48 protein-coding genes and 1 tRNA gene (2 of these 49 running past the window's edge) are annotated in these 57,671 nt (G+C 67.4%); 22 read left to right on the top strand and 27 right to left on the bottom strand.

The features are described from left to right. Positions 1-547, top strand: the end of a protein-coding gene (locus ACFSQR_RS01515; RefSeq protein ID WP_377727321.1) for a beta-ketoacyl-ACP synthase III. 575 nt of this gene lie to the left of the window's left edge; only the last 547 of its 1,122 coding nucleotides appear in the window; the start codon falls outside the window, past its left edge; its stop codon occupies positions 545-547. A gap of 42 nt (positions 548-589) precedes the next feature. On the opposite strand, the gene ACFSQR_RS01510 is transcribed toward ACFSQR_RS01515, so the two are convergent. The 6 genes from ACFSQR_RS01510 to ACFSQR_RS01485 all read right to left on the bottom strand — a co-directional run bounded on the left by ACFSQR_RS01510 (position 590) and on the right by ACFSQR_RS01485 (position 6,685). Further along, the gene (locus ACFSQR_RS01510) at positions 590-2,620 is read right to left on the bottom strand and encodes an FAD-dependent oxidoreductase (protein ID WP_377727318.1); all 2,031 of its coding nucleotides are present in this window, start codon (positions 2,618-2,620) and stop codon (positions 590-592) included. A 92-nt stretch (positions 2,621-2,712) separates the two neighbouring features. Next, a complete protein-coding gene (locus ACFSQR_RS01505; protein WP_377727316.1) occupies positions 2,713-3,165 on the bottom strand; it encodes a hypothetical protein in 453 nt (150 codons plus the stop codon). Positions 3,166-3,172: 7 nt separating this feature from the next. Further along, a complete protein-coding gene (locus ACFSQR_RS01500; RefSeq protein WP_377727312.1) occupies positions 3,173-3,628 on the bottom strand; it encodes a DUF2721 domain-containing protein in 456 nt (151 codons plus the stop codon). A 67-nt stretch (positions 3,629-3,695) separates the two neighbouring features. Next, positions 3,696-4,652, bottom strand: coding sequence for a prolyl aminopeptidase (gene pip, locus ACFSQR_RS01495; protein WP_377727310.1), 957 nt, complete (start codon positions 4,650-4,652; stop codon positions 3,696-3,698). 77 nt (positions 4,653-4,729) lie between these two features. After that, complete coding sequence (locus ACFSQR_RS01490; RefSeq protein ID WP_377727307.1) at positions 4,730-5,470, bottom strand: beta-ketoacyl-ACP reductase; 741 nt, start codon at positions 5,468-5,470, stop codon at positions 4,730-4,732. A gap of 36 nt (positions 5,471-5,506) precedes the next feature. After that, entirely contained in the window at positions 5,507-6,685 is a 1,179-nt protein-coding gene (locus ACFSQR_RS01485; protein WP_377727306.1) for an acetyl-CoA C-acetyltransferase, read from the bottom strand. 244 nt (positions 6,686-6,929) lie between these two features. Between ACFSQR_RS01485 and minC the strand changes: the two genes are divergently transcribed. The 3 genes from minC to minE are packed head-to-tail and all read left to right on the top strand — an operon-like array spanning position 6,930 to position 8,810. Then, positions 6,930-7,718 carry a septum site-determining protein MinC gene (minC, locus tag ACFSQR_RS01480; RefSeq protein ID WP_377727303.1) on the top strand — a complete coding sequence of 263 codons (789 nt, stop codon included), beginning with the start codon at positions 6,930-6,932 and terminating at the stop codon, positions 7,716-7,718. Between the two features lie 23 nt (positions 7,719-7,741). Continuing rightward, positions 7,742-8,557 (top strand): septum site-determining protein MinD, encoded by an 816-nt coding sequence (gene minD / locus ACFSQR_RS01475; RefSeq protein ID WP_377727301.1) that lies wholly within the window; start codon positions 7,742-7,744, stop codon positions 8,555-8,557. A gap of 1 nt (position 8,558) precedes the next feature. Continuing rightward, positions 8,559-8,810, top strand: coding sequence for a cell division topological specificity factor MinE (gene minE / locus ACFSQR_RS01470; RefSeq protein WP_377727299.1), 252 nt, complete (start codon positions 8,559-8,561; stop codon positions 8,808-8,810). A 46-nt stretch (positions 8,811-8,856) separates the two neighbouring features. Here the strand turns inward: minE and ACFSQR_RS01465 are convergent, their stop codons facing one another. Next, the gene (locus ACFSQR_RS01465) at positions 8,857-9,369 is read right to left on the bottom strand and encodes a hypothetical protein (protein WP_377727297.1); all 513 of its coding nucleotides are present in this window, start codon (positions 9,367-9,369) and stop codon (positions 8,857-8,859) included. Positions 9,370-9,624: 255 nt separating this feature from the next. Here ACFSQR_RS01465 and ACFSQR_RS01460 point away from each other — a divergent pair, with 255 nt between their 5' ends. From ACFSQR_RS01460 to ACFSQR_RS01425, 8 genes are all read left to right on the top strand, one after another. Continuing rightward, complete coding sequence (locus tag ACFSQR_RS01460) at positions 9,625-10,314, top strand: response regulator transcription factor (protein ID WP_377727295.1); 690 nt, start codon at positions 9,625-9,627, stop codon at positions 10,312-10,314. A 162-nt stretch (positions 10,315-10,476) separates the two neighbouring features. After that, complete coding sequence (gene hemA / locus ACFSQR_RS01455; protein ID WP_377727293.1) at positions 10,477-11,751, top strand: glutamyl-tRNA reductase; 1,275 nt, start codon at positions 10,477-10,479, stop codon at positions 11,749-11,751. Positions 11,752-11,826: 75 nt separating this feature from the next. Further along, entirely contained in the window at positions 11,827-12,903 is a 1,077-nt protein-coding gene (gene prfA / locus ACFSQR_RS01450; RefSeq protein WP_377727290.1) for a peptide chain release factor 1, read from the top strand. Positions 12,904-13,026: 123 nt separating this feature from the next. After that, positions 13,027-13,503: a disulfide bond formation protein B gene (locus ACFSQR_RS01445; protein ID WP_377727287.1), complete on the top strand. Its 477-nt coding sequence runs from the start codon at positions 13,027-13,029 to the stop codon at positions 13,501-13,503. Beyond that, complete coding sequence (prmC, locus tag ACFSQR_RS01440) at positions 13,500-14,318, top strand: peptide chain release factor N(5)-glutamine methyltransferase (protein ID WP_377727284.1); 819 nt, start codon at positions 13,500-13,502, stop codon at positions 14,316-14,318. The genes ACFSQR_RS01445 and prmC overlap by 4 nt, the downstream gene beginning before the upstream one ends. Before the next feature lie 146 nt (positions 14,319-14,464). Beyond that, positions 14,465-16,066: a glutamate--cysteine ligase gene (gene gshA / locus ACFSQR_RS01435; protein WP_377727281.1), complete on the top strand. Its 1,602-nt coding sequence runs from the start codon at positions 14,465-14,467 to the stop codon at positions 16,064-16,066. A 12-nt stretch (positions 16,067-16,078) separates the two neighbouring features. Then, on the top strand, positions 16,079-17,122 hold the full coding sequence (locus tag ACFSQR_RS01430) for a histone deacetylase family protein (protein WP_377727278.1): 1,044 nt from the start codon (positions 16,079-16,081) through the stop codon (positions 17,120-17,122). 13 nt (positions 17,123-17,135) lie between these two features. Next, positions 17,136-17,621, top strand: coding sequence for a GNAT family N-acetyltransferase (locus ACFSQR_RS01425; protein ID WP_377727275.1), 486 nt, complete (start codon positions 17,136-17,138; stop codon positions 17,619-17,621). 21 nt (positions 17,622-17,642) lie between these two features. Here ACFSQR_RS01425 and ACFSQR_RS01420 read toward each other — a convergent pair whose 3' ends face one another. Continuing rightward, positions 17,643-18,875, bottom strand: coding sequence for a sensor histidine kinase (locus ACFSQR_RS01420; protein ID WP_377727273.1), 1,233 nt, complete (start codon positions 18,873-18,875; stop codon positions 17,643-17,645). After that, on the bottom strand, positions 18,865-20,211 hold the full coding sequence (locus ACFSQR_RS01415; protein WP_377727271.1) for a sigma-54-dependent transcriptional regulator: 1,347 nt from the start codon (positions 20,209-20,211) through the stop codon (positions 18,865-18,867). Before ACFSQR_RS01415 ends, ACFSQR_RS01420 begins: the two co-directional genes overlap by 11 nt. Positions 20,212-20,451: 240 nt before the next feature. Here ACFSQR_RS01415 and ACFSQR_RS01410 point away from each other — a divergent pair, with 240 nt between their 5' ends. Genes ACFSQR_RS01410 through ACFSQR_RS01400 form a run of 3 tightly spaced genes read left to right on the top strand, consistent with a single transcriptional unit; the run spans position 20,452 to position 24,850 of the window. Beyond that, positions 20,452-21,732: an efflux RND transporter periplasmic adaptor subunit gene (locus ACFSQR_RS01410; RefSeq protein ID WP_377727269.1), complete on the top strand. Its 1,281-nt coding sequence runs from the start codon at positions 20,452-20,454 to the stop codon at positions 21,730-21,732. Between the two features lie 21 nt (positions 21,733-21,753). Next, positions 21,754-22,434 (top strand): ABC transporter ATP-binding protein, encoded by a 681-nt coding sequence (locus tag ACFSQR_RS01405; protein WP_377727267.1) that lies wholly within the window; start codon positions 21,754-21,756, stop codon positions 22,432-22,434. Between the two features lie 10 nt (positions 22,435-22,444). Beyond that, the gene (locus tag ACFSQR_RS01400; RefSeq protein ID WP_377727265.1) at positions 22,445-24,850 is read left to right on the top strand and encodes an ABC transporter permease; all 2,406 of its coding nucleotides are present in this window, start codon (positions 22,445-22,447) and stop codon (positions 24,848-24,850) included. Between the two features lie 284 nt (positions 24,851-25,134). On the opposite strand, the gene ACFSQR_RS01395 is transcribed toward ACFSQR_RS01400, so the two are convergent. Further along, complete coding sequence (locus tag ACFSQR_RS01395) at positions 25,135-25,596, bottom strand: FKBP-type peptidyl-prolyl cis-trans isomerase (RefSeq protein WP_377727262.1); 462 nt, start codon at positions 25,594-25,596, stop codon at positions 25,135-25,137. Between the two features lie 117 nt (positions 25,597-25,713). Further along, positions 25,714-27,591, bottom strand: a complete 1,878-nt coding sequence (locus ACFSQR_RS01390; protein WP_377727260.1) for a potassium transporter Kup — start codon at positions 27,589-27,591, stop codon at positions 25,714-25,716. A gap of 181 nt (positions 27,592-27,772) precedes the next feature. On the opposite strand from ACFSQR_RS01390, the gene rarD reads away from it, so the two are divergent. Both rarD and ettA read left to right on the top strand, forming a co-directional pair. After that, positions 27,773-28,639 (top strand): EamA family transporter RarD, encoded by an 867-nt coding sequence (gene rarD / locus ACFSQR_RS01385; RefSeq protein ID WP_377727257.1) that lies wholly within the window; start codon positions 27,773-27,775, stop codon positions 28,637-28,639. Between the two features lie 99 nt (positions 28,640-28,738). Then, on the top strand, positions 28,739-30,406 hold the full coding sequence (gene ettA / locus ACFSQR_RS01380; protein WP_377727255.1) for an energy-dependent translational throttle protein EttA: 1,668 nt from the start codon (positions 28,739-28,741) through the stop codon (positions 30,404-30,406). 177 nt (positions 30,407-30,583) lie between these two features. Here the strand turns inward: ettA and ACFSQR_RS01375 are convergent, their stop codons facing one another. The 8 genes from ACFSQR_RS01375 to ACFSQR_RS01340 form a co-directional block, all read right to left on the bottom strand. Beyond that, entirely contained in the window at positions 30,584-31,180 is a 597-nt protein-coding gene (locus ACFSQR_RS01375; protein WP_377727252.1) for an outer membrane beta-barrel protein, read from the bottom strand. Positions 31,181-31,350: 170 nt separating this feature from the next. After that, positions 31,351-31,926, bottom strand: a complete 576-nt coding sequence (locus ACFSQR_RS01370) for an alpha-ketoglutarate-dependent dioxygenase AlkB family protein (RefSeq protein ID WP_377727250.1) — start codon at positions 31,924-31,926, stop codon at positions 31,351-31,353. A gap of 12 nt (positions 31,927-31,938) precedes the next feature. Beyond that, a complete protein-coding gene (locus tag ACFSQR_RS01365) occupies positions 31,939-32,301 on the bottom strand; it encodes a hypothetical protein (protein ID WP_377727248.1) in 363 nt (120 codons plus the stop codon). A gap of 81 nt (positions 32,302-32,382) precedes the next feature. After that, positions 32,383-33,258: a Rossmann-like and DUF2520 domain-containing protein gene (locus ACFSQR_RS01360; protein ID WP_377727245.1), complete on the bottom strand. Its 876-nt coding sequence runs from the start codon at positions 33,256-33,258 to the stop codon at positions 32,383-32,385. Next, positions 33,258-33,836 carry a DUF924 family protein gene (locus ACFSQR_RS01355; RefSeq protein WP_377727243.1) on the bottom strand — a complete coding sequence of 193 codons (579 nt, stop codon included), beginning with the start codon at positions 33,834-33,836 and terminating at the stop codon, positions 33,258-33,260. Before ACFSQR_RS01355 ends, ACFSQR_RS01360 begins: the two co-directional genes overlap by 1 nt. A gap of 8 nt (positions 33,837-33,844) precedes the next feature. Then, the gene (locus ACFSQR_RS01350; protein ID WP_377727239.1) at positions 33,845-34,594 is read right to left on the bottom strand and encodes an MgtC/SapB family protein; all 750 of its coding nucleotides are present in this window, start codon (positions 34,592-34,594) and stop codon (positions 33,845-33,847) included. A 5-nt stretch (positions 34,595-34,599) separates the two neighbouring features. Then, positions 34,600-34,866 carry a hypothetical protein gene (locus ACFSQR_RS01345; protein WP_377727237.1) on the bottom strand — a complete coding sequence of 89 codons (267 nt, stop codon included), beginning with the start codon at positions 34,864-34,866 and terminating at the stop codon, positions 34,600-34,602. Then, positions 34,866-36,683 (bottom strand): aminopeptidase P family protein, encoded by a 1,818-nt coding sequence (locus tag ACFSQR_RS01340; RefSeq protein WP_377727235.1) that lies wholly within the window; start codon positions 36,681-36,683, stop codon positions 34,866-34,868. Before ACFSQR_RS01340 ends, ACFSQR_RS01345 begins: the two co-directional genes overlap by 1 nt. A gap of 162 nt (positions 36,684-36,845) precedes the next feature. On the opposite strand from ACFSQR_RS01340, the gene ACFSQR_RS01335 reads away from it, so the two are divergent. Continuing rightward, positions 36,846-37,439 carry a hypoxanthine-guanine phosphoribosyltransferase gene (locus ACFSQR_RS01335; protein ID WP_377727233.1) on the top strand — a complete coding sequence of 198 codons (594 nt, stop codon included), beginning with the start codon at positions 36,846-36,848 and terminating at the stop codon, positions 37,437-37,439. A 189-nt stretch (positions 37,440-37,628) separates the two neighbouring features. Next, on the top strand, positions 37,629-39,947 hold the full coding sequence (locus ACFSQR_RS01330; RefSeq protein ID WP_377727230.1) for a putative bifunctional diguanylate cyclase/phosphodiesterase: 2,319 nt from the start codon (positions 37,629-37,631) through the stop codon (positions 39,945-39,947). On the opposite strand, the gene ACFSQR_RS01325 is transcribed toward ACFSQR_RS01330, so the two are convergent. From ACFSQR_RS01325 to ACFSQR_RS01315, 3 genes are read right to left on the bottom strand one after another with little or no spacing between them, the layout of a single operon-like run. After that, positions 39,931-40,851 carry an MBL fold metallo-hydrolase gene (locus ACFSQR_RS01325; RefSeq protein ID WP_377727227.1) on the bottom strand — a complete coding sequence of 307 codons (921 nt, stop codon included), beginning with the start codon at positions 40,849-40,851 and terminating at the stop codon, positions 39,931-39,933. The two genes, ACFSQR_RS01330 and ACFSQR_RS01325, sit on opposite strands and share 17 nt — an antisense overlap. Next, positions 40,848-41,027 carry a DUF1289 domain-containing protein gene (locus ACFSQR_RS01320; protein WP_377727225.1) on the bottom strand — a complete coding sequence of 60 codons (180 nt, stop codon included), beginning with the start codon at positions 41,025-41,027 and terminating at the stop codon, positions 40,848-40,850. The genes ACFSQR_RS01325 and ACFSQR_RS01320 overlap by 4 nt, the downstream gene beginning before the upstream one ends. A gap of 11 nt (positions 41,028-41,038) precedes the next feature. Next, on the bottom strand, positions 41,039-41,464 hold the full coding sequence (locus ACFSQR_RS01315) for a thioesterase family protein (protein ID WP_377727222.1): 426 nt from the start codon (positions 41,462-41,464) through the stop codon (positions 41,039-41,041). A 67-nt stretch (positions 41,465-41,531) separates the two neighbouring features. On the opposite strand from ACFSQR_RS01315, the gene ACFSQR_RS01310 reads away from it, so the two are divergent. After that, positions 41,532-42,458: an alpha/beta hydrolase family esterase gene (locus ACFSQR_RS01310; RefSeq protein ID WP_377727219.1), complete on the top strand. Its 927-nt coding sequence runs from the start codon at positions 41,532-41,534 to the stop codon at positions 42,456-42,458. Here ACFSQR_RS01310 and ACFSQR_RS01305 read toward each other — a convergent pair. Next, on the bottom strand, positions 42,455-42,721 hold the full coding sequence (locus ACFSQR_RS01305; protein WP_377727216.1) for a SemiSWEET transporter: 267 nt from the start codon (positions 42,719-42,721) through the stop codon (positions 42,455-42,457). The genes ACFSQR_RS01310 and ACFSQR_RS01305 overlap by 4 nt on opposite strands. A 73-nt stretch (positions 42,722-42,794) precedes the next feature. Next, positions 42,795-43,022, bottom strand: coding sequence for a cysteine-rich CWC family protein (locus ACFSQR_RS01300; protein WP_377727214.1), 228 nt, complete (start codon positions 43,020-43,022; stop codon positions 42,795-42,797). Between the two features lie 113 nt (positions 43,023-43,135). Between ACFSQR_RS01300 and argB the strand changes: the two genes are divergently transcribed. Further along, complete coding sequence (gene argB, locus ACFSQR_RS01295; protein WP_377727211.1) at positions 43,136-44,059, top strand: acetylglutamate kinase; 924 nt, start codon at positions 43,136-43,138, stop codon at positions 44,057-44,059. A 34-nt stretch (positions 44,060-44,093) separates the two neighbouring features. Next, positions 44,094-44,168: transfer RNA gene (locus tag ACFSQR_RS01290), tRNA-Thr, on the top strand. Between the two features lie 19 nt (positions 44,169-44,187). Here the strand turns inward: ACFSQR_RS01290 and ACFSQR_RS01285 are convergent. From ACFSQR_RS01285 to ACFSQR_RS01275, 3 genes are all read right to left on the bottom strand, one after another. Next, positions 44,188-45,090 (bottom strand): TraB/GumN family protein, encoded by a 903-nt coding sequence (locus ACFSQR_RS01285; RefSeq protein WP_377727208.1) that lies wholly within the window; start codon positions 45,088-45,090, stop codon positions 44,188-44,190. Positions 45,091-45,154: 64 nt separating this feature from the next. Further along, positions 45,155-52,285, bottom strand: a complete 7,131-nt coding sequence (locus ACFSQR_RS01280) for an Ig-like domain-containing protein (protein WP_377727206.1) — start codon at positions 52,283-52,285, stop codon at positions 45,155-45,157. A gap of 33 nt (positions 52,286-52,318) precedes the next feature. After that, positions 52,319-57,671, bottom strand: partial view of an Ig-like domain-containing protein gene (locus ACFSQR_RS01275; protein ID WP_377727203.1) — the 3' portion only. It continues 89 nt past the right edge of the window; the window shows 5,353 of its 5,442 coding nt (coding positions 90-5,442); the start codon falls outside the window, past its right edge; the stop codon is at positions 52,319-52,321.

Genomic DNA, 57,671 nt, shown 5'->3' with positions numbered 1-57,671 from the left:
CCGCGACCGCGACAGCCACTTCATCTTTGGCGACGCGTGCACCGCGATCGTGGTGGAAGCGGCCGATACCGCCGTGTCGGAGCACCAGTTCGAGATCGTCGAATCGAAGCTCAAGACCTCGTTCTCGAACAACATCCGCAACAACTTCGGCTTCCTCAACCGCTTCGACGAGACGGGCGTGGGCAAGCCGGACAAGCTGTTCCGCCAGCAGGGCCGCAAGGTGTTCAAGGAAGTGTGCCCGATGGCGGCCGAGATGATCGCCGCGACCGTGGCCTCGGCCGGGCTGAAGGTGGAGCAGGTTCGGCGCTTCTGGCTGCACCAGGCCAACCTGAGCATGAACCAGCTGATCGCGCGCATGCTGCTGGGGCGCGAAGCGGAGCCGGACGAAGCGCCGGTCATCCTCGACACATACGCCAACACCTCGTCGGCCGGCTCGATCATCGCCTTCCACAAGTACCAGGACGACCTGAAGGCGGGCGACCTGGGCGTCATCTGCTCGTTCGGCGCCGGCTACTCGATCGGCTGCGTCGTCGTCCGCAAGCGCTAGAACAATGCAGGGGGCAGTCCCGACGGGACGGTCCCCTACTGCTCAAAGGCTGGCGGCGAGCTCGAATCCTTCGCGGATCGCCCGCTTGGCATCCAGCTCCGACGCCAGCGCCGCCCCGCCGATCTTGTGATAGCGCGGCACGCCGCTCGCCGCACCCTCGGCCGGCATCAGGTCCGCCAGGCTTTCCTGCCCCGCACAGATCACCACGTTATCGACCTCCACCACGCGCTGCTCGCCGTTGACGGTGATGTGCAGCCCGCGGTCGTCGATGCGGTCGTACTGCACGCCCGCCATCATGGTCACGCCATTGCGCACCAGCGTCGCGCGGTGCACCCAGCCCGAGGTCTTGCCCAGCCCAGCACCCGGCTTGCTGGTCTTGCGCTGCATGAGGTATACCTTGCGGGCCGGATGCGGCGCTTCCGGCTCGGTCAGGCCGGCCGGCGATTCCATCTCCAGGTCGACGCCCCACTCTCCCGCCCAGGTGCGCGGCGACAGCGGCAGCGGCACGGCCGGGTTGTGAACGAGGTATTCCGCGGTATCGAAGCCCACGCCGCCCGCGCCGATGATCGCCACGCGCTCGCCCACCGGGGCCTTGTCGCGCAACACATCCACGTACGACAGCACCATCGGGTGGTCGATGCCCTCGATGCGCGGCTTGCGCACCACCACGCCGGTCGCAACGATCACCTCGTCGAAGCCGGCGAGATCCTCGCGCGTCACGCGCCGATTCCGCTCCACTTTCACGCCGGTCAGCTCGATCTTGCGGGTGAAGTAGCGCAGCGTCTCCGCGAATTCCTCCTTGCCGGGGATCTGCATCGCGATCCGGAACTGGCCGCCGATCGTGCCGCTTGCCTCGAACAGGGTGACGTCATGCCCGCATTCGGCCGCCGCCGTCGCGGCCGACAGGCCGGCCGGCCCGGCGCCCACCACCGCGACCTTGCGCGCCACCGGCTTGCGGCGCAGGACCAGCTCCGTCTCGTAGCACGCGCGCGGGTTGACGAGGCAGGTCGCGCGCTTGTTCGAGAAGGTGTGGTCGAGGCAGGCCTGGTTGCAGCCGATGCAGGTGTTGATTTCGTCGGTGCGCCCGCTTGCCGCTTTCGCGACCAGCTCCGGGTCGGCCAGGAACGGGCGGGCCATCGACACCATGTCGGCGTCGCCGCGCGCCAGCACCGCTTCCGCTTCGGCCGGCATGTTGATGCGGTTCGAGGCCACCACCGGAATGCGCAGTTCACGCCGCAGCTTGCCGGCGATGCTGGCGAATGCCGCGCGCGGCACCGAGGTGACGATGGTGGGAATGCGCGCCTCGTGCCAGCCGTAGCCGCTGTTCAGGATGGTGACGCCGGCCTGCTCCAGCGCCTTGGCGACGGCGACCACGTCGTCCCAGTCGTTGCCGCCTTCGACCAGGTCGAGCAGGGAATGGCGGTACATGATGATGAAGTCCGTCCCCACGGCCGCGCGCATGCGGCGCACGATCTCGACCGGCAGGCGCATGCGGTTTTCGATGCTGCCGCCCCAGCGGTCGGTGCGCTTGTTGGTGCGCTGGCACAGGAACTGGTTGATCAGGTAGCCTTCGCTGCCCATGATCTCGACGCCGTCGTAGCCGGCCTTGCGGGCCAGCTTCGCCGCCGAGATGTAGGCGCGGATGGTCTTTTCGATGCCCGCCTCGTCCAGCTCTTTCGGCGTGAACTTCGAGATCGGCGACTTGACCGCCGATGCCGACACCACGAAGGGCTGGTAGCCGTAGCGCCCGGCGTGCAGGATCTGCATGACGATCTTGCCGCCCTCCTCGTGCACGGCCCTGGTCACGCGGCGGTGGTTGAAGGTGTCGAACACCGAGTTCATGGTGCCGCCGAACGGCGCCAGCCAGCCCTGCCGGTTCGGCGCGATGCCGCCGGTGACGATCAGTCCGACGCCGCCGCGTGCGCGCTCGCGGTAGAACTCGGCCAGCTTCCCGTAATGGTAGAAGCGGTCCTCCAGGCCCGTGTGCATCGACCCCATGACGACGCGGTTGCGCAGCGTGGTGAAGCCAAGGTCAAGGGGGCGCAGCAGGTGCGGGTAGGTCGTCTCGGGCATGGTCGCGGGTGGTGGATGCTAAAGCTGCATTACAACCCAGATTGGCTAGAACGTTGGCACTAATCGCAAGGGGCCAGTCCCCTCGCAGCGTGTTAGGAGACGTAAGCGTCGCGCGCCCGCAGCTCGGCGAACTGTTCGATGCTGCCGATCCGCACCGTCACCGGATTCATGCTCATTTGCGAGTGCATCGGCCGCCACGCGAACAGCCACTCGCGCTCGTTGCGCTCCTCGCGCGTCCTGGTGAAGGTCGCGCCCAGCGGCGAGCGGCCGTGGTATTCGACCGCGCCGTCGATGCCGGCCCAGTTGGGCAGCGTGCGCTGCACCGCGCGGTGCAGGCGTTCGCCGAACTCCTCGGTGTTATGGATGATCAGGCAGGCGTCGGCGCCATGCAGGTCGAACAGCGCCGGGTCCCAGGCCGTGGAGAAGCCCAGCGTCAGGCAGTTGCCCGAAGCGAGCAGCCGGAACTGGCCCTCGCGCAGCGCCAGTTCGAGTTCGGCCTGCTGCCCGTAGCGGTGCAGAGTGGGAGGACGTTGATAGTCGTGCATGCGGTACTCATTTCTTTGCTATGTTTCGTGGGCTGCGGCGGTGGCGATGCTTGCGCATCCCGGCCGCGGCGATGAAGATCTCGCGCAGCAGGTAGCTGAAGCAGCCGATCAGCGCGACCATGCCAAACACGAAGGCAGCCGCGACGTATTTGTCGAGACTGATGTTGGCCGAATCGCCGAGGAACAGCATCGCGATGACCAGGCAGACCATCAGGCCGCAGGCGGTGGCCAGCGTGATCGCGTAGTTGATCAGGTGCGAGCGCTGGTACAGCACGTCCAGTTCGTCGTGCCACAGGTCGTTGTAGTCGCGGTCGAGCCGGTCCTCCAGCACCCGGGTGCGGTCGATGATGCGCGCCAGGCGGTTGATCAGGACCATCAGCATGGTGGCCACGCCCGAGAGCAGGAAGGTTGGCGCGATCGCCAACTGGATCATGTGGCCGATATCGGAAAACTGGAGATTCATCTGGAGCATGGTGCGGGACAGGTAGTTGGCAATAGTGTATCAGCCCGCCCGCTGCGGGCACGCATGCTCACGAGAAGCGGCCGTCGCGCTTGAACTGCTCGGTCGCGGCGACCAGCTCGCGCGCAATCCCGTGCTCCAGCGCGCCGTGGCCGCCGTCGGGCACGATGCGCAGCGTCGATCCCGGCCAGGCCTGGTGCAGGCGGTAGGCCGACACCGGCGGGCAGATCACGTCGTAGCGACCCTGCACGATCACGCAAGGAAGGTGCGCGATGCGCCCGACATGCTTCATCAGCTGGTCCTCCTCGAAGAATCCGAGGTTGGCCATGTAGTGCGACTCCAGCCGGCCCACGCCCAGGTCGAGCGTGTCGGACGGCGCTTCTTCGCCGTGCGGCAGCAGGAAAACGCGCCGGCCTTCGAAGCGGCTCCAGGCGCGTGCGGCGGGCCAGTACTTTTCGGGGTCGTCGCACAGCATGCGCGCGACATAGGCTGCCAGCGGGTCGGCGCGCTCCTCCGGCGGCAGGTGCCCGACAAATTCGTCGTACAGCTCCGGATAGAACCATTCGACGCCGTGGATGAACCAGTCGATCTCGCGCTGCGTGCACAGGAAGATCCCGCGCAGCACGAAGCCGAGGCAGCGCTGCGGATGCGTCTCGCCGTAGGCCAGCGCCAGCGTCGAACCCCACGAGCCGCCGAACACCAGCCATTGCTCGATGCCGAACATGGTGCGCAGGCGCTCGATGTCCTCGATCAGCAGCTGGGTGGTGTTGTTGCGCCACTCGCCCAGCGGAGTGGACTTGCCGGCGCCGCGCTGGTCGAACAGGATCACGCGGTAGTGCTGCGGGTCGAAGAAGCGGCGGTGCTGGACCGACAGCCCGGCGCCGGGGCCGCCGTGCAGGAACAGGACCGGGACGCCCGCAGGGTTGCCGACTTCCTCCCAGTAGATGGTGTGGAGGTCGTCGACCTCGAGCATGCCGCTCCTGAGCGGCTGGATCGGGGGGAACAGCGAGGTGGGAATGGCGTGCATAACAGGGTTGGTGTTGTCCAACCCTGATTGTAGCCGGAGCGCGTCATTCCCGCGCACGCGGGAATGACGGAACTGCATCAGTACATGTGCTGGCCGCCGTTGATGGCGATGTTGGAGCCGGTCACGAACGCCGCTTCATCGGACGCGAGGTAGGCCACCAGGCCCGCCACTTCCTCCGGCTTGCCCAGGCGCCCCATCGGGATCTGCGGGATGATCTTGCCTTCCAGGACGTCGGACGGGATCTCCATGACCATCTTGGTACCGATGTAGCCCGGCGAGATGGTGTTCACGGTGACGCCCTTGCGCGCCACTTCCAGCGCCAGCGCCTTGGTGAAGCCGTGCATGCCGGCCTTGGCCGCCGAGTAGTTGGTCTGGCCGAACGCGCCCTTCTGGCCGTTGACCGACGAGATGTTGATGATGCGGCCCCAGCCCCGTTCCACCATGCCGTCGCACACCGGCTTGGTCATGTTGAAGACCGAGTCCAGGTTGGTCTTGATGACCATGTCCCAGTTGACCTTGTCCATCCTCTTGAAGGTCATGTCGCGCGTGATGCCCGCGTTATTGACCAGCACATCGATCTTGCCGACTTCCTGCTCCACTTTGCGCACGCACTCCTGTGCCGACTCGAAGTCCGACACATCGCAGGGATAGGCCGCGAAGTCGTAGCCCATCTCGGAGGTCGATTTCTTCCATGCGTCCACCTTCGGGTTCCCCGGCGAGAAAGTGGTCACTACCTTGTAGCCCAGCGCAGCCAGCTTGAAGCAGATCGCCTCGCCCAAACCACCCATGCCGCCCGTTACCAATGCAACTCTTGCCATCGTGATCTCCAGTTCCTGTGTTTCGAAAAAAATGCTTCAGTCGCGTTCCACTGCCAGCGCCACCCCCATGCCGCCGCCGATGCACAGGCTGGCGAGCCCGCACCTGGCGTCGCGGCGGGCCATTTCGTACAGCAGCGTGACCAGCACGCGCGCGCCCGAGGCCCCGATCGGGTGGCCGATGGCGATCGCGCCGCCGTTCACGTTGATCTTGCTGGTGTCCCAGCCCATTTCGCGGTTGACCGCGATGGCCTGGGCGGCAAACGCCTCGTTGATTTCCATGAGGTCGAGGTCCTGGTGGGTCCAGCCGGCCTTTTTCAGGCACAGCTGGGTGGCCGACACCGGGCCCATGCCCATGATGGTCGGATCCAGGCCCGCCGACGAATAGGCCTTGATGCGCGCCATCGGCTTGAGGCCCAGTTCGCGCGCCTTCGAGGCGGACATCATCAGCACCGCAGCGGCGCCGTCGTTGATGCCGGAGGCATTGCCCGCGGTGACGGTGCCGGCCTTGTCGAAGGCCGGGCGCAGCGAGGCGAGCGACTCCAGCGTGGCGCCGTGCTTGGGATATTCGTCATGGTCGAAGGTCACGGTGCCCTTCTTGACCGGGATCTCGACCGGGATGATCTCGTCGCGGAAGCGGCCTGCTTTTTGCGCTTCTTCGGCCTTGTTCTGCGATCGCACCGCGAATTCGTCCTGTTCTTCGCGCGAGATGTTGTATTTGCGGGCCACGTTTTCGGCCGTGACGCCCATGTGGTACTGGTTGTAGACGTCCCACAGGCCGTCCACGATCATGGTGTCGACCAGCTTGGTGTCGCCCATGCGGAAGCCGTCGCGCGAATTGGGCAGCACGTGCGGGGACATGCTCATGTTTTCCTGGCCGCCGGCCACGATGATGTCGGCGTCGCCGCAGCGGATCGCCTGCGCCGCAAGGTGCGTGGCCTTGAGGCCGCTGCCGCAGACCTTGCCGACGGTGAACGCGGGCACCATGTCGGGCAGGCCGGCCTTGAGCGCAGCCTGGCGGGCCGGATTCTGGCCCGCGCCGGCAGTCAGCACCTGGCCCATGATCACCTCGTTGACCAGTCCGGGCTCCAGTCCCGCGCGCTGCAGCACGTTCCTGATGACGGTGGCGCCGAGCTCGGCTGCCGTGACCTTGGCGAGGGCTCCCCCGAATTTACCGACCGCGGTGCGGCCGGCCGACACGATGACGACGTCTTCCATGACTACCTCCGTAGATGATGCGCCCGCGCAAAAACGACGAACAGTCTTTCATCGTAGATGCGTTACCGTAACTTCATTTGATAGAAATCAATCTTATCAGCTTATACAGGATGGGGTAGTTCCATTTGGATAACACGGGAAAGCCTCAGCTGTAAGGAATTTGCTTACTTTTTCGCACTGTTTCAAAGTAAAATGCGCCGAGTTTGCCCTTAAATGGCACCCATTCAAGATAGTCCTCGTTTCTATGTCAAAAAGCCAGTCCAAGCCGATCGAAATCAAGATCTCTACCGTCGTTGCGATTTCCACGATCTTGCATTCTTCCGATCCGCTGGTCGTGGATGCTGCGTTGAAGCAAATGACGGGCGGCGCCAGCGACTTTTTCGAGGATGAGTTCGCGGTGATCGACGTTTCCAACATCACCGACGCGAATATCGAATGGGACCGCCTGGTGGCGCTGCTGAAGAAGTACCGCCTGAACGCGGTGGCCGTGCGCGGCGCACCGCCGGAGATGGAACGCCAGATCCGCGCCCAGGGCCTGGCGCTGGACGACGGCGGCAAGCCGCAGCGCGACCCGCACGAAGCGCCTGCCGCGGCGGCGCCCGCTCCTGCGCCAGTTGCCGCGCCTGCTCCTGCGCCCGTTGCCGCCCCTGCACCTGCCCCCGCTGTCGCGACCATCGTCGCCAGCGCGGGCGCCATGATCATCGACCAGCCGGTGCGCGCCGGCCAGCGCATCTATGCGCGCGGCTGCGACCTGGTGGTGACCGCCGTCGTGAACAACGGCGCGGAAATCATCGCGGACGGCAGCATCCACGTGTACGCCCCGCTCAAGGGCCGGGCGCTCGCGGGCGCTTCCGGCAACGCCGAATCGCGCATCTTCGCCCAGTCGATGGAACCGGAACTGGTGTCGATCGCCGGCGTGTACCGCACCTTCGACGACGGTTTCCCGAAAGACGCGGCTGGCCAGCCAGCCCAAATCCGCCTTGTCGGCGACCGGCTGGACATCCTGCCGCTCGCGCAAGCTTCCCGCACTTAACTTTCCGTTTAAAAGGACCTTTTGTGGCACGAATTATTGTTGTGACGTCCGGCAAGGGCGGTGTCGGCAAGACGACCTCCAGCGCCAGTTTCTCCTCCGGCCTCGCGATGCGCGGCCATAAGACCGCCGTGATCGACTTCGACGTCGGCCTGCGCAACCTCGACCTGATCATGGGCTGCGAACGCCGCGTGGTGTACGACCTGATCAACGTGGTCAACGGCGAAGCCACGCTGAACCAGGCCCTGATCAAGGACAAGCACTGCGACAACCTGTTCATCCTGCCCGCCTCGCAGACCCGCGACAAGGACGCCCTGTCGGAAGAAGGCGTCGAGCGCGTGCTGCACGAGCTGGTGAACATGGACTTCGAGTACATCATCTGCGACTCGCCGGCCGGCATCGAGCACGGCGCGCTGATGGCGCTGACCTTCGCCGACGAGGCGATCGTGGTGACCAACCCGGAAGTATCCTCGGTGCGCGATTCGGACCGCATCCTGGGCATCATCCAGGCCAAGTCGCGCCGCGCGCAGTCGGGTTCGGAGCCGGTCAAGGAGCACCTGCTGATCACCCGCTACAGCCCCAAGCGCGTCGAGAACGGCGAAATGCTGTCCTACGAGGACGTGCAGGAAATCCTGCGCATCCCGCTGATCGGCATCATCCCGGAATCGGAATCGGTGCTGCATGCGTCCAACCAGGGCAATCCGGCGATCCACTTCAAGGGGACCGACGTGGCCGACGCCTACGAGGACGTGATCGCGCGCTTCCTGGGCGAAGACCGTCCGCTGCGCTTCACCACCTACGAAAAGCCGGGCCTGCTGTCGCGCCTGTTTGGAGCCAAGTGATATGGCACTGCTCTCTTTCCTCTTCCCGTCCAAACCGAAGACCGCTACGGCGGCCAAGGAACGGCTGCAGATCATCATCGCGCGCGAACGCCACCACCGCGCCGGTCCTGACTTCCTGCCGGCCCTGCACAAGGAGCTGATCGAGGTGATTTCGAAGTACACCAAGGTCAACGCCGACGACATCAAGATCTCGCTGGACCGCCAGGGCAACCTGGAAGTCCTCGACGTCAACGTGGTCCTGCCGGACGCGTAATCAAGAAAGGGGGACTGTCCCTGCGGACGTCCCCCGGCACGGCGCCTCAGGCCGGGGCGGCCTTGCGTGCATCGAGCAGCTGGCGCGCTACCTTGGCGCAGGCCTCGACGTGCTGGTATCCCATCTTCCTGAAAGCGGTAAAGCCGATCGCGGCCGCGGTCAGCTGCCCGGCGAACGGCACCACCTTGGCCACCTGCTTGGTCGCCAGCCGCATCCCGATCCGCTTGAACATCGCCATGACCAGCCGGTTGGTCACGCTCTTCCCGACCATCATCCCGCCCGCCGCAATCGCCGCCTGCTCGGCAATCACGCGGTAGCTCGGTTCCATCCGCGCGACCTGCTCTTCGGTCAGGCCGAAGGTCCGGTTGATCTCGTCCACCAGCTTGGCAAACAGGCTCACGTCCGAAAGGATGTCCACGCCCGGGATCGGAATCGCCGCCAGTCCGCCCGCCACGGCAGCCTTGCGCCGCACCAGCAGGCGGCACTGCTCGCGCAGCGACTCGATGTCGCGCGGGGACTCCGGCACCAGGGTCCACTCTCCTGCGATTGTCTGGTCCAAGTTCGATTTCCTTTTTACAACACCTGCTACCTGCAAGGCAACAGTTTCAGATATAATTTTTGGAACGCACTGCAACGATTTCCAAGCCAGTAAAAGCAGTGTACCGTTGATTCTTCGGGGCTGGCGGCACGGAAGGGCCGTCCTGCCCCGTTAGCGATTTGTTATTGCCGCGTAGCATCGGCATGTAAAAGCCTGTACCATCCCAGCCACTCGCCGCGATGGGGTCGTGTCATACGTCACCTGGAACCTTCCGTCATGAGAATTGCAGTTCTTGATAGCGATCGGAGTCAGTCCGACCTGGTCATCCAGGTGCTGGCTACCGCCGGACACGCCTGCCACGCCTTCACCCAGGCGAAAGACCTGCTGGCCCAGATGCGCAAGGACCAGTACGACATGCTGATCCTCGACTGGGACGTGGCCGACATGGGCGGCGCCGAGGTGCTTGAGCGCGCGAGAGAGAAACTGGCACCGGAAGCGCCCGTCATGTTCATCACCGGCACCGCCGCGGAAGACGACATCGTCGCCGCGCTGGACGCGGGAGCGGGCGACTACGTGGTCCGGCCGCTGCGCCGTTCCGAACTGCTGGTGCGGGTGCAGGCCATGCTGCGCCGCGCCTATCCTTCGGAGAACGAAGCGGAACTGCTCCAGTTCGGCCAGTACGTGTTCGAGACGCGCCCGGGCCGGCTGCTGATGGATGGCGCCGTGGTCGACGTCACCCACAAGGAGTTCTACCTGGCGCTGCTGTTCTTCCGGAACATGGGCAGGCCGCTGTCGCGCGCCTTCATCCATGAATCGGTATGGATCCGCGACACGGTGGTTCCGTCGCGCACCATGGACACGCACGTGTCACGGGTACGCAACAAGCTGCAGCTGCGGCCGGAGAACGGCTTCCGGCTGGTGCCGGTGTACAGCTACGGCTACCGCCTCGAAAAGCTCGGCGGCTGATGCGCCCGGGGGACTGTCCCGGCAGGGACCGTCCGGGCGCACGACCATCTTGCCATTTACCAAACTGCCCAAGGCAGTCGTTGAAAGAGACCGTCCCTCCCTGCCTGCTCGACGGCAGCCCTGTATAATGTCAGGCATCCCCGTTCCACCTCGATCCCAGCAATGCAACTGCTCGCCGTCGGCCTGAATCACCACACCGCCCCGGTCTCGCTTCGCGAGCGGCTGGCGTTCGGCCCTGACCAGATCGGCGCGGCGGTGCTGGCGGCGCGCGACTGGTTCGGGCGCGTGGGCCCGCGCGGCTCGGACGAGGCGGCGATCCTGTCGACCTGCAACCGCACCGAGATGTACGCGGCCAGCGGCGTGGACAACCCGCTCGACGCCGGCGCCCAGTTCCTGGCCGACTACCACAAGCTCAATTTCGCCGAACTGCGCCCGCACCTGTACATGCTGCCGCAGGACGACGCCGTGCGCCACGCCTTCCGTGTCGCGTCCGGACTCGATTCGATGGTCATCGGCGAGGCGCAGATCCTCGGCCAGATGAAGGACGCGGTGCGCATCGCCGACGAAGCCGGCGGCCTGGGCACCTACCTGCACCAGCTGTTCCAGCGCAGCTTCGCCGTGGCCAAGGAAGTGCGCAGCACCACCGAGATCGGCGCGCACAGCGTGTCGATGGCGGCTGCCGCGGTGCGCCTGTCGCAGCGCATCTTCGACAGGATCTCCGACCAGAACGTGCTGTTCATCGGCGCCGGCGAAATGATCGAGCTGTGCGCCACCCACTTCGCGGCGCAAAGCCCGAAGTCCATCACGGTGGCCAACCGCACCATGGAGCGCGGCGAAGCGCTGGCCGACCGCTTCGGCGGCAAGGCGATCCGCCTGGCGGCCCTGCCCGAGCAGCTGCACCAGTTCGACATCGTGGTGTCCTGCACCGCGTCCTCGCTGCCGCTGATCGGCCTGGGCCTGGTCGAGCGCGCGGTCAAACAGCGCCGCCACAAGCCGGTGTTCATGGTCGACCTGGCCGTCCCGCGCGATATCGAATCGGAAGTCGGCCGCCTGGACGACGTGTTCCTGTACACCGTGGACGACCTGGGCAAGGTGGTCCAGACCGGCATCGAGAGCCGCCAGGCCGCCGTCGCCCAGGCCGAAGCGATCATCGAAACGCGCGTGCGCTCGTTCATGCACTGGATCGACGACCGCGCCGTGGTGCCGGTGATCCAGGAACTGCACGAAACCAGCGAGGCGATGCGCCTGCTGGAGCTCGAACGCGCCCGCCGGATGCTGGCGCGCGGCGACGACCCGCAGGAAGTGCTCGATGCGCTCTCGAAGGGCCTGGCCGCCAAGTTCCTGCACGGCCCGCAGCAGGCGCTGCACCGTGCGCAGGGCGACGAGCGCGCCCGCCTCGCCGCACTGCTGCCCCAGCTGTTCCGCGGCCGCCGTTAGCGCTGCCCGCTTCGCGCACGCCCTGCCGCGCCACCGGTGCGCGGCCCCCACAACCCAATCCGTTTTGACGCCGCTATGAAACCATCGATGCTGGCCCGGCTGGACCAACTGTCCCACCGCCTCGTGGAACTGGACGAACTCCTGCAAAGCCAGGACGCCACGTCCAACATGGAAAACTACCGCAAGATGACGCGCGAGCACGCCGAGCTCGGGCCGCTGGTCGGCGTCTACCACCAGTACACCGGCGCGCTGGGCGACATCGCGGAAGCGGAAAAGATGCTGTCCGATCCCGACATGAAGGAGTTCGCGCAGGAGGAAATCCAGGCCGGGAAGCAGCGCCTGGAGGAACTCGAGCTGGAGCTGCAGAAGATGCTGCTGCCGAAGGACGAGAACGACGAGCGCAACATCTTCCTGGAGATCCGCGCCGGCACCGGCGGCGACGAGTCGGCGCTGTTCGCCGGCGACCTGCTGCGCATGTACACCCGCTATGCGGAGCGCAACCGCTGGCAGGTGGAGATGGTGAGCGAGTCGCCGTCGGACCTGGGCGGCTACCGCGAAGTCATCGTGCGCATCGTCGGCCGGGGCGTGTACTCCAAGCTCAAGTTCGAGTCGGGCGGCCACCGCGTCCAGCGCGTGCCTGCCACCGAGACGCAGGGCCGCATCCACACGTCCGCCTGCACGGTGGCGGTGATGCCGGAAGCGGACGAAGTCGAGGATGTCAACATCAACCCGGCCGACCTGCGCATCGACACCTACCGCGCCTCCGGCGCCGGCGGCCAGCACATCAACAAGACCGATTCCGCGGTGCGCATCACCCACCTGCCCACCGGGATCGTGGTCGAGTGCCAGGACGACCGCAGCCAGCACAAGAACAAGGCGCAGGCGCTCAAGGTGCTGGCCGCGCGCATCAAGGACGTGCAGCTGCGCGAGCAGCAGTCCAGGGAAGCGGCCACCCGCAAGAGCCTGATCGGCTCGGGCGACCGCTCCGAGCGCATCCGCACCTACAACTTCCCGCAGGGGCGCATGACGGACCACCGCATCAACCTCACCCTGTACAAGCTCGACTTCATCATGGACGGCGACCTGACCGAGCTGACCAATGCGCTGGCGGCCGAGCACCAGGCCGAGCTGCTCGCCGCTTTGGGCGACTAGCAAAAGACGGGGCCGGCGCCCTCCCGGGACGGCCCCCCTCGTCTAATCGCGGGTTAAGGTTCAAACAACGCCGCCGCGTTACAATTCCCACTTCGACCCCCGACTCCTGAAAGCGACCGAAAGATGCCGAACACCCGCGCCCTGCTCCTCGCCATCGCCGCCACCTGCGCTGCCCTGGTCGGCTTTGCGCTGTACCTGCAGCACACCCTGTACATGGACCCGTGCCCGCTGTGCATCATCCAGCGCTACCTGTTCATCGGCATCGGCCTGTTCGCCCTGGCCGGCGGCCTGATGAAGAACCCCTTCCCCGGCGCGCTGCTGGCACTGGCGAGCGCCATCGGCGGCATCGGCGTGGTCGCGCGCCACCTCTGGGTGCTCGCCCATCCGGGCATGTCGTGCGGGATCGATCCGCTGCAAACCTCGCTCAACACGCTGCCGACCGCCACCCTGATGCCGTGGCTGTTCGCGGCCAATGGCCTGTGCGGCGATGTGGGCGATCCGGTGCTCGGCCTGCAGGTGCCGCAGTGGGCCGCCATCTGGTTCGTGATCCTGGCCGCGGTGCTGGTGGCGGTCGTGATGCGGGCGAGGCGCGCGCGATGAACCTCCAGGCGGGAACGACCCTGGCTGGCGCGCTGGCGCAGCTGCCGCTCGACCCGCTCGAGAACCGCATCCTGCTGTGCCACGCGCTGGGCATCACGCGCGTGGCCCTGATCACCCATCCCGAGCGCACGCTGGATGCCGACGAAGCGGCGCGGGTGAGCGCGCTCGCGCAGCGCCGTCTTGCCGGCGAGCCGATCGCCTACATCACTGGCGAGCGCGAGTTTTTCGGCCTCGACTTCCATGTCACCGATGCGGTGCTGATCCCGCGCCCGGATACCGAGCTGCTGGTCGAACTGGCGATCGAGCGCACCCCGCAGCAGGGGCGCGCACTGGACATGGGCACCGGCAGCGGCGCGATCGCGGTATCGCTGGCGCATGCGCGGCCCGACGCCGGCGTCACCGCCCTGGATGTGAGCGAGGCCGCGCTGGCCGTCGCGCGCAGGAACGCGGAGCGCAACCGGGCGCGCGTGCGCTTCCTGCACAGCGACTGGTTCTCGTCCCTGCACGGCGAGCAGTTCGACATCATCGTCTCCAACCCTCCGTACATCGCGTCCGGGGACGAGCACCTGTCCCAGGGCGACCTGCGCTTCGAGCCGCAGGGCGCGCTGACCGACCACGCCGACGGCCTGTCCGCGCTGCGCACGATCGCCGCGGGGGCGCCGGCCCACCTGGTGCGGGGCGGCTGGCTGCTGATGGAGCACGGCTACGACCAGGCGGCGCAGGTGCGCGGCCTGCTGGCCGACCAATACGAGGACGTGCAAAGCTGGCGCGACCTGGCCGGCATCGAACGCGTCACCGGCGGCCGGCTGCGCTAGCGCTGCGGGGGCGGTTCGCGGCGTTGCAACATGCGGCGCCCTGTCCCCTCCCGCGAATCCGGGTGCCTCCGGCGAAAAGCTGGAAATTCGGGTAACCTTTTGCAGAATTGCCAAGCCGGCGCCAAGATTTAGTTAAGGATCCATTTGTGTCAACGCAGAACCAATTGACCCGCAGGCTCGCCCTGCTGGGCGAGGAAGAACACCGTGCCCTGCTCGGGCAGGGCCTGCGCGGTATCGAGCGCGAAACCCTGCGTGTCGACGCCGCCGGCCACCTCGCCGCTACGCCGCATCCGGTCGCGGTGGGTTCGGCGCTGACGCATCCGCAGATCACCACCGACTACGCCGAGGCGCTGATGGAGTTCATCACGCCGGCCGAACACGACATCGCGACCACGCTGGCGCGCCTCGATTCGATCCACCGCTTCGTGTACCGCCGCCTGGACGGCGAGATGCTGTGGAGCCAGTCGATGCCCTGCGAACTGCCGCCGGAAGCCGATATCGAGATCGCCAACTACGGCAGCTCCAACATCGGCATGCTCAAGCACGTATACCGCCGCGGCCTCGCGCTGCGCTACGGGAAGGCGATGCAGTGCATCGCCGGCATCCACTACAACTACTCGCTGCCGGAAAAGCTGTGGCATGTGCTGCTGGCCAGCGACGGGGTGCCGGAAGAACGCCGCCGCCCGCTGCGCGACGTGCAGTCGGAGAGCTACATCGCCACGATCCGCAACTTCCGCCGCTACAGCTGGCTGCTGATGTACCTGTTCGGCGCTTCGCCGGTGCTGTCCAAAGGCTTCCTGCGCGACCGCCAGCACTCGCTGGAGCAGCTCACGCCCGATACCCTGTACCTGCCGTATGCGACCAGCCTGCGCATGAGCGACCTGGGTTACCAGAACGACGCCCAGGCCGGCCTGACCCCGCACGAGAATTCGCTGGAGAGCTACGTGCGCACCCTGATGGATGCGGTCAACCGGCCCTACGCCCCGTATGAGGCGCTGGGCACCAAGCGCGACGGCGAATGGATCCAGCTGAACACCAACGTGCTGCAGATCGAGAACGAGTACTACTCCACGATCCGCCCCAAGCGGGTGATCCGCACCGGCGAACGCCCGGTGCAGGCGTTGTGCAACCGCGGCGTGCAGTACATCGAAGTGCGCTGCATGGACATCGACCCGTTCGAGCCGGTCGGCATCTCGCTCGAGACCGGCCGCTTCCTCGACGTGTTCCTGCTGTTCTGTGTGCTGGACGAGAGCCCCGTGATCAGCGATGCGCAAAGCCGCGTGCACGCGCAGAATTTCGCGCGCACCGTCAAGGAAGGCCGCCGCCCGGGCCTGACGCTGACGCGCGAAGGCGAAGAGATCGGGCTGCGCCAGTGGGGCGAGGAGCTGATCGGGCGCCTGCGCCCGGTCGCGCTGCTGCTCGACGACGACCAGGAAGACGGCCCGCACCAGCAGGCGCTCGCCGCGCAGATGGCCAAGCTGGCGGACCCGGACAAGACCCCGTCCGCGCGCGTGCTGCGCGAAGTGAAGGAGGCCGGTTCCTTTGCCGCCTTCGGGCTGAAGCAGACGCGCCTGCACGCCGCGTACTTCCGCGATGGCGACCTGATGCCGGTCGAGGAAGAGGAGTTCGAAGCCATGGCCGCCCGGTCACTGGCCGACCAGCTCGACATCGAACGTTCGGACAATGTGCCGTTCGACGACTTCGTGGCGGCGTACAACTGCAGCCGCCTGTGCGGCGACCAGGAATAGTCAGCGGAGCCCATGCTCGCGTTCTATAACGAACACCACGCCCAGCACGCCGGCCGCCACGAGATGTTCCGCGGCGAGCTGGTGCCCTGCTTCGAGAAGCCCGAGCGCGCCGACATGGTGGCCGCCGAATTCTCGCGCCGCGGCCTGGGACGCATCGTCACGCCGCACGGCGTGCCCCTGGTATCGCTGGAACGCATCCACACGCCGCGCTACCTGCATTTCCTGCGCAACGCATGGAACGAATGGGTGGCGCTCGATCCTGCCAACGCGGGCAAGGACGCATTCCCGTCCGTGTGGCCGGTGCGCACCCTGCGCGACGATATCGAGCCGGCCAATTTCGCCGCCCGCATGGGCCTGTATTCGATGGACAGCGGCACGCCGCTGACCGCAGGCACCTGGGTGGCCGCGAAGACCGGCGCCGACTGCGCGGTGAATGCGGCGCATGCGCTGCGGCGGGGCGAGCGCAGCACCTTCGCGCTCACGCGCCCGCCCGGCCACCACGCGGGCGCCGACTTCTTCGGCGGCTACTGCTTCCTGAACAATGCGGCGCTGGCTGCCCAGCACCTGCTGGACGATGGCCTCGAGCGTGTCGCCATCCTGGACATCGACTACCACCACGGCAACGGCACCCAGAGCATCTTCTATCACCGTCGCGACGTGCTGTTTACGTCGATCCACGGCGACCCGAAGGTGGAATACCCCTTCTTCCTGGGCCATGCCGACGAAACCGGGACGGGCGCGGGACTCGGCTTCAATATGAACCTTCCGCTGCCGCACGGCGCCAGCGCGAACGACTGGTTCATGGCGCTGGAATCGGCATGCGTGAAGATCGCCTCGTACGCGCCGCAGGCGCTGGTGGTGTCGCTGGGCGTGGACATCTTCAGCGGCGATCCGCTGTCGAAGTTCGCGGTGGCCAGCAGCGACTTCCTGCGCATCGGCGAACGCATCTCCTACCTCGGCCTGCCGACCGTCTTCGTGATGGAAGGCGGCTACGCGGTGTCCGAACTCGGCATCAATGTGGTCAACGTGCTCGAAGGCTTCGAGACGGCGGCCTGACAAGGAAAAGCAAGTGAACGTGGAATGGCAGTTCTCGCCCTTTGGCGAATTATCGGTGCATGACGTGTACGAGATGCTGGCGCTGCGCCAGCAGGTGTTCGTGATCGAGCAGCAGTGCATCTACAACGACTTCGACGGCTACGACCAGGATGCGCACCACCTGCTCGGCTGGGTGGAAGTGGACGGCAAGCGCGTGCTGGGCGCGACCTTGCGCGTGCTCGCGCCGGGCAAGAAGTATGCGGAAGCGTCGATCGGCCGTGTCGTCAGTGCGCCGGTGGTGCGCGGTTCCGGCATCGGGCGCGAGCTGTTCGGGCGCGGCGTCGCCCATGCGCAGCAGCTGTACCCGGACCACGATATCCGCATCGGCGCGCAAGCCTACCTGGAACAGTTCTACGCCAGCTTCGGCTTCCGCTCGATCGCGCCTTTCATCGAGGACGACATCCCTCATATCGAAATGCTGCGTGCCCGGGGACCGTCCCCTTTGACCGGCCAGGTGTAGGGCTCGCAGCCCCGCCGCTGGTCAGAAAGTAATGATGAAGCGCGCCCCCGGGCCCACAGGCTTCGCGTAGCGCACCGTGCCGCCGTTGGCATGCACCAGCTGGCGCACCATCGCCAGCCCGATTCCCTTGCCCTGGCGCTTGGTGCTGACGAACGGGGTGAACATGCGCTGCACCAGTTCGTCCGGCACGCCCTCCCCGTTATCGGCCACCTCGATCCGCAGCCTTCCGCCGCGCGCCAGCCGTGCGCGCACCTGCGCTTCCGGCCGCTCCACGTTGACGCAGGCTTCCAGCGCATTCTTGAGCAGGTTGATGAGGGCCTGCTCCAGCTGTCCCGGGTCGGCCATGAGCTCCAGCGTGCCCGGTTCGGCCGAGAACGACACGCTGCCGCCGCGCGCCTCCCAGCCCGGCGCCATCAATGCGGACACGCGTGCAAACACGTCCGCGATACGCACCAGTTCCGGGCGGGCTTCCGGCAGGTTGGACAGGCTGCGGTAGCTGCCGACGAAGGCCACGAGGCTGTCGGCGCGGCGGCCGATCGCATCGAGCGCAATGGCCAGGTCGCCGGTCATCTCCGCCGGCACGTGCGGGCGCAGGTCGTCGACCAGCTCGCGCGCGGTGTGCGACAGCGACGCCACCGGCGTCAGCGAATTCATGATCTCGTGGGTGAGCACGTGCACCAGCTGCTGCCAGGCGTTGAACGCTTCCGCTTCCAGCTCGCTTTCGACCGGCATCAGCGCGACCAGGCGCGTGCTGACCCCACGCAGCGTGAGCGTGGACACTGCCGCGAGCGCGCGCTCGTTGCCGCGTTCGGTCTGGAACGTCACCAGCTTGCGCGAATCGACGCTGAGCGCGCGCAGCTGCTCGTACAGCGCCGCGGGATCGGTCGCGCGTCCGGGCGCGACCAGCCGGCGCGCGTTGGCGTTCACCGGCGTCACGACGGCTTCGGTTCTTTTCTGCTCGATACGGTAGATCGCGATGGGTGCGAATTCCAGCCGGGCTTCGAGCGCCATCGCACTGTCGATCAGAGCCTGCTGGTCCGCAGTGAGCGCCACCACTTCCGGAGGAAGCTCGCGGTTCGGTTCGTGCAGCCTGCGCAGCTGCCGCCAGGCAGCGGCCAGCAGCGCCAGCCAAAAGGCGCCGTACAGCGCCAGCTTGCGCGGCGAATCGAGCGAGGCGCCCATCGCCAGGCCCAGCGCGCCCATGCCGGCCGCGCAGGCGGCGATGCGCACCCTGGTGCGCAGTTCAGAGTCCATGCTTCCCGAGCTTGCGGTACAGCGCGGCGCGCGACAGGCCGAGCATGCGTGCGGCGTGGCTGATGTTGCCGTTGGCCTTGGCCAGCGCGGCCGCGATGGTGTCGCGCTCGCGCGCATCCAGCCGCAGGTCGGCATCGCCGCCATCGCCGCGCGCCGCAGCAGCCGGCGCCGGCGCACTGCCCGGCAGGCCGAAGTCGGCGTATTCGTACTCGGCGCCCGCGGCGAGGATCGTGGCGCGCTCGCAGGAGTGGCGCAGCGCGCGCACGTTGCCGGTCCAGGCGTTGGCGTGCAGCGCCGCCAGGGCCGGGCCGGCAATCGCGCGCGGCTGCTTGCCGTACTGCGCTTCGTAGTGCCGCAGGTAGTGCAGCAGCAGCGGCTCGATGTCCTCGCGCCGCTCGCGCAGCGGCGGCACCCGCAGCACGATGGTGTTCAAGCGGAACAGCAGGTCGGGCCGGAACACGGCCGGGTCGAACAGGCGCTCCTCATCGACGTTGGTGGCGCTGACGATGCGCACGTCGATCGGCTCGGGGCGGTCGGCGCCGATCGGCGTGACTTCGCGCCGCTCCAGCGCGGTCAGCAGCTTGGCCTGCGCGCCGATCGGCATGTTGCCGATCTCGTCGAGGAACAGCGTGCCGCCGCGCGCAGCCTGGAAGCGTCCGGCACGCGACTCCTTCGCATCGGTGAAAGCGCCCCTGCGGTGGCCGAACAACTCGCTCTCCACCGTCGATTCGGGCAGCGCGCCCATGTCGACAGCCGTGAACTGGTTCGCCGAGCGCTGCGAGGCCAGGTGCAGCGCGCGCGCCACCAGCTCCTTGCCCACGCCGTTCTCTCCCAGCACCAGCACGTTCGCTTCGGTCGGGCCGACGCTGGCGATCATCGCCTTCAGCTCGCGCATCGCCTTCGATTCGCCCATCAGGGCAGCGGTCGCCGAGGCGGAAGGCACCGGCGCGCGCCGCGCCAGGGCACTGGCCACGGCGGCGGCAAGGCGCGCGTTGTCCCACGGCTTGGTGATGAAATCGCTGGCGCCGCGCTTGAGCGCTTCCACAGCGAGCGGCACGTCGGCATACGCCGTCAGCGCGATCACGGCGGGAGGATTGGGCAGTGCGCGCAGGCGGCCCAGCACCGCCAGCCCTTCGTGCCCGTCGATGCGCCCGGGCGTGAAGTTCAGGTCCAGCAGCACCACGTCCGGCACCGACTGCGCCAGGTAGGCGCCCAGCGGGCAGGGACCATCGATGGTGTCCACGCGCGCGTGGCGCCGCCGCAGCAGCAGTTGGGCCGCGCAGGCGACGTCGGCGTCGTCGTCGATGATCAGGATGGAAGCGGCGTGGTCGGCCATCGGGCTCGCAGCGTTGGTTGAGCGTGGAAAGGTCGCGCCATTCTAGCAGCGGCGATATCGATATGACAGCTGTCCGGATTCGCACAGCGCCAACTGTCCGGATCCGGACACCTGGCCGCGCAACGTGTCCGCCCGCAGGGGAAAACTGGCTGGCACGGCACTTGCAATAGAGACAGCGGGACCGGACCATGTGGCCCTGCCCCGGACTTCGATGAATCAACCGATTTGGAAAACAAGAATATGGATCGCATACCCTCCCACCTGACCAGCGGCTCCGCGATGGACAGCGTGGTGCCCAAGAAGCGCGGCAGGCTCGCGCTGCGGATCGGCGCCGGCGCCGCCGCGGTGGCCGCCTTCGCCGCCGCCATCTGGTACTTCATGCCGAGCGGCCTGGCTGTCGACATGAAGGACGTGCGCATCGCCAGCGTCGAGAAAGGCACCTTCCTCGACGAGATCGTGGTGCGCGCCAACGCCGAACCCCTGCATTCAGTGGTGCTCGATTCGGTCGAGTCGGGCCGCGTCGACGAAGTGCTCGCCCGCGACGGCCAGCTGGTGGAAAAAGGCCAGATGCTGTTCCGCCTGTCGAATCCGCAGCGCCACCTGGAGCTGCTGGCGCGCCAGGCCGAGCACGCGCAGCAGATTTCCAACCTGTCCAACCTGCGCGTGGCGCAGGAGGCCAGCAACACCGAGCACCAGCGCCGCCTGGCCGACCTCGAATTCGCGCTGGAGCAGGCCGAAAAGCAGCACGCCCGCAACGTGCGCCTGTCCGCACAGGGCTTCATCTCCGCCGTGGCGCTGGAGGAGTCGAGCGACAGGCTGGCGCAGCAGCGCCGCCAGCTCGAGCAGCACCGCCGCAGCGCGGACCTGGAGCTCAAGGTCAAGCACACCGCGGTCGCGCAGATGGAAACCGCGATCGACGGGCTGAACTCGGGCCTCAGGCTGGTCGAGGCCACGGTGGACGCGCTGGCCGTGCGCGCGCCCATCGCGGGCAAGCTGACGGGCTTCCGCCTGCAGGTCGGCGAGACCGTGCGGCCCGACCAGCGCATCGGCCGCATCGACGATCCGACCCGCTTCAAGCTGGTGGCGCAGGTCGACGAGTTCTACCTGAACCGCCTGGCGGTCGGCCACAAGGGCCGCGTCACCCACGGCGGCGCCACTTTCCCGGTCAGCGTGTCGAGCATCTTCCCGCAGATTACCGAGGGCCGCTTCACGATCGAGCTGGTGTTCGCCAAGGGCCAGCCGGAAGTGCTGTCGCCCGGCCAGAGCATGGATGTGCAGCTGACGCTGGGGCAGCCCGCGTCCGCGCTGATCCTGCCGAACGGCGCGTTCGTCAACGATTCGGGCGGCGCCTGGGTGTTCGCGCTGGGCCGCAACGGCCGCGCCGAGCGCCAGCCGGTGCGCATCGGAAGGCGCAGCAGCAGCCAGGTCGAGGTGCTGTCCGGCCTGTCGGCCGGCGACAAGGTCATCGTTTCAAGCTATGCGGGATTTGGCAAGGCCGAACGCCTGCAACTATCGAATTAACCCAAGAGAGGAAAAACCACCATGTTAAAACTTAACGGCGTCAGCAAGGTTCACCAGGCCGGCGAAGTTCAGACCCGCGCGCTGGACGGGATCGACATCGAGATCGATGCGGGCGAGTACGTCGCCATCACCGGCCCATCCGGCTGCGGCAAGTCCACCCTGCTCTCGCTGCTCGGACTGCTCGACGTGCCGACCCAGGGCGACTACTTCTTCGAAGGCCAGAACGTCGCCGGCTGGAGCGAAACCAAACTGAATGAGCTGCGCCGCGGCCGCATCGGCTTCATCTTCCAGAGCTTCAACCTGATCGAGGAGCTGTCGGTATTCGAGAACGTCGAACTGGCGCTCGAGTACACGGCGATGGGCAAGGCGGAGCGGCGCGAGCGCGTCACCGCCATGCTCACCCGCCTGGGCATCGCACACCGCGCCGGCCACCGTCCGTCGCAGCTGTCCGGCGGCCAGCAGCAGCGCGTGGCGATCGCGCGCGCGCTGGTAGCGGGTCCCGCCGTCCTGCTGGCCGACGAGCCGACCGGTAACCTGGACACCGCGCACGGCGACGAAGTGATGCGCCTCCTGCGCACCATCAACGCCGAAGGCACCACCGTGGTGATGGTCACCCACTCGCCGGCGCACGCCGCGCAGGCATCGCGCACCCTGCACCTGCTCGACGGCCGCGTGGTGGTCGATGCCTTGCAGGCCGCCTGAGAGGACTGACATGATTACTCGTGATTTCCGCATCGGCTGGCGCCTGCTGTTCCAGGAAAAGGCCTACTCCGCGGTGGTGGTGCTGGGCCTGGCGATCGGCATTGCCGTGTGCTTCCTGCTGCTCGGCCTCGTGCACCATTCGTTCTCGTACAACAGCCACATCCCCGAAAACGACAAGGTCTTCATCGTCAAGCAGCGCTGGAACACGGCCGGCAACAACGGCCACTGGGGCGATTCCCTCAGCCTGCCCGCGCGCGACGCGATCGTGGGCAGCGGCGTGCCCCTGCTGGCATCTACCTTCATTAGCCGCGACGTCGACGTGCGCATCGGCGCCAACGTCCAGACCATCAAGATCAGCGTGGTCGACCCGGCCTTCCGCCAGATCTTCCAGCCTGAAGTGCTGTCGGGCGACCTGGCCACCGCGCTGGCGCGGCCGGATACGCTCGCGCTGACGCGGGAGACCGCAATCAAGCTGTTCGGCGCCGCCGACGCCACCGGCAAGACGCTGCACATCGCCGGCAAGCCCTACCTGGTGTCGGCGGTGCTGGCCGATCCGCCCTCGGCGACCACGCTGCCTTACACCGCGCTGGCCGGCATCAGCACCGCGATCTGGGATGCCGAATACCGCCAGCTGGTGACCACCAACTGGGGTTCGTCGCACGGCCCGACGTTTGTGAAGATCAACGACCGCACGCAGCTGCCGGCGGTGGGCGAGGCGATCCGCCGCGCGATGATCGATTCGCCGTTCTACAAGCGTTTTTCGCCCGACCAGGTGGCCTCGCTGAACGGCCGCGACATGCTCAACTTCGAGTTCGGCCCGATCACCGACGCCTACCTCGACCCGACCATCGACGCGCGCGACAAGACCCACGGGGACCGCAAGACGGTGCTCGGCCTTGCCGCCGTGGCCATCCTGATCCTGCTGCTGGCCGCGACTAACTACGTCAACCTGGCCACGGTGCGCACACTGCGCCGCCAGCGCGAGATCGCGGTGCGCAAGGTGCTGGGCGCCAGCGCCGGCACGGTGAGCCGCCAGTTCCTGGTCGAGTCGATCGTCGTGTGCCTGGTGGCGACCGTGCTGGGTGTGTTCATCGCCTGGCTGGTGCTGCCGGTGTTCACCGACCTGGTGCAGCGGGAGCTGGACCAGCTGTTCACGCCCGTGCCGGTCTTGCTGGCCGTCGTCACCGGCGTGATGCTCGGCCTGGCCGCGGGTTCGTATCCGACCTGGTCGGCGCTGAAGGTACGTCCGACCGCTGCCCTGTCCGGCCGCGGCAACGCCGAAACCGTCGGCGGCCTGTGGCTGCGCCGCGTGCTGACCGTGATGCAGTTCGCCACCGCGATGGGCCTGACCGGCCTGACGCTGGCGGTCGCATGGCAGACCCACTATGCCAGCACGCTCCATCCCGGATTCGATCCCGAACCCCTGCTGATCGTCAGGGCCCCGGACGACATGCGCAATGCCAACGTGCGCGCATTCCGTGACGCGCTGGCGCGCATCGAGAACACGCGGGGCGTGGCGGTCACCGATGCGCCGGTGACGATCAACTTCAACAGCACCTCTGTCCGGCGCGAAGGTGGATCGGCAACCGAAATGAACTACCTGCTGGTCAGCCCGGAGTTCTTCGATGTGTACGGGATCAAGCCGCTGGTCGGACGCTTGTATTCGCCGTCGCACGACAAGCTGGAGGACGAAGGGAAGCTCGTCCTCAACGAGGCGGGCATCCTCAAGCTGGGCTTCGCCAGCGCGCAGGATGCGGCCGGCAAGTACGTGCGCTTCCCGTTCGACGAATCCAAGCCGAACCAGATCGTCGGGGTCGCGCCGGATATCCGCCACCGCAGCGCGCGCGACCCGATGCAACCGACCATGTACTTCCTGAGCGATCGCACGGGCGTGTTCACGGTGCGGACGAACGGCGATACGGTTGCCGTACAGCGCCAGATCGAACAGCTGTGGGAACGATTCTTCCCGAACGCGGTGCCGGACATCAAGCGCATGTCGCTGCTGTTCGGCGCCAACTATGAAGACGACCTGCGCCTGGCCAAGCTGCTGGCGGCGTCCTCGGTGATCGCGATTGCGATCGCGGCGTTCGGCATCTACGTGCTGGCGGCCTACAGCGTGCAGCGCAAGTCGCGCGAGATCGTGCTGCGCAAGCTGTACGGCGCCAGCGGTACGGCGATCGGCAAGCTGGTAGTGCGCGAGTTCGCGGCGCTGATCGGGATTGGCGCGGCGATCGGGCTGCCGGTGGCCTACCTGGCGACCGAGCGCTACCTGGCCGCGTTCAGCGAGCGCGCGCCGGTGGGCTTGTGGACGGTCGGGTTCGCGCTGGCGGTGGCAGCGCTGGTGGCGTTGTGCTCGACGCTGCGGCACACGTTCACGGCGATGCGGCTCGCGCCCGTGCTGGCGTTGCGCGACTAAGGCGGTCCGGGGGACTGTCCCGGCAAGGGACCGTCCCCTGTTCTTTGGCGCGATCCGCCGGATGCCGATGTGGCGGGTGGCGGATTTGGCCATAAATGGTGCGATTCCGCCAGATCCGCCTGAAAGTCCCGATGGGACAGTCCCCTTCCCTGGCGGATTCCGCCATAAATGGGGCGATTCCGCCAAATCGGGATATAGATCGGGGGACGGCCCGCGTCGGAACAGTCCCCCCGGAAAGCAAAAAGGGCCGGCATTTGCCGGCCCTTCTCCTTTGAATCAACCGATCAGTTGATCTTGGTGTCACTCACTTGCAGCAGTTCGATGTCGAACACCAGGCCGGCGTTCGGCGGGATCATCGGACCGTTGCCGCCCGCGCCGTAGGCCAGGTTCGACGGGATGATCACGGTGCGCTTGCCGCCCACCTTCATGCCGGTGACGCCCTGGTCAAAGCCCGGGATCACTTCGTTCGCGCCCAGCTTGAACGGGAAGGTGCCGGTGTCGAACTGGGTGCCCTTCTTGTTGGTCGCAGGCTGGTTGTACAGCCAGCCGGTGTAGGTCACCTTGACCCACTTGCCTGCCACCGCTTCAGTGCCCGTTCCAACCGTGGTGTCGGTCTTGGTCAGGGCGGTCGGGTTGCCGGCGTAGGTCAGGACGACCGGCGGTGCCGAGTTGTCCGAACCGCCGCAGGCGGCCAGCGAAGTGAGGGCGACGAACGCAGCAACGATAAGCGGAAACTTGGTTTTCATGAATAAGTTACTCGGCAGATATTAATAGAGCCGAAAGTGTAACAAGGTAATGCCGGGCTGAACACTGCCCGGCTGTCGGAAAATTGTCGCGTTTGTTTCGACTTGTATCACCAATTGTCAGATCTCGACCTGCGTGCCCAGCTCGATCACCCGGTTCGGCGGGATCTGGTAGTAGTCGGCCGCGGCCCGCGCATTGCGCGACATGGTCACGAACAGATGCTCGCGCCACGCGGACATGCCCTGGCCCGGGGTCGAGATCACGGTCTGGCGCGCGATGAAGAACGAGGTCTCCATCATCTCGAACGGCAGGCCATGTTCGCCGCACTGCTGCAGCACGGCCGGGATATCGGGTTCGTCCTTGAAGCCGTAGTTCACGTTGACTTGGTAGCACTCGTGCCCCAGCGGCGTGACCGTCAGCCGGTCCTCGTAGGCGACGTACGGCTGCTCCAGCATGTGCACGGTCAGGAACACGACCCGCTCGTGCAGCACCTTGTTGTGCGACAGGTTGTGCAGCAGCGCGTGCGGCACACCGTCCGACTCGCCGCGCAGGAACAGGGCGGTACCGTACACGCGCGCTGGCGGCGCGACGAACAGCGATTCGAGGAAGGCTTCCAGCGGGATCGCGTGCTTCTGCAGGTTGGCGAACACCAGCTCGCGCCCGGTGCGCCAGGTCAGCATCACGGTGAACAGGATCACGCCCAGCAGCAGCGGGAACCAGCCACCGTGGAACAGCTTGAGCGCCGTGGACGAGAACAGCAGCACGTCCATCACGAAGAAGAAGCCGGTCGCGCCAAAGCACAGCAGCAGCGGCAGGTGCCAGCGGTAGCGCGTCACGAAGAAGGTGAGGATGGTGGTCGCCGACATGGTCGCGGTGACCGCGATGCCGTAGGCGGCAGCCAGGTCGTCGGACGAGCCGAAGCTGATCACCGCCAGCAGCACCACCGACAGCTGCAGCCAGTTCACCATCGGGATGTAGATCTGGCCCATCTCGCTGGCCGAGGTGTGCAGGATGCGCATGCGCGGCAGCAGCCCAAGCGCGATCGCCTGCTTGGTCATCGAGAAGGTGCCCGAGATGGTGGCCTGCGAGGCAATCACCGCGGCCATCGTGGACAGGATCACCAGCGGATAGGTGGCCCAGCTGCCCAGCTGGTGGAAGAACGGGTTGTCCACCGCCGACGGGTCCGAGATCAGCAGCGCGCCCTGGCCGAAATAGTTGATGATCAGCGATGGCGCGACGATCAGGAACCAGGCGCCGCGGATCGGCTTCTTTCCGAAGTGGCCCATGTCGGCGTACAGCGCCTCGGCGCCGGTGATCGCCAGCACCACCGCGCCCAGCGCGACGAAGCCGATGAAGCCGTTGTCCACCACGAAGTGGTAGGCGTAATAGGGATTGACCGCCGCCATGATCTGCGGCGCGGCCATCACGTTGATAATGCCCATCACGGCCAGCGCCAGGAACCACACCACCATGATCGGCCCGAAGTAGCGTCCGATGCCGGCGGTGCCGCGGCTTTGCAGCATGTACAGCGCGATCAGCACCACCGCCGCGATCGGGACCACATAGGCATGCAGCGCCGGCGCAGCCACCTCCAGGCCCTCGATCGCGCCGAGCACCGAGATGGCCGGCGTGATCACGCTGTCGCCGTAGAACATGGTGGCGCCGAACACGCCGACGAACAGCAGCGGCAGGTGCCACTTCGATTGCGGCGTGACCGAATTGAGCGCCAGCGCCATGAGCGCCATGATGCCGCCCTCGCCGCGGTTATCGGCGCGCAGCACCAGCGTGACGTACTTGAGCGTGACGATCAGGAGCAGGGCCCAGAAGATCAGCGAGATGATGCCCAGCAGGTTGGCCTGGGTCAGGGGAAGCCCGTGCTCGGAATGGAATACCGCGCGCAGGGTGTACAGGGGACTGGTGCCGATGTCGCCGTAGACGATGCCGATGGCGGCCAGCGTCAGCGCGGCGATGCCGCTTTTATTATGGTCCGTGCTCAAATTTTCACCTTCGGTGCGAATGACAGGCGCGTGATGCCCCTGTCAATATCCGACAAACCGCTATCTTACACCGCAGGGCTTTTATTGCTGTATCGTCACCATGCCGGCGGTGGCCCCATCAGCAGGAAAGCGCGGTTTGGCCGATAATGTCGCGTTCCGCAGCCCGCATCTCCCCTCCCCCATGAATTCTGGTGTCACCTACGCAGCCCTCGCTTTCCTCAGCTGGGGCCTGTTCCCTTTGTATTTCCGCGCCATCTCGGAGGTGCCGCCCGCGCAGATCCTGGTGCACCGCATGGTCTGGTCGCTGGTCTTCCTGGCCGTGGTGCTGGCCGTGCGCCGCCAGTGGAAGTGGCTGCCGCAGCTGCTCGCCAGCCGGCGCGCGGTCGCGGCCTTTGTCGCCAGCGCGCTGCTGCTGTCGGCCAACTGGCTGGTGTACATCTGGGCGGTCAACAACCACCATGTGGTGGAAGCGAGCCTGGGCTACTTCATCAATCCGCTGGTGAACATCATGCTGGGCTACTTCTTCCTGCACGAGCGGCTGCGCCGCGGACAGTGGGCCGCGATCGCGCTGGCGGCGGCGGGCGTGGCCTGGCTCACCTGGCAGGCGGGGAACATGCCCTGGATTGCGCTGGCACTGGCGTTCTCGTTCGGCGCCTATGGCCTGATGCGCAAGACCGCGCCGCTCGGCGCGCTGGAAGGACTGTCGTTCGAAACCATGGTGCTGTTCCCGTTCGCGCTCGCCTACCTGGGGTGGCTCACGCTCACCGGCGACAACGCCTTTGCCGCCGCCTCCGGCGACACCCGCTGGCTGCTGGTGGCGCTCGGCCCGCTGACGGCGGTGCCCCTGCTGCTGTTCGCGGCCGGCGCGCGCCGCATCCCGATGTCGGTGCTGGGCCTGCTGCAGTACATCTCGCCGTCGATCCAGTTCCTGCTCGGCGTGCTGCTGTTCCAGGAGGCGTTCAGCGCGGCCCGCCTGGTCGGGTTCCTGATGATCTGGGGCGCGCTCGCGCTGTATGCCGCCGAAGGGCTGTGGAAGCGTTCGGGCTGAGGTAGCGCCGCGCGGCGCCCGCGTGAAATGGCGGCGAAAGGCCATGGCATGCCCGTCTTACTGTATCCTGTCGAGCTTCTGTTCTAACCGAGATTTTTAATGGCAAATTACGTCTACACCATGAACCGCGTGGGCAAAATCGTTCCGCCCAAACGCCAGATTCTGAAAGACATTTCGCTCTCGTTCTTCCCCGGCGCCAAGATCGGCGTGCTGGGCCTGAACGGTTCCGGCAAGTCCACCCTGCTCAAGATCATGGCGGGCATCGACACCGACATCCAGGGCGAAGCGCGCCCGATGCCGGGCCTGAACATCGGCTACCTGCCGCAGGAACCGCAGCTGGACCCGGAAAAGACCGTGCGCCAGGAAGTGGAATCGGGCCTGGGCGAAGCGTTCGAGGCGCAGGCCAAGCTGGAAGCGGTGTACGCGGCCTATGCCGAGGAAGACGCCGACTTCGACGCGCTCGCCAAGGAGCAGGAGCGCCTGGAGTCGATCATCGCCGCCTCCGACGGCGGCAACCTGAACCTGCAGATGGAAATGGCCGCCGACGCGCTGCGCCTGCCGCCGTGGGACGCCAAGATCGGCGTGCTGTCCGGCGGCGAGAAGCGCCGCGTGGCGCTGTGCAAGCTGCTGCTGTCCAAGCCGGACATGCTGCTGCTCGACGAGCCGACCAACCACCTGGACGCCGAATCGGTCGACTGGCTGGAGCAGTTCCTGCTGCGCTTCCCGGGCACCGTGGTGGGCATCACCCACGACCGCTACTTCCTCGATAACGCGGCCGAGTGGATCCTGGAACTGGACCGCGGCCACGGCATTCCCTGGAAGGGCAACTATAGCTCCTGGCTGGACCAGAAGCAGGCGCGCCTGAAGCAGGAAGAAGCGAGCGAATCGGCACGCCAGAAGGCGCTGGCCAAGGAACTGGAGTGGGCGCGCCAGAACCCGAAGGCACGCCAGGCCAAGTCGAAGGCACGCCTTGCGCGCTTTAACGAACTGTCCGAATACGAATACCAGAAGCGCAACGAGACCCAGGAGATCTTCATCCCTGTGGCCGAACGCCTGGGCAACGAAGTCATCGAGTTCAAGAACGTCTCGAAGGCCTTCGGCGACCGCCTGCTGATCGACAACCTGTCGTTCACGGTGCCGCCGGGTGCGATCGTCGGCATCATCGGCCCGAACGGCGCCGGTAAATCGACCCTGTTCCGCATGATCACCGGCAAGGAGCAGCCGGATTCGGGCGAAGTGGTGATCGGCCAGACCGCCAAGGTGTCGATGGTCGACCAGTCGCGCGACAACCTGTCGGACGGCAAGACCGTGTTCGAAGACGTCACCGGCGGCGCCGACATGCTGCAGGTCGGCCGCTTCGAGATGCCATCGCGCGCCTACCTGGGCCGCTTCAACTTCAAGGGCTCGGACCAGCAGAAGATGGTCGGCAACCTGTCCGGCGGTGAACGCGGCCGCCTGCACCTGGCCAAGACGCTGCTGATGGGCGGCAACGTCCTGCTGCTGGACGAACCGTCCAACGACCTGGACGTGGAAACCCTGCGCGCGCTGGAAGATGCGCTGCTGGAATTCGCGGGCAGCGTGATGGTGATCTCCCACGACCGCTGGTTCCTCGACCGTATTGCGACGCACATCCTGGCGTTCGAAGGCAACTCGCAGGTCACCTTCTTCGACGGCAACTACCAGGAATACGAAGCCGACAAGAAGAAGCGCCTGGGGGAAGAAGGCGCCAAGCCAAAGCGCATCCGCTACAAGCCCCTGAGCCACTAATCAGGGTTGGCCGGAGTTGGGGCGAGTTGGGCCAGGATCGGCACAGTTCGCCCCCAATCAGGCGGGAATCGCAATGAACGCCGCCAAACCGTCGGGATAAAGGCAGTTCGCCGCAAATAGGCACAGTTAACGTAAAAAGGGCCCATCAGGGCCCTTTTTGCTACAGACGGACTGGCTTCAGAAGCGGTAGTTGGCGTTAATGCTCCACACGTTCGGCTTCGGCCCGAAGCCCTTGCTGCTGCCATAACGCTCATACTCCAGCGACACGCCCATGCGCTGGCTGACGCGCCATTCCGCGCCCACCGCGCCGTAGCCTTCGGTCTTGTCCTCATCGCGGAACAGGTTCGCGCCCGAGCCGAAGCCGGTCTGTTCCCACTTCGTGCGCGTGATGCCCAGCTTGCCATACAGCGCCCACTGCTCGCTGATCGGCGCGATGGCCTTGCCTGCCAGGTACCACGCCTGTGCCTTGGAGGTCACGCTGCCGGGCACGTTGCTGATGGTGTAGTTCACCGTGGCCTCGCGGAAGTCCGTATAGCCCAGCTCGGCACCGAAGGTTTCATCGAACTGCAGGCCGACGAAGGCCTTGCCCGAGGATTTCCAGCCATCGCCGGTCTTGCCGACGGCGCCCGGCATGTGCGTTTCGCGGTCGGAGTTGGCGACGCCGAGGCCGACGTACGGGCTCTGGCTCTTCCAAAACGGATGCATTTGCGCCTGCGCGTGCGCAGCGCCGAAGGTGGCTGCGCCTGCCAGCACAGTGAGGAGAATCTTTTTCATGTTGAATCCTTTTCCTGTTACGTTGTTCTGGATGCAATTTCCACCAAATTGCGAAGGTGCTCACGATATCATCGTCAAAATGACAAGTCCAACGGCGATCTTCGTGAAGATGTAAGGATTTGTAAATAACTGACCCTTAAGTCAGCAGTAAGATCGCCGACATTGCTGGCTTATGCGAGGATGTTGCGGAAAGTTAGGTTCAGCCGTGGGCCCATCGGTCGCGCGGACTTGTTGATGCCGTGCTGCCAGCAGCGCTGGGTCGGCCCGCGCATCACCAGCAGGCTGCCGCTTGCCAGCGCCAGCTTGTGCGTCTCGCGGCTGGCCTTGTGGCGCAGGATGAAGGCGCGCTCCTCGCCAAAGCTCACCGATGCGATGACCGGATCCGGTCCCAGTTCCGGCTCGTCGTCGCTGTGCATTCCCATGCTGTCGCGGCCGTCGCGGTACAGGTTCAGCAGCACGCTGTTGAACTGCGCGCCACTGGCCGCCTCGACCGCCTGCCTGATTTCCAGCAATAGCGGTGTCCACGGAAGCGGTTCGAGGGTCAGTCCGGAGTAGGTATAAGGCATGTCGCCATGCCACGCCGTCAGGCGCGGCTGCAGGTGGCGCTTGCCGAACACGGTGACCGTCTCCGCGCGCCACGCCGTGTCGGCGATCAGGCGTTGCAGCACCTGGCCGGGCGGCCAGGGCAAGGGCAACTGTGCAAGGTAGTCCAGCTCCGCGTCGGGCAGTGCGATCCGCTCCAGCATGCCCGGGCTTGCTCAGGCGTATGCTTCTGCCAGCGACATGACGCGCGGGGTGATGGCGATGCCGATCGAGCGGAAAATTTCCTCGAGCGCGCGCAGGTTCGCCTCGCATTCCTCCGTCTTCCAGCCCTTGAACAGGTCGGTGCCGTCCTTCTGGAAGTGCAGGTCGAGCACCTTGCCGCGGTCCTTGTGCGTATAGCTCTGGCGGTAGGTGTTCTGGAAGCCGAGCCCTGCCAGCGCGGCCAGTACCTCGCGCGGCGGATTGTCGGGATCGGTGGCAATGAAGACGCCGAAGGTCTTGCCTGGCGGCTTGGCAGCAATGTCGACATCGTAGATGCCGGGTGCCCGGGTAACGCTGGTACTCTTGAGGAACAGCATATTGTCTCCTCGGCCCCGCTGGATGCGCTGTGCCGCTGGTTTTCCGTGGCGAGACTATTTTTTGGGTGTAATCCGCGAAGCTTATTGTGCTTTTGGAACTTTGTCGAATGATTTATGCAAAGTTGCGTCTGCGGCGCCACGGCCGCGCGCCGCCAGCAGCGCCGTGGCGCGGGCCAGCGCCGCATACAGCTCGCCGGTGGGCGCGTCCCACGCGTCCAGCGCGCGCTGCTGGCGCGCCACCGTGTCCATGTCGCCGCGCGCGATCGGCCCGGTCAGCGCGGCCGGCCCGCCGAGGCGCAGCACATTGTCCAGCGCCTCGGCTGCGAGCGGCGCGGCCAGCTGGCGCGCGGACAGCTCGTCGATGCCTGCCGCGCGGTACGCCGCGAGCGCCGCATCCACCACCGTGACGAGATAGTTGGAGGCGAAGACCGACGCGGCATGGTAGACCGCCTTGGCCGCGGGATCGATGCGCACCAGCTGCGCGCCGGCCGCGCCGAACGCCGCTTCCAGCAGCTCCAGCGCGGGCGCGTCGCCTTCGATCCCGCACCAGGTCCCGCCGAAGCTGCGCGCCACCTGCTCCGGGTCGGCGAAGCTGCGCACCGGATGCACGGAGGCAACAAAGGCGCCGGCCGCGCGCGCCGGCTCCAGCTCCGCGGCCGCCTTGGCGCCGCTGCAGTGGAACACCACCGCGCCCGCCAGCGGGACGTCCAGCGCCAGCGCCGCGGCGGCCGGCCCGATCTGGTCGTCCGACACGGCCAGCATGTACACGTCGGCCACCCGCATCGGCTGGCCCGGGGCAAGCGCGGTCCCGCCGCCGATGAAGCCCGCCGCCTGCTGCGCGCTGGCGAGCGAGCGGGTGCGGATATCGCCGAGCATGAAGATGCCCGCATGCGTGAACACCTTGCCGAGCGCGCGCGCGACGCGCCCGCCGCCGATGATCGCCAGCTGCTGCGGCATCAGAACCCCGATCCCGGCAGCGACATGTAGGCCAGTTCTTCCTCGGTCGAGGTGCGCCCCAGGATCGGGTTACGGTGCGGGAAGCGGCCGAAGCGCGCAATCACGCCGCGGTGGCGGTGCGCATAGTCGAGCACCAGGTCGAAGCCCGGATGCTCGCGCGCCAGCGCCTCGAACAGGCGCACCGATTTTTCCTGCATCGCCGCGTCCTCGGTGTGCTCGTAGGGCATGTAGGCGAACATGCGCTCGGCCGGGACCAGCTGCATGTCCTCGCCGCTCGCCACCAGTTGCTGCGCGGCGCCGATCGCCAGCACGTCGCCCTGGAAGGCGGCTGCCGTGTCGCGCCAGGCGTTGCGGGTGAACTGGTCCAGCACCAGGATGCGGGCCAGCTTGCCGCGCGGTCCCAGCGCATCCCAGTCACGCAGGCCGCCGTTCACGGCGCGCTCGATCAGCGGCTCGAAGCGCGCGCGGATCTCGGCATCGAACGCCGGGTCCTTGCCGAACCATTCGGGACGCTGGCTGCCGTAGACCGCGCTGTCCTGCGGCCCGAACCAGAAATCGAGTACGTCTTGCGCTTGCATGCTGGCTCCTAGTTGCGTGCGTGGCTGAGCTGGAAACTGTCGATGCCCTCGAAGGCGTTCAGCTCCGCCGCCAGTTCCGAGATGCGCGCCCCGCTGCGCTGCGAGCGTTCGAGCGCCACGAAGCGCCACTCCTGGCGTCCGTGCTCGCTGGAGATCGACAGCGAGCCGCCGGCGATCTGGTAGCCGCGATCGCGCGCGATCTCGCGCAGCCCATCTTCGCGCGGAACGAAGCCCGGCTTGAAGCGCATCGTGATCGCCACCGCGTGGCGCGAAGGCAGGAACGATTCGACCCGCGACAGGTACACCATCACGCCCGCGCACATCAGCGCCAGGAAGATCGCGGACATGTAGAAGCCGACGCCCACCAGCACGCCCGTCACGGACGAGGCCCAGATCGAGGCCGCCGTGGTCAGTCCGCTGATGGTGAAGCCTTCGCGCATGATCATGCCGGCGCCGAGGAAGCCGACCCCGGTGACGATGCCCTGGATCACGCGGGTCGGGTCGACCGCCGCCATGTAGACGCTGTTATGGCTGCCGTACCACGACTCCGGATAGCCCGAGATCACGGTCAGCGCGCACGATGCCATGCAGACCAGGCCGTAGGTGCGCATGCCGGCCGCGCGGCCGTGGTAGGAGCGCTCGTAGCCGACCAGCAGTCCGAGGGCCAGCGCGCCGGCCAGGTTCAGCACGATCAGCGCATTGGTCGCCAGCTCGGGGCCGCTCCAGTAGGCCAGCAGCGATTCATAAGGGGGGAACATGGCCTTCATTCGGGTGACTTTTTCTTGACCAGCTGTTTTTCGAATGCGGCATCGAGCTTGCTCACGCGCCGCTCCTTTTGCGGACCCAGCTTGTTCACGAAGGCCACGAAATCGTCCAGCTCGAGCGGCGCGCACAGCGGCGGCGCGCCCGGCGCCTCGCTCAGGAAGAAGTGCCCGTCGCCGGTGCGCGCCATCGAATAGCCGGGATTGCCGGTGCGCTCCTTGAGCCGCTCGACGGCGGTGCTGGCGCGGGTGGACCGTGCGCCCGCCATCAGATCGCCTCCGTGCGCGCATGCAGCCACGCGCGCGCCGCACCCGACACATGCGGCGTCAGGCGCTGGCGCACCATGGTGTGGTAGTCGTTGAGCCAGGCGCAGTCGTGGGCGGTCATCACCGAGCGGTCCAGGCAGCGCGTGTCGATCGGGCACAGCGTCAGCGTCTCGAAACGCAGGAACTCGCCGAACTCGGTGGTCCCGGCCGGCACGGCCAGCGACAGGTTTTCGATGCGGATGCCCCAGCGTCCGGGGCGGTAGATGCCTGGCTCGATCGAGGTGATCATCCCCGGCTCCATGGCGGTATGCGGCTCCGGCATGGTGGACGGCGAGATCGACTGCGGTCCCTCGTGCACATTGAGGAAGTAGCCGACGCCGTGGCCGGTGCCGTGGCCGTAATCCGCGCCATGCGCCCAGATCGGCGCGCGCGCCAGCGCATCGAGCAGCGGCGAACGGGTCCCGCGCGGGAACTGCGCCGAGGACAGCGCGATCAGGCCCTTGAGCACCAGCGTGTAGTCGCGCATCTGGGCCGGGCTCGGCGCGCCCACCGCCACCACGCGCGTGATATCGGTGGTGCCGCCGTGGTACTGGCCGCCCGAATCGATCAGCAGCAGCCCGTCGCCTTCGATCACCGCATGCGACGACTGCTTGGCGCGGTAATGCATCACGGCGCCGTTGGCATTGAAGCCGGCGATGGTGCCGAAGCTTGGCGACACGAATCCCGGCCGGCGCGCGCGCGCGGCCGTGATGTGGGTGTCGATGTCCAGCTCCGTCAGCGGCGCGCGGCCGCGGTCGGCCAGCAGCGGTTCCAGCCAGGCAAAGAACTCGCACAGCGCGGCGCCGTCCTGCTCCATGGTGGCGCGCACGTGGATCGCTTCCTGCTCCGTCTTGCGCGACTTGGCCAGCGTGGTCGGGTTGATCTCCTCGACCACCCGGACCCCGTCCGGCAGCGCCGCGCGCATCCCGGCCGTGACGCGGCGCGGATCGAGCAGCACGACCGCACCGGGGTCCAGCGCGGCCAGCGCGGCCTCGGCATCCTGGTAGGGCGCGAGCGCGACCTGATCCACGCGCAGCCGCGCCTCGCACTGCGCGTCCACCTTGCCCGGCGCAACGAACAGGGTCGCATCCTGCAGCGTCACCAGCGCATGCGCCAGGAACACCGGGTTGTAGCTGACGTCGCTGCCGCGCAGGTTGAACAGGTAGGCGATGTCGTCCAGCGTGGAGAGGAAGTGGTGGGTCGCGCCGGCGCGCTGCATCTGCGCGCGCAGGGCGGCCAGCTTGTCCGCACGCGCCAGGCGGCAATAGGGTTCAACGTGTTCGGTGACCGCTTCCAGCGGCAGCGCGGGGCGCCCGCTCCAGACCTCGTCCAGCAGGTCCGCGTCCATGCGCAGGCCGATGCCGCGCGCCTCCAGCGCCGAGGCCAACGCGCGCGCCGTGGCCAGGCCCAGTACCCGCGCGTCCACCGCCACCGTCGCTCCCGGCGGCAAGGTGTCGGCCAGCCAGTCGATCCACAGCAGGCTGGCGCCGGACGGGATCTTCATCAGCCGCGTGGCGCCGCCGGCCAGTTCGGCCTCGGCCTGCTCCCAGTAGCGCGCATCGGTCCACACGCCGGCCGCATCCTGCGTGGCGATGAAGGTGCCGACCGAGCCGGTAAAGCCGGACAGCCACTCCCTGCCCTTCCAGCGCTGCGGCAGGTATTCGGACAGGTGCGGGTCGGACGACGGCACCACGAGCGCATCGACGCCATGGGTGCGCATGGCCTCGCGCACTGCTGCGAGCCGCGCCGCCCGGTCGGTCAGTTCCTGTTGGGATGGCATGAATGAAGTGTCGTTTGTTCCATTTATGGCAATCATACCCCGAGCGGGCCGGCGGATGCGCCCGGGCGTGCCGGCCTGCGCCATGGCGGCGGCCTTCCGGCGGGTTGTAGCAAAAACCCAACTGTCCTGCCGAGGCGCGCGGTTTGCGGGATAATTGTCACCATGACGACACCAGACAGCACCACCCTGCAGGGTTTCCACCATGAGCGCGCACGCGCACTGTTAGCCAACGCCGAACCGGTTTGCGACGAGGCCACCGTCAGGGAGGCCGTGGCCCGCGTGGCGCGCACCCTGAACGAGCGCTATGGGGACCCGGACGAAGCGGCCTTCCCGCTGGTCCTGGGCGTGATGGGCGGCGCGGTCGTATTTACCGGCCAGCTGCTGACGCAGCTGTCGTTCCCGCTCGAATTCGACTACATCCACGTCAGCCGCTACGGCGACGACGACAAGGGCGGCGAAGTGGTGTGGAAGGTCATTCCCCGCTCCAACGTCACCGGCCGCACCGTGATCGTGGTGGACGACATCCTGGACGAGGGCGAGACGCTGGCCCACGTCAAGCAGCGCCTGCTCGACATGGGCGCGAGGGAGGTCGTGATCTGCGTCTTTGCCGACAAGGACCTGGGCCGCGCCAAGCCGGTGCAGGCCGACATCGTCGGACTGACCATCCCGAACAAGTTCGTCGTCGGATTCGGCATGGACGCCTACGGTTACTGGCGCAACCTGCCGGGCCTGTGGGCCATCACCCCGGAAGCCTGATCCCTCCCCCGCAGTCCCTGTAGCCCCGCGCAGGCCGGGCTCCATGCCGGCCGGCGCAACGCCGGCTGACGCACTCGCGCACGCAGCCGGTAGGGTCGGCGTCCTATCGTGCCTGCCGGACTCGGCCATGGATTTATACTGGACGCGCATTCCCGCAGTTTGTTTTCTGCGCGCCACATTCCAATCACAATGCCGACCAAGCCCACGCCAACCCTGGTATCGAGACTGTACACGCCGCTGGCCATCACCCTCGCTTACGTGGCCGGAGCGGCGTTGTGGATCACCGTGTCCGACCGCGCGCTGGAACACATCCTGAACGACCGTGGCGACCTGGCCCTGGCCGGCACTGCCAAGGGCTACCTGTTCTGCGCCCTCACCGGCCTGCTGCTGTATGGCCTGCTGAAGGCCTGGGACGCCGCGCGCCGGTCGGCCACCGAGCACGCCCAGCACGTCCAGGAACGCCTCGAGCGGGTACTGTACGGATCGAACGACGGCTGGTGGGATACCAACGTGCAGACCGGCGAGCGCTACTACTCGCAGCGCTGGTACGAAATGCTCGGCTACCGCCGGGGCGAACTGGAGACCGGTCCGGATCTGTGGCTGTCGCTGGTGCATCCGGACGAACAGCAGCAGCTGCGCGAGCGCTTCCGCCGCGACCTCGAGGGCGACGCCAGCGCGGACCAGTTCGAGCTGCGCATGCGGCACAAGGACGGCCACTACATTCCGATGCTGGCGCGCTTTTCGATCCTGCGCGACGCCGAGGGGCGCGCGGTCACGGTCTCCGGCACCAACACCGACCTTACCCAGCACAAGGCCGCCCAGCAGCGCCTGCTGCAGGCGGGCGCCGTGTTCGACACCACGCGTGAAGGCATCATCGTCACCGCCCCCGACGGCGAGATCCAGATGGTGAACCGCGGCTTTACCGCGATCACCGGCTACCCGGAGCACGAGGTGCTGGGCAAGGAGCCATCGCTGCTCAGCTCCGGCCGCCACGGCGCCGCGTTCTACGACGAGATGTGGCGCTCGCTCGCCACCACCGGCTACTGGCGCGGCGAGATCTGGAACCGCCGCCGCAACGGCCAGGTCTATCCCGACTTCCTGAGCATCAGCGCACTGCGCGACGAAGCGGGCCGTATCCTCAATTACGTGGGCGTGTACGCGGACATGTCGGGCATTCGCGACGCCGAGGAGAGGCTCGACTTCGTCGCCCACCACGACCCGCTCACCCGCCTGCCCAACCGCCGCATGATGACCGCACAGATCGGGCACCTGCTGCACACGGCGCAGCGCGAGCACCTTTCCTTCGCAGTGCTGCAGCTCGACCTGGACCGCTTCAAGGACATCAACGAAAGCTACGGCCATGCGCTGGGCGACGAGCTGCTGGTGCAGGTCGCGGACACGCTCAGGCATTGCGTGCGCCAGTGCGACACGGTGGCGCGCCCGGGCGGCGACGAGTTCTGGGTGGTGCTCGAAAAGATAGGTCAAGAGGAGGACGCGGCGCGCGTGGCCAACGACATGATCGAACGGCTCGGCAAGGAGTGGACGCTGTCGAACGGGGCACGGGTGCGCACCGGCGTCTCGATCGGCATCAGCCTGTATCCGCAGCACGGCAACAGCACCAGCGACCTGCTGCAGCATGCCGACGCGGCCATGAACCTGGCCAAGAACGAAGGACGCAACTGCTTCCGCTACTTCTCGGAACACCTGACGCGCACCGCGCGCGAACGCATCGAACTGGAGACCGAGCTGCACCAGGCCATTCCGCGCGGCGAACTGTGCGTGCATTTCCAGCCGCAGGTGAACATCGCGAGCGGCAGCATCACCGGGGCCGAGGCGCTGGTGCGCTGGCAGCATCCGCTGCGCGGAATGATCCCGCCCGGCAGCTTCATCCCGATTGCCGAGACCAGCCATCTGATCTGCGAGGTCGGCCAATGGGTGCTGAACGAAACCTGCAGGCAGGGCCGCGCCTGGCTCGACAGCGGGATGCCGGAGCTGACGCTGGCGGTGAACGTGTCGCCCCGCCAGTTCAATACCGCGGGATTCACCGCGCGCGTGCGGCAGGTGCTGGAGGAGACCGGTTTCCCGGCCCACTGCCTGGAGCTGGAACTGACCGAAAGCGCGCTGATGGAGCGGGGCGAGCGCGCCATCGCCAACCTGGCCGGCCTGCGCGAGCTGGGCGTGCGCCTGGCGATCGACGATTTCGGCACCGGTTACTCGTCGCTGGCCTACCTGAAGAACTTCCCGCTCGACGTGCTGAAGATCGACCGCAGCTTCGTCAAGGATATCCCGCAGCATCAGGACGACATGGCGATCGCCTCGGCCATCATCGACATGGCGCACACGCTAGGCTTCCGGGTGCTGGCCGAAGGCGTCGAGACCAGCGAGCAGCTGGAATTCCTGGAACGCCAGGGCTGCGACTGCTACCAGGGCTTCTACAAGGGCAAGCCGGTGCCGGCGGAGGAGTTCCTGCAGATGTATTCGGAGTGCGACATCAGAAGTCGCGGTTGACCAGCACCCCGTCTTCCACCCTGGCCGCGCCCGCGCGGCGCAGCGTGTACACCACCCAGTCGGCCAGCTCCTTCGCGTCCTGCGCGAAGAAGCGGCGGCGCGCGCCGGCCAGCACCGGCACGTTCTCGAACATCGCATACACCTCGTCCATCGGGATGCGCTGGCGCTCCAGCAGCAGGAACTTGAGCAGCACCTTGACGCCGTTCTGCGCATTGCGCAGCGGGTCGGCCGCCAGGTAGTCGACCCGCGCCAGCGCGCGCGCGCAGGCGGCCCTGACGTCGCCGAACGGCGCACCGTGCCCGGGGATCGCGATGCGCGCGTCAAGCGAGTCGATCAGTTGCAAGGTGGCGCGCGCGTCGGCGAAGCCATCCTCGCCATCGAGCTCCGGGAAGATCACGCCGAAGCCGTTCTCCCACAACGCATCGGCCGAAATCACGATCCCTTCGCGCTCGCAGAAGAACACCAGCGATTCGAAGTGGCCGGGCGCGGCCAGCGCGCGCCAGCGCATGCCGCCCAGCTCCAGCTCGTCGCCCGGGGAGAGCGTGCCGGTGGCGCTGAAGCGTTCGCACGACTGGCCCGTCTTGCGGAAGCTGAGCGCATCCTCGTCCCAGGCCGCAACTGCGGCGCTCTCGGCCTGCGGCACCAGCACGCGGCTGCCGAATTCGCGCTGCAGCAGCGCGTTGCCGCCGCAATGGTCCGAATGCAGGTGGGTGTTGACGATCAGGTCCAGCTTGCGATCGCCCAGCGCGTGGCGCACCAGCGCCAGCGTCTGCGGCGCATGCGCCACGTAACCGGTGTCCACCAGCGCGGTCTCGGGGCCGGTGAACAGGACGTTGTTGGACGACAGCCAGCCGCGTTCGAACACCCGCATGGTGGCGGGCAGATGGAGTTCCTGGTGGTTCATTTGAAATCGATGGCGTCTTCGCGCGCGCGGATCTGTTCCCACACGGCGCGCTTGTACTGGTCGCTGGCCTGGCCCCACGACACGATCTCGTCGATCGTGCGCATGCAGCCGCGGCAAAAGCCGGTGGCCTGGTCCATCTCGCAGAGGTTGATGCAGGGCGATGGTACGGGTGTCATCTGCTCGGGTTTCACGGCTGGCCCGCCTTCCTGCGCGCCAGCTTTGCATTGAATTTATCGGGATCGATTACGCAGCGCTCGTGGGTGCCGCCGGCGATCCGCCCGGCGTCGTCCCATGCCTCGACGCGGAACTTCACGCGCCGCCCCTCCACTTCCAGCACTTCGCCTTCGATCCGCAGCACGGCGCCCGGCGGAGACGGCGCCACGTGCTCGAAGTCCACGCGGGTGCCCAGGCTCTGCTCGCGCGGCCAGTCCATGTACGGCATCATGCCGTGGATGCACGCCAGCTCCATCATGCCGACCATGTAGCCGGTCGCAAGGACGTCGGGCATGTCGAGGCAGAATGGGGTATCGTGGTACAGCTGCGGAACCGTGGCGCGGACAGGCACCGTGACCGTCCATTCGAAGCGCAGGCCGGGCCTGAAGTCGGGGCTCATTGCGATAGCTGCAAAAAACCGTATTATCTCACCCGGCGCCGGCACGTGCACGGGGCAGGAGGAAACCATGGATGTCGTTTCAAAAATTGCAGCGCTGGCCTTGTCCCTCGCGGGCACCGGCGATCCTGGCGCCTTCACCGACGCGGTGTATGCGAACGCGGCTGGCGAGCGCGCCTACAAGCTGTATGTGCCGGCCGGCCCGCGCCAGCGGCCGATGCCGCTGGTGGTCATGCTGCACGGTTGCGCCCAGCAGGGCGCCGATTTCGCGCGCGGCACCCGCATGAACGCGCTGGCCGAGAAACACGGATTCCTGGTCGCCTATCCGGAGCAGTCGCAAAAGGCCAACCCGCAGCGCTGCTGGAACTGGTTCAACGCGACCGACCAGAAGCGCGACAGCGGCGAGCCTTCCATCATCGCCGGCATCACCCAGCGCGTGGCGAAGGAACACGGGATCGACAGCAAGCGCATCTACATCGCCGGCCTGTCGGCGGGCGGCGCGATGGCCGTCATCATGGGCAACCTGTATCCCGAACTGTATGCCGCCGTCGGCGTGCACTCGGGACTGCCTTTCGCGGCGGCCGACGACCTGCCGTCCGCGCTGGCCGCGATGAAGGGCGAGTACGCGCGTCCGCGCAAGGGAGGCGCGCCGCTGCCGGTGATCGTATTCCATGGCGACCGCGACGCCATCGTCCATCCCGTCAATGCTGCCGAGGTGGTGCTGCAGGCAACCCAGCGCGCGCCGGCCTTCGCATCGGTGGCGCCGGGAGCGGCGCTGGCGGCAAGCGTTGCAAAGGCCGATGCCGGCAACGGCAACGGGCGCAGCTACACGCGCACCGTGCACAGGCGCGGCGGCGACCAGGTGCTGGCCGAGCAGTGGCTGGTGCATGGGCTGGGGCATGCCTGGTCGGGCGGCGATCCGGAAGGGAGCTTCACCGACAAGGACGGGCCTTCGGCCAGCGAGGAAATGCTGCGCTTCTTCCGGGCCGTGCGCTAGCCGCGGCGGCGGCGCTCGAAGTGCCACTTCATCAGCAGCACGCTCGAGGCCAGCACCAGCGTCATGCCGTTGGCCAGCACCACCGGCAGCGAGCCGATATGCAGTCCGTACAGCAACCACAGGGCCACGCCGGCGATGAAGATCAGGTACATGCCGGTGGAGACGCCGTCGGCGGAGCGCGTGCGCCATACCAGCATCACTTGCGGGACGAAGGAAAAGGTGGTGCAGGCCGCGGCGGCAAAGCCGAGATGTTCGGGATTCACGTGGGGATCGGGGTCGGGAATAATGCAAACGCGATTGTAAACCAAGCGCGCTCGCGGCGCCGTCGCCACCCTGCTAAGGCGTTTTCGCTGCTGGCGCCTCGGTATGGTTCCCAGCCTGCGCGGAGATGACCGCCTTCAGGCAGCCGGGGCAGAGGCAGCTCGCATCCGGGCCGGGCAGCGGCATCGCCGGAGGCAGCGCGGTGCACCAGCACGGCCCGTCCAGGCCATCGGCCATGGCGCAACCGAACGCCGCGCCGCAGCGGCTGCAGTTGCTGGTACCGGGATTTTCAGTTGTGTCCATAACAAGCGCAGCCTAGCGGAACAACCCTTAAAATACAACAGCAGGCCATATAATGGCTAAACAGCCCGGCTTGTGCCGTAAAATCTCGCAAATTTTTAATTTCTACCCGAGCCATGACACCTCTGAACCCATTATCTCCTGAGCCGAATAACGACCTGGCCTCGGTATCCCCGCAGATCAAGGCGCAGATTCTGGCAGAGGCGCTGCCGTACATCCGCAATTTCCATGGCAAGACCATCGTCATCAAGTACGGCGGCAATGCGATGACCGACGAGCGCCTGAAGCACGGCTTCGCACGCGATGTCATCCTGCTCAAGCTGGTCGGCATGAATCCGGTCGTGGTGCACGGCGGCGGACCGCAGATCGACAATGCGCTCAAGAAGATCGGCAAGACCGGCACCTTCGTGCAGGGCATGCGCATTACCGACGAAGAAACGATGGAAGTGGTCGAGTGGGTGCTGGGCGGAGAGGTCCAGCAGGACATCGTCATGCTGATCAACCACTACGGCGGCCAGGCAGTGGGCCTGACCGGCAAGGACGGTGGCCTGATCCGCGCGCGCAAGATGTCGATGCCGGACAAGGAAAAGCCGGGCGAATTCCTCGACATCGGCTTTGTCGGCGAAATCGAGGCGATCAATCCCGCTGTGGTCAAGGCGCTGCAGGACGATGCGTTCATCCCGATCATCTCGCCGATCGGCTTCGGCCAGGATGGCCAGGCCTACAACATCAATGCCGACGTCGTCGCCGGCAAGATCGCGGAAATCCTGAAGGCCGAAAAGCTGATCATGATGACCAATATCGCGGGCGTGCAGGACAAGAAGGGCAACCTCGTCACCGACCTGTCGGCGCGCGAGATCGACGAGATGTTCGCGGACGGTACGATCTCCGGCGGCATGCTGCCGAAGATCTCGTCGGCGCTCGATGCTGCCAAGTCCGGCGTCAATACGGTGCACATCATCGACGGACGAATCGAGCATTCGTTGCTACTTGAGGTATTGACCGAACAGGCTTTCGGCACTATGATCCGGTCTCACTGAAATTTTCGGGGCTGGAAAGCCCCGTTTATTTTGCGCCCTTGTAGCTCAGTGGTAGAGCACTCCCTTGGTAAGGGAGAGGCCACGTGTTCAATCCACGTCAAGGGCACCACTCCCCTCCCGTACTGTCCTCAGTACACCCGCTCCACCTTGATTCCCTTCGCGCGCAGCAGTTCCGGCACGCCGCGCTTGCCCAGCAGGTGAAGCACGCCCACTGCAGCAACGCTGGATTTTTCGCGCTTGAGCAGGGCCGCCAGCTTGTCCGCCATGCCGGCGTTGCGTTCGTTGAGCAGCACCTCGCGGAAGAAGCGCGCCGACCTGGTGTCCTCCTGCTCCAGCATCGTCAGCACACGGTCCAGGCCCGCGTCGTCGGAGTTCTCCCAGGCCGCCATCATCAGGCGCACTTCCTTGTCCTGCTTGCCGTTTTCGACCGCTTCCACCGTCTCTTCCAGCATCTTCTGCTGGTCCTCGGGACTCAGCCGGTCGAACAGGGCCAGTTGCGCGCCCACCGATTCCAGCTCCTCGATCTTCACGTTCCTGGCCCGTGCGCTGCGCGCCAGGTAGGAATCGACCGCCAGGTCCGGGCGGAAGCCGTGCAGGCCGAATTCGCCCACCGCCAGCAGCGTCGCCACCATCCACGGCTTGAACGCCAGCGCCGACTCGTTCATGTTCACGCGCTTGAGGGCGCGCGCCAGGCGCTCGCGCGCTTCCGGCTTCATTGCGCTATAGGTGGTGCTGCCCGGCGCCAGCATGCCGTACTGCTGCATGGCGCGCATGGCTCCCTCCATGTCGCGCTCCGCATCCACTTCCAGCGCCAGCACCGAGGCATTCGCCAGCGCGGCCTCGATGCGCGGCTCGAGCGGGAAGAAGCCCGGCGTACCCACGTGGATGGTGCCGTACAGGTACATGGTGTTGCCGTTGGCCTCTGCGCGGAACAGTGCCCCGCGCTCGCGCGTTTCGGCGGCGCTGGCGAGCGTCGCGGTGAACAGCAACAGCAACAGGCCGGTGAACAGGTTGGCAACTTGACGACGCATCACTTCCTCCTCAGATTGGGTTGCCCATCTTAACCCGCCGCTCCGGCCGCTGCCATGCGCGCGATCACAACAGCCAGATCCCGTCCATGCCGAACTGCGCGGCCACCACGCCATCCTGTTCGATCCACTGCGCCACCAGTTCGGCACGCGTATGGGTGGCCAGGAAGTCCTCCCACGCCTGCATCCCGCCTGCAGCCGCGGCGTCCAGTCCCGAGTTGGCGTACAGCGCCTGCACGAACGCCGCATCGTCCATGCTGCCGTAGCGGGCCTGGAACTCGTCGGTGGCCGCAAAGAACTGCGCCAGCTGCGCCGGGCTGGCGTCCAGGCTGAGCCACCAGCTGAGCCCTGCCAGGTCGCCGGCGCGGTCGAACACGGCCTGGTACAGCAGGCCCACCGCATTCAGCCGCGCCTGCCCGGCATCGAGGAAGGACAGGTCGATGCTGCCATCGCCAAACTCCGCCGCCTCGATTCCCAGGAGCGTATCGATGTCGCCGGTCGCCACGTGCGAGACGCGCACGATATCGTCCGCCCCCACCAGGATCCGGTAGTCGGCGCGGTTGCCGCTGAAGACGGCCGTGTCGAACCCGTCGCCGCCCACCAGCTGGTCGTTGCCGGCGCCGCCGGACAGGCGGTCGTCGCCGCTGCCGCCGAACCAGCCGCGCTCCTCCGCCAGCACGGCCTGGCCGACCTTGTAGCCGTCCGCCGTGCGCACGCCGTCGCGGTGCTCGGTGCTGAGCGCCACGGCCATCAGCACGTCGGTGCGCGTGACGCCACTGTTGCCGGCCAGCGCCGCCATCCAGAACGCCAGGCCGTCATCGTCGACCTCGCGGCCGAGCAGGTCCTGGTACATCCCGCGCACGAAGGCTTCGTCGCCGGCCTGGCCGAGCGGCGTGCTGCCCCACTCGGCCGAGCGCAGCACCCCGGCCGCGACATCGGACAGGCTGACGCCTGCGCGCGACCAGAACGACAGGCCGCCCAGGTCGGGCGCCCGTCCCAGCGCCGCGTACAGCAGCGCCACGCCGACCACCTGCTCCGCATTCGCCGCCAGGAAGGCCAGCTCCGGCAACGCCGCGTCCAGTTCGCCCGCCTGCACGGTTTCGGTGCCGCTGGCGGTGAATACCGCGCCACTGTGGCGTGCGCTGATCGCGCCGCTGGCCGACACGTAGAAGTCCCAGCTGCCGGTGGTACTGCGCCCGCCATTGAGGATGTCGTTGCCGGCGCCGCCGGAGACGGTATCGTTGCCGATGCCTCCCACCACCAGGTCGTCGTCGTCGCCGCCGTCGAGCTGGTCGTTGCCGCCCGCGCTGCCGATGAAATCGTTGCCGGCGCCGCCGGACAGGGTGTCGTCCTCCGCACCCAGGTAGATGTTCTGCGAGCCGCCGTCGCCCACCACGTAGTTGCGGCCTTCGCCGCCCAGCAAGCGCATGTCGCCCACCACCGCGGCAAAGTCCACGTTATCGAGCTGCACCGCGACGCCGGCCGGCAGCGCGCTGCCATCGATCACCAGGGCGATCGCCGGACTGCCGCCGGCCGCCGGCGCGCGCCCCGACACCACGATTTGATTGCCCGGCGTGCCGCCCGGATCGGCGAACAGCTGGACCGTATGCGATTCGACCTGCGTGCTTTGTCCAAGGCTGCCGAGGAAGCTGCTGCCCGCGCCCGTCATGTCCAGCTGTGTCGCGGAGCCGCTGCCGGTCCGGCTTTCGATGCGGGCGACCAGGTCGAGCAGCGCCTGTGAATTGCTGAGCAATGCCGACGGGCCTTCGGCCTGCAGGCCGGCTCCCACCGGCAGGCTGACCATCAGCGAGGTGCCGCCACCGGCGGGCAGGCCGACCGGGATGTCGGCCAGGCCGCTGTTCGGCGTGGCCGGATCGTCCTGCCGGTTGGCGCCGGCGGAGGGGATCGTGATGACATTGCCGGTAAGGCCGGTGGCGGGAAGTGTGACTTGCCCGGTGTAGGTGTCGACGCCATCGACGGTAACCCGGGCGCTGTTGGCCGGGACCACCGTGTAGGGGGTCGACACCGCGTAGCCGGAACCCGGGTTGCCGGCCTGGTTCGCGACGCCGGCCATGTCGAGCTTGACGTAGCCGGGCAGTGCCCCCCGCGCGCCCTGCACGGCGCTCGCGGTCAGGGTCGCCGTCCAGATGGTGCCGCCGTTCAGGCTCGACAGGCCCGACAGCGAACCGCCGATCACGGACAGGTCGTTGATATCGAATCCGCTGACCGCTTCCGAGAACTGCACCGTGACCAGCGCGGTCTCGCCTGGCGCCAGGATCTTGTCGCCGACCCGGACGATCGCGGTCGGGCGCACGGTGTTCACCGTGTAGTTCGCGGATGTGCTGGAGCCCAGGCCCGGCGCACCGCTCGCGTCGCGCACGCTGGAATGCGCCAGCGCGATCACATTGGTGGCATCGGCGGTGGACACCGACGGCAGCAGGGTCGCAGTCCAGGTACGGCCGCCGTCGGCGCTGGTCAGGCCGCTCAGCGACCCGTTCGCCACATTCAGGTCGGACGCCGTAAAGCCGCTCACGCGCTGGTTGAAGCTGATCGTGACCGTGGCCGTCTCGCCGGCCTTCAGCTCGGAGTCCGACAGCGTAATAACGCTGCGCAGCCCGTTCGTGGCCACCGAATAGTTGGCCGATTCGCTGGTCCCGCTGCCCGCGTTGCCGGCCGCGTCGTTGACGCCGGCGTGCGACACCGAAACCACATTGCTGGTGTCGGAAACGTTGAGGGCCGGGGTCAGCTGCGCGGTCCAGGTGCGCCCGCCATCGCTGGAGGCGAGCGCGCCAAGGGTGCCGTTGGCCACGGTGATATCCGCGGCATCGAATCCGGTGACCGCTTCGCTGAAGGTGACCGTGACGGTGGCGGTCTCGCCGAACACCAGTGTATGGTCGCTCAGCGTGACGGTCGCTGTCGGTCCCGTGGTATCGAGCGTGAACGCCAGCGGCGCACTGGCCGGACCCGTATTGCCGGCCAGGTCCACCTGGCGCGCGATCACGGCATGGGCACCCTCGCCCTTTACCAGGATCTCGTTGCCGCTGCCCGCTGTCCAGCTGGCGCCGCCGTCCCGGCTGTATTGCCACGATGCGCCCGGCACGATGCCGTCGACGCGCACGGTACCCGCATTGGTGATGCCATCGGCCGCCCCGCTATCGGCGGCAAGCGCCAGCGACAGCGCTGGGGGCGCGCTGCGGTCCACCGTCAACGTCGCCGTGCCGGAGCGCACGCTGGCATTGCCGGCGGCGTCGGTGGCGACGGCGGCAACCGTCGCGGCGCCTTCGGGCATGCCATGGACCGTGATCGTCCAGCTGCCGCCGGTCGCGACCGCGCTGCCCAGCGGTGCGCCGCTGGCCGCGTCGACCAGCACGACCGTGCAGCCCTCCTCCGCAGTACCCGTGAAGGTCAGCGCAGTGGCGTTGGTGACGCCGTCCGTGGAAGACGATCCGCTGTCCGAACCTGGCGCCAGCACCGGCGCGGAAGGTGCAGCCGGGGCCAGAGTATCGAACCGCAGCGTGGCCAGACCGGCGCCGCCCGCATTGCCTGCGGCGTCCGTGTAGCTGGCGTTCGCGACCGAGATGGCGGCGCTGCCGCTGGCGCCAGCGGTTGGCGTGAATACCGCCGTGCGCACGTTGCCTGTGCCGGCCAGGGCGCCGAGGGTGCCGCCGCTGACGACGATATCGCCATGCCCGAAGCTGTCGCCCGGATCCTCGCTGAAGGTGAACGTGATGACGGCCGTTTGGCCGGCCTTCAGCGACGCGCGGTCGCTGCTCACAGCGACGGCAGGGGCAAGCGTGTCGATCGCCAGCACCGCGGCGGCTCCCGGCCCGCCCGCGTTGCCCGCCGCGTCCTGGTATGCGCCCGCCGCGACCGCGATGCTGGCCGCGCCTCCGTTCAGGTTTGCAGCAGGCGTAAAGATCGCCGTGCGTACATTCCCGGTACCTTCAAGCCCTCCCAGCGTGCCGCCGCTGACGTTGATATCGCCGGCGCCGAAACTGGCGCCCGGATCCTCGCTGAACGTGAATGTGATGACCGCAGTCTCGCCAGCCTTCAATGCTCCAGCGCTGCTGGTAATGGTAAGGGTCGGCGCGCGCGTATCGAACACCAGCGCCGGCAGGCTGGCGCCGCTGCCGGCGTTCCCTGCGGCGTCGGCGTAGGCCGCGGCGGCAACCGAAATACTGGCGCTGCCGCTGCTGTCAGCCAGCGGGGTGAACACCGCCGTGCGCACACTGCCGCTGCCGGACAGCGCGCTTAGCGTGCCGCCTTCCACCTGCACGTCGCCCAGCGTAAAGCTGGCCCCCGGGTCGTCACTGAAGGTGAAGGTGACCGTCGCCGTCTGCCCCTGCCTGAGCGCAGCGGTGTCGGCGCTGATCGCCAGCCCCGGCGCGGACGTGTCGACCGTGATGGCGCTCTGCTCCGACGGCGCGCTGGCATTGCCGGCGGCATCGGTGGCGCGGGCCGTAACGGTATGTATTCCGTTCGCCAGCGGCGACGTGGTGATGGTCCACCTGCCGCCGCTCGCGACGCCGGTGCCGATCACGGTGAAGCCGTCCGAATCGTACAGCGTCACGGTGGCGCCGTTTTCCGCGGTGCCGCTGAAGGTCGGCGTATTGTCGGCGGTCAGTCCATCGCTCGCCAGGTCGCCGGTATCGCTGCCGGCGGAAAGGACCGGCGCGGACGGCGCAAGCGGAGCCAGCGTGTCGAAGGTCAGCACCGGTGCGGATGCACCGCCGCCCGCGTTGCCTGCCGCGTCGACGTAGCCGCCTGCCACGCTGATGCTTGCCGTTCCATGCTGTGTATTGGCGTCCGGGGTGAACATCGCGGTGCGCACGTTGCCGGTGCCGGTGATGGCGCCCAGCGTCCCCCCCATGACCATGATGTCGCCGGCACCGAAGCTCGCGCCTGGGTCCTCGCTGAAGGTGAACGTGATGCGGGCCACCTGGCCTGCCGCCAGCGCCGTTGCGTTACTGGTGATGGCCAGGGTTGGCGCCAGCGTATCGAACACCAGGGCGGGCGCGCTCGCACCGCCACCTCCGTTGCCGGCGGTATCCGTGTAAGCACCGGCGCTCACCGAGATGCTCGCCGTACCGGCGTTCACGCCCGCCGCCGGCGTGAACACGGCGGTGCGCACGTTGCCGGTTCCCGTCAGGGCGCCCAGCGTGCCGCCGCTCACCGCGATGTCGCCCGCTGCGCCATCCCACGCGAACGTCGTGCCGGGATCCTCGCTGAAGGTAAAGGTGATGGTTGCAGTCTCGCCCGCCTTGAGCGCGCTTGCGCTGCTGGTGATGGCCAGCGTCGGTGCGCCGGTATCGACCACGAGCGCCAGGCCTGCCGATGCCGGCCCCACGTTGCCAGCCACATCCGTCGCGGTTGCGGTAATGGTGTGGTTTCCCGCGGCAAGCGCAGGCGAGGTGATCGACCAGTTGCCGCCTACGGCGACTGCGCTGCCGATCGCGGTGGCGCCGTCGTACAGGGTGACGGTCGCGCCCTCCTCCGCGGTGCCGGTAAAGGTTGGCGTGGTGCGGTTGACGATGTTGTCGCTGCCCGACACGCCGGTGTCGTCGGCAGCCAGCAGCGCCGGCGCGGACGGCGCCAGCGGCGCCAGCGTGTCGAACACCAGTGCCGGGCCATTCGCCGCTGCACCGCCATTGCCGGCTGCATCCTGGTAGGAACCGCCGGCGGCCGAAATCGATGCGGCGCCGCCGTTCACGCCGGCGGCCGGCGTGAATACCGCGGTCCGGATTGTCCCGGTACCGGCAAGCGCGCCCAGCGTACCGCCGGTGACAACCAGGTCATCGCTGGTGAACGTCGCACCCGGGTCTTCGCTGAAGGTAAACGTGATGGTGGCGGTTTCGCCCGTCTTGAGTGCAGCCACGTCGCTGGTGATGGCCAGCGTCGGCGCCAGCGTGTCGAAGGTCAGCACCGGGGCCGTCGCGGAGGCTCCGTTGTTGCCGGCCGCGTCGGTGTATGCGCCGCCAGCCACGCTGATGCTCGCGCTGCCGCCATTGGTGCCGGCAGCAGGCGTGAACGTCGCTGTCCGCACCGCGCCGGTACCGGCCAGCGCGCCCAGCGTGCCGCCGCTGACCACGATGTCCTCCCACGCAAACGTGGCGCCCGGATCCTCGCTGAACGTGAACGTGATGGTCGCGGTTTCGCCCGCTTTCAGCGCAGATGCGCTGCTGGTGATGGACAGGGTCGGGGCCGATACGTCGACTACCAGCGCCTGCTCGCCCGACGCAGCGCTGACATTGCCTGCCGCATCGGTGGCAGTGGCGACAAGGCCGTGCGTGCCCTCGGCAAGGTCTGTCACGATGATTGACCAGGCGCCTAGCGCGTCGGCGGTGGCGCTGCCGGCCAGTGTCGCGCCATCGTACAGCCTGACCGTGGCTCCCGCTTCGGCGGTGCCGTGGATCGTGACCGTGGTGCGGTTGGTGACGTGGTCGGAGCCGGAGACGCCGGTATCGTCCACGCCTAGCAGCACGGGAGCGGACGGCGCCGCTGGCGCCAGCGTGTCGAACGCCAGCGCCAGCGCAGCCGCGGGCGCGCCCGCATTGCCGGCCGCGTCCGACCAGCTGCCCGACGTCACCGCGATGCTGGCTGCGCCGCCGTTCATGCCGTCGGCCGGCGTGAATACCGCGGTGCGCGTCAGTCCCGTGCCGCCGAGGGCGCCCAGGGTACCGCCGCTGACCGTGATATCGCCCGCGTCGAACGATGCGCCCGGGTCTTCGCTGAAGGTGAACGTGATGGTGGCAGTTTCGCCAACCGCAAGGGAAGTCCTGTCGCTCGTGACCGCGACAACCGGCACAAGCGTGTCGAACGCAATCGCCGGGCCGGCGCCGGCAGCGCCGCCGTTGCCGGCCGCGTCGGCATACGCGCCGGAGGCGATCGCGATCCCGGCGGTGCCCGTATTGGTGTCCGCGGCCGGCGTGAAGACCGCCGTGCGCACGGTTCCGGTCCCCGAAATCGCGCTTAGCGTGCCGCCCGTCACCACGATGTCGCCGGAGCTTCCGTCCCACGCAAACGAAACGCCCGGATCCTCGCTGAACGTAAACGTGATGGTCGCGCTCTCGCCAGCCTTGAGCGCGGACCTGTCGCTCGTAATCGCGACGGTCGGCGCCAGCGTGTCGAAGCTGAGCGACGGCGTAAGGCCAGCGCCGCCAGCGTTGCCGGCGGCGTCGACGTAGGCGCCTGCCGCCACCGTGATGGTGGCGGTGCTGGCGTTGGTGGCAGCCTACGGCGTGAACGTTGCGGTTCGCACATTTCCCGTGCCCGCGAGCGGTCCCAGCGTGCCGCCGGTGACGACAACATCACCGCCGGTAAACGTCGCACCCGGGTCTTCGCTGAAGGTGAACGTGATGGTGGCGGTTTCGCCCGCCTTGAGTGCCGCCACGTCGCTGCTGATCGCCAGCGTCGGCGCGAGCGTGTCGAAGACCAGCGACGGCGCGGCACCCGCGCCGCCTGCGTTACCCGCCAGGTCCTGATAGGCTCCCTGCGCCACCGTGATGCCGGCCGCGCCGCTATTGGTGCCGGCAGCAGGCGTGAACGTCGCGGTTCGAACCGCGCCGGTACCGGCCAGCGCGCCCAGCGTGCCACCGCTGACCACGATGTCCTCCCAGGCAAACGTGGCGCCCGGATCCTCGCTGAACGTGAACGTGATGGTCGCAGTTTCGCCCGCTTTCAGCGCCGGCGCGCTGCTGGTGATGGACAGCGAAGGTGCGGCGTTGTCGATCGTGATGGCGAGCGGCGCGGACGCCACACCCTGGTTGCCCGCGGCATCGGTGGCGCGGGCAGACACCATGTGGGAACCGGCTGCGAGTTCCGATGCCGTGATCGACCAGGTACCGCCGTTCGCCACGCCGGTACCGATCACGGTGACGCCATCGCTGCCGTACAGCGTGACGGTGGTGCCCTCTTCCGCGGTGCCGGTGAAGGTCGGCGTGGTGTCGGAGGTCACCTGGTCGCTGCCGGAGGCGCCGGTGTCGCTGGAGGACGCCAGCGCCAGCACTGGCGCGGATGGCGCAAGTGTGTCGAACACCAGCGCGGGCGCTGCGCCGGATCCGCCGGCGTTTCCGGCCGCGTCAGTGTAGGCGCCCACCGCCACGCTGATGCTTGCGGTCCCGGTGGCTCCCTCGGCTGGCGTGAATGTCGCCGTGCGGATGTTGCCTGTTCCGGACAGCGCACCCAGGGTCCCGCCTGCAACCACGATGTCGGAGGTATCGAAACTCGCGCCGGGATCTTCGCTGAACGTGAAGGTGATGACTGCGGTATCGCCGATCTTCAGCGCGCTGCGGTCCGCCGTGATGGCGAGCGACGGCGCGCGGGTATCGAATGTAATCGACGGCGTGGCGCCCGCGCCTCCGGCGTTGCCGGCAGCGTCTGTGTACGCGCCGTCTGCGACGCTGATGCTGGCGGTGCCGCCGTTGCTGTCCGCGGCCGGCGTGAAGGTTGCCGTGCGCACCATTCCGGTACCGGACAGCGCACTCAGGGTGCCGCCGCTCACGGTGATGTCGCCGCTGGCGCCGTCCCAATGGAAGGACGCACCCGGGTCCTCGCTGAACGTGAAGGTGATGACGGCAGTCTCGCCGGCCTTCAACGCCCCTCGGTTGCTGGTGATCGCCAGTGTCGGCGCAGACGTGTCCACCGTGATGGCCTGGACCGGGCCTGCCGCGCTGACGTTGCCAGCCGCGTCGGTCGCCGTGGCCGACACGGAGTGGGTGCCGTGCGCGAGGGCCGAGGCCGTGATCTCCCACTCGCCGCCGGCGCTGGCCACGCCGGTGCCGATCACGGTGGCCCCGTCGTACAGCGTGACGATTGCTCCCGCTTCGGCAGTGCCGCTGAACACCGGAGTGGTGGCATTGGTCACATTGTCGGAAGCGGAGTCGCCGGTGTCGTGTACCGCCAACAGGTCTGGCACGCCTGGCGCGTCAGGCGCCAGCGTGTCGAACGCCAGCGCCGGCGTGGCGCCGGCTTCGCCCCCGTTTCCTGCGGCATCGGTGTACCGGCCGCTGGCAACCGTGATGCTGGCGGTACCGCCATTCACGCCCGGTGCCGGTGTGAACACCGCGCTGCGCGTATTGCCGCTGCCTGCCAGCGCACCCAGGGTGCCGCCGGACACCGTGATGTCGTCGAGCGTGAACGTGGCGCCCGGATCTTCGCTGAAGGTGAATACGATGGTCGCAGTCTGCCCTGCCCGCAGCGCTGCCGTGTCGCTGCTGATCGCCAGCGTCGGCGCCAGCGTATCGATCTGGAGCGCGAGTGCACCGCTGCCGCCCGCATTCCCTGCAGCGTCCACATACGCGCCGGCGGCCACCGCGATGCTTGCGCTGCCCTGGCTCGCCGCCGCCGGCGTGAACACGGCCGTGCGCGTGGCGCCGGTACCGGACAGCTCGCCCAGGGTACCGCCGCTGACCACGATGTCGCCAGCGGCAAAGCTGTCGCCCGGGTCTTCGCTGAAAGTGAAGGTGATGACGGCGGTCTCGCCGGCTTTCAATGCACTTGCGCTGCTGGTGATCGCCAGTACGGGCGCAGACCTGTCCACCATCACCTCGAGTGCGCCTGATGGCGCGGAGACATTGCCCGCGGCGTCCGTGACCACGGCGGTGATCGAATGCATGCCCGCTGTGAGCGATCCGGCCGTGATCGACCAGGTACCGTCGATGGCCACGGCGGAGCCGATTTCGCTTGCGCCGTCATACAGCCTGACCAGCGCGCCGCTCTCCGCGGTACCGGTGAAGTCATGGGTCGTGCCCGCGGTGAGGTTGTCGCTGTCGGAGGCGCCGCTGTCGCTCGCGCTGGCCAGGTCTGGTGTGGAGGACGCTGCGGGCGTCAGTGTGTCAAAGGTCAGCGATGGCGAGGCGCCCGCGCCGCCTGCATTGCCCGCTGCGTCCGTGAAGGCGCCGGCGTCGGCGCTGATGCTGGCTGTGCCGACGTTGGTGTCCGCCTCGGGCGTGAAGACCGCGGTGCGCACGGTGCCGGTGCCGGACAGCGCGCTCAGGGAACCACCGCTGACGGACAGGTCGCCGCTACTGCCGTCCCAGTAGAACGTGGCGCCCGGGTCTTCGCTGAACGTAAACGTGATGAGCGCGGTCTCGCCGGCCTTGAGCGCGGACATGTTGCTGGTGATGGTGAGCGTGGGCGGCAGCGTGTCGAACACGAGCGACGGTGTTGCGCCCGCTCCGCCGTTGTTGCCCGCCGCATCCGCGTAAGCACCTGCGGCCACCGTGATGCTGGCCGTGCCGTTCGCATTCGCTGCCGGGGTGAAGGTTGCGGTGCGCACCGTACCGGTGCCGCTGATGGCCGATAGCGTGCCGCCGCTGACCACCACGTCGCCCGCGCTGCCATCCCAGGTGAACGATGCGCCCGGGTCCTCGCTGAAGGTGAAGGTGACGATGGCGCTCTCGCCGGCCTTGAGGGCGGGCTTGTTGCTGGTGATGGCAATCGTCGGCGCCGTGCTGTCGATCGTGACGCTCAGCGCCGCCGACGCTGCGCCGGTATTGCCGGATGCGTCGGTGGCGACCGCCGTGATGCTGTGCGTTCCCTCTGCCAGCGTGCCCGCGGTGATGGTCCAGTTGCCGCCGCTGTCCGCCGTGCCGCTGCCGATCTGTGTGGCGCCCTCATACAACTTGACGGTCGCCCCCGCTTCGGCAGTGCCCGTGAAGCTCGGCGTGCTGTCCACGGTCACGTTGTCGGTGGTCGAGCTTCCGCTGTCGCTTGCGCTGGACAGGTCGGGCATGGAGGGCGCGGCCGGCGGCGTGCTGTCGAGCGTGACCGTGATGGCGGGTGAGTTGGCGGCGCCGCCCGCGTTCCCAGCCGCGTCGGTATAGCTGCTGGCCTTGACCTGCACGCTGGCCGTGGTGGTGCTGCCATCGGCTGTGAAGGTGGCGGTGCGCGTAGTGCCGGTGCCGGTGATGGCGCCCAGCGTGCCCCCTGCGACCACCAGGTCGCCGTTGCTGCCGTCCCAGCTGAAACTCGCTCCCGGGTCTTCGCTGAACGTGAAGGTGATGGTGGCGGTCTGGCCCACGAAGAGCGCGGTGGAGCTGCTGCTTACCGATACCGTCGGCGCCCTGGTGTCGAAGACCAGGCTGGGCGTGGTCCCGGCGCCGCCATTGTTGCCGGCGACATCCGTGAACCTGCCGGCGGCAACGGTGATCGAGGCAGTGCCGCCATTCGTGTCCCCGGTAGGGGTGAAAATGGCGGTGCGCACGGCGCCGGTGGTGGTCAGTGCGCTCAGCGTACCGCCGCTGACGACGATATCGCTCGCGTCGAAGGTGGCGCCCGGATCTTCGCTGAAGGTGAAGGTGATCGTCGCCGTCTCGCCCGTCTTGAGCGCGGACTTGTTGCTGGTGATCGCCAGGGTGGGCGCCGTGTGGTCGAACGTGACCGTCAGCGCCGTGCTGAGGGGGCTGGTGGCGCCGCTTGCGGTTTGCTGGGCATACACCTGGTAGCTGCCGTTCAGGCCGAGGGTGGACAGGCCGGTGACGGTCCAGCTGCCGCCCACTACCGTGGCGGTGCCGCGGACATCGGTCCCGGCGTCGTAGGCGCCGTTGCCGTTCACGTCGATGAAGACCGCGACCGTCGCGCCAGTCGTGCCGGTCCCGGTAAAGTCGATCGCATTGGCGCTGGTGATGTTGTCGGTGCTGCTGGTGCCGGCGTCGCTGGTGGCCTTGAGGTCGGCCGCACTTGGCGGAGGGGCCGCCACATTATCCACCGTGAACGCGTCGAGCGTCAGGTCCCATGCTCCCCCGGCTTCTGTCGAAAGAACATTGATGGTGACGTCGAAGCGGATGAGGCCGGTCATGTCGCTGAAATCGTCGGGAACAGTCGCCGTCGACGAATTCGTCGCGAAATCGATGACCGCGGTGGCAGTGCCGCCGGCCGCCTTGTACCCGGTGATCGCGATCTGGAAGTGCGGGAAATTGTCGAGCAGCTTCAGGAAGGTCATGCCCCTCAGGTCGAAACTGCCGACCGAGCTCCCGTCCGCGGAGATGGTAAAGCTCGCGCTCCTCGCGCTTGAGTCGATATAGATGCCATCCGCGAGCGGGTCCGGATCGCCCACGACCGCTACCGAGGAGGTGAGGGTAAAGCCGGGGACGAACAGGCCGGGCGAGCGCTGCGAGGTGTCGGTGACGTCCTTGACCGCCAATGCCAGCAGGGTGTCGAGGCTCCTGGTGGCCGCGGCATCGAATGTGCCGCCGGCCGTCACGTCACCGGCGTGGTATTCGAGCGTCCAGTCACCGCCGCGCTGCCATCCGCCGCTCGGGCCGGTGGAGGCGGCCACGTCCGCCCCGGTCGCCCGCGCCAGCTGGCCCACGAACTGCGCGCCCTGGGCGTCGGCGCCCACGTCGCAGCCGTACAGCAGGATGTCGCCATCCGCAGCCAGCGCGCTGCCGATCCTTTCCAGCACGTCGCTGTAGGCGGCAATGTTGCCATTGCCCAGCGTGACACTGCCCATGTCCAGTGCGCCGCGCGCGCCGTGGCCGATCACATGCAGCGCTTCGATGCCGCTGCGCCCCGCCAGCACGGCGGCCATCTGCGCAAGCCCGTCCCGGGCAGCGTCGAGGACGTGGACTTCGACGCCCGCGTGG

The sequence above is a fragment of the Pseudoduganella sp. GCM10020061 genome (assembly GCF_042683405.1).
GTDB lineage: Bacteria > Pseudomonadota > Gammaproteobacteria > Burkholderiales > Burkholderiaceae_D > Telluria.
This window is presented reverse-complemented; position numbering and strand designations above follow the sequence as displayed.

Bases quoted from the DNA above. Each gene is read 5' to 3' on its own strand.
- minC (WP_377727303.1), top strand. From the start codon at position 6,930: ATGTCAAAAAGCCAGTCCAAGCCGATCGAAATCAAGATCTCTACCGTC.
- ACFSQR_RS01395 (WP_377727262.1), bottom strand. From the start codon at position 25,596: ATGAAAACCAAGTTTCCGCTTATCGTTGCTGCGTTCGTCGCCCTCACT.
- ACFSQR_RS01445 (WP_377727287.1), top strand. From the start codon at position 13,027: ATGCCGAACACCCGCGCCCTGCTCCTCGCCATCGCCGCCACCTGCGCT.
- hemA (WP_377727293.1), top strand. From the start codon at position 10,477: ATGCAACTGCTCGCCGTCGGCCTGAATCACCACACCGCCCCGGTCTCG.
- ACFSQR_RS01345 (WP_377727237.1), bottom strand. From the start codon at position 34,866: ATGGCGGGCGCACGGTCCACCCGCGCCAGCACCGCCGTCGAGCGGCTC.
- ACFSQR_RS01405 (WP_377727267.1), top strand. From the start codon at position 21,754: ATGTTAAAACTTAACGGCGTCAGCAAGGTTCACCAGGCCGGCGAAGTT.
- ACFSQR_RS01300 (WP_377727214.1), bottom strand. From the start codon at position 43,022: ATGGACACAACTGAAAATCCCGGTACCAGCAACTGCAGCCGCTGCGGC.
- ACFSQR_RS01505 (WP_377727316.1), bottom strand. From the start codon at position 3,165: ATGCACGACTATCAACGTCCTCCCACTCTGCACCGCTACGGGCAGCAG.
- ACFSQR_RS01365 (WP_377727248.1), bottom strand. From the start codon at position 32,301: ATGCTGTTCCTCAAGAGTACCAGCGTTACCCGGGCACCCGGCATCTAC.
- ACFSQR_RS01320 (WP_377727225.1), bottom strand. From the start codon at position 41,027: ATGACACCCGTACCATCGCCCTGCATCAACCTCTGCGAGATGGACCAG.
- ACFSQR_RS01430 (WP_377727278.1), top strand. From the start codon at position 16,079: ATGCTCGCGTTCTATAACGAACACCACGCCCAGCACGCCGGCCGCCAC.
- ACFSQR_RS01490 (WP_377727307.1), bottom strand. From the start codon at position 5,470: ATGGCAAGAGTTGCATTGGTAACGGGCGGCATGGGTGGTTTGGGCGAG.
- ACFSQR_RS01350 (WP_377727239.1), bottom strand. From the start codon at position 34,594: ATGTTCCCCCCTTATGAATCGCTGCTGGCCTACTGGAGCGGCCCCGAG.
- ACFSQR_RS01310 (WP_377727219.1), top strand. From the start codon at position 41,532: ATGGATGTCGTTTCAAAAATTGCAGCGCTGGCCTTGTCCCTCGCGGGC.
- ACFSQR_RS01285 (WP_377727208.1), bottom strand. From the start codon at position 45,090: ATGCGTCGTCAAGTTGCCAACCTGTTCACCGGCCTGTTGCTGTTGCTG.
- ACFSQR_RS01315 (WP_377727222.1), bottom strand. From the start codon at position 41,464: ATGAGCCCCGACTTCAGGCCCGGCCTGCGCTTCGAATGGACGGTCACG.
- ACFSQR_RS01370 (WP_377727250.1), bottom strand. From the start codon at position 31,926: ATGCTGGAGCGGATCGCACTGCCCGACGCGGAGCTGGACTACCTTGCA.
- ettA (WP_377727255.1), top strand. From the start codon at position 28,739: ATGGCAAATTACGTCTACACCATGAACCGCGTGGGCAAAATCGTTCCG.
- ACFSQR_RS01400 (WP_377727265.1), top strand. From the start codon at position 22,445: ATGATTACTCGTGATTTCCGCATCGGCTGGCGCCTGCTGTTCCAGGAA.
- ACFSQR_RS01460 (WP_377727295.1), top strand. From the start codon at position 9,625: ATGAGAATTGCAGTTCTTGATAGCGATCGGAGTCAGTCCGACCTGGTC.
- prfA (WP_377727290.1), top strand. From the start codon at position 11,827: ATGAAACCATCGATGCTGGCCCGGCTGGACCAACTGTCCCACCGCCTC.
- ACFSQR_RS01510 (WP_377727318.1), bottom strand. From the start codon at position 2,620: ATGCCCGAGACGACCTACCCGCACCTGCTGCGCCCCCTTGACCTTGGC.
- ACFSQR_RS01500 (WP_377727312.1), bottom strand. From the start codon at position 3,628: ATGAATCTCCAGTTTTCCGATATCGGCCACATGATCCAGTTGGCGATC.
- minE (WP_377727299.1), top strand. From the start codon at position 8,559: ATGGCACTGCTCTCTTTCCTCTTCCCGTCCAAACCGAAGACCGCTACG.
- ACFSQR_RS01335 (WP_377727233.1), top strand. From the start codon at position 36,846: ATGACGACACCAGACAGCACCACCCTGCAGGGTTTCCACCATGAGCGC.
- ACFSQR_RS01410 (WP_377727269.1), top strand. From the start codon at position 20,452: ATGGATCGCATACCCTCCCACCTGACCAGCGGCTCCGCGATGGACAGC.
- ACFSQR_RS01415 (WP_377727271.1), bottom strand. From the start codon at position 20,211: ATGGCCGACCACGCCGCTTCCATCCTGATCATCGACGACGACGCCGAC.
- ACFSQR_RS01360 (WP_377727245.1), bottom strand. From the start codon at position 33,258: ATGCCGCAGCAGCTGGCGATCATCGGCGGCGGGCGCGTCGCGCGCGCG.
- ACFSQR_RS01340 (WP_377727235.1), bottom strand. From the start codon at position 36,683: ATGCCATCCCAACAGGAACTGACCGACCGGGCGGCGCGGCTCGCAGCA.
- ACFSQR_RS01330 (WP_377727230.1), top strand. From the start codon at position 37,629: ATGCCGACCAAGCCCACGCCAACCCTGGTATCGAGACTGTACACGCCG.
- rarD (WP_377727257.1), top strand. From the start codon at position 27,773: ATGAATTCTGGTGTCACCTACGCAGCCCTCGCTTTCCTCAGCTGGGGC.
- argB (WP_377727211.1), top strand. From the start codon at position 43,136: ATGACACCTCTGAACCCATTATCTCCTGAGCCGAATAACGACCTGGCC.
- prmC (WP_377727284.1), top strand. From the start codon at position 13,500: ATGAACCTCCAGGCGGGAACGACCCTGGCTGGCGCGCTGGCGCAGCTG.
- ACFSQR_RS01355 (WP_377727243.1), bottom strand. From the start codon at position 33,836: ATGCAAGCGCAAGACGTACTCGATTTCTGGTTCGGGCCGCAGGACAGC.
- ACFSQR_RS01420 (WP_377727273.1), bottom strand. From the start codon at position 18,875: ATGGACTCTGAACTGCGCACCAGGGTGCGCATCGCCGCCTGCGCGGCC.
- ACFSQR_RS01375 (WP_377727252.1), bottom strand. From the start codon at position 31,180: ATGAAAAAGATTCTCCTCACTGTGCTGGCAGGCGCAGCCACCTTCGGC.
- ACFSQR_RS01485 (WP_377727306.1), bottom strand. From the start codon at position 6,685: ATGGAAGACGTCGTCATCGTGTCGGCCGGCCGCACCGCGGTCGGTAAA.
- ACFSQR_RS01325 (WP_377727227.1), bottom strand. From the start codon at position 40,851: ATGAACCACCAGGAACTCCATCTGCCCGCCACCATGCGGGTGTTCGAA.
- pip (WP_377727310.1), bottom strand. From the start codon at position 4,652: ATGCACGCCATTCCCACCTCGCTGTTCCCCCCGATCCAGCCGCTCAGG.